Annotated in this window: 40 protein-coding genes (2 of these 40 running past the window's edge); 28 read left to right on the forward strand and 12 right to left on the reverse strand. The window is 36.8% G+C overall.

The window, feature by feature from the left end:
• The 6 genes from DCS32_RS10400 to DCS32_RS10425 form a co-directional block, all read left to right on the forward strand.
• A protein-coding gene (locus DCS32_RS10400) for a YifB family Mg chelatase-like AAA ATPase (RefSeq protein WP_108878194.1) crosses the window boundary here: on the forward strand, positions 1–4 show its 3' portion. The gene continues 1,535 nt to the left of window position 1, outside the view; the window shows 4 of its 1,539 coding nt (coding positions 1,536–1,539); its start codon lies beyond the left edge, outside the window; its stop codon occupies positions 2–4.
• Positions 5–166: 162 nt separating this feature from the next.
• Complete coding sequence (locus DCS32_RS10405; RefSeq protein WP_108878195.1) at positions 167–1,702, forward strand: PAS domain-containing sensor histidine kinase; 1,536 nt, start codon at positions 167–169, stop codon at positions 1,700–1,702.
• A 71-nt stretch (positions 1,703–1,773) separates the two neighbouring features.
• The gene (locus tag DCS32_RS10410) at positions 1,774–2,997 is read left to right on the forward strand and encodes an Nramp family divalent metal transporter (RefSeq protein ID WP_108878196.1); all 1,224 of its coding nucleotides are present in this window, start codon (positions 1,774–1,776) and stop codon (positions 2,995–2,997) included.
• Positions 2,994–3,725 (forward strand): 5-oxoprolinase subunit PxpA, encoded by a 732-nt coding sequence (pxpA, locus tag DCS32_RS10415; protein WP_108878197.1) that lies wholly within the window; start codon positions 2,994–2,996, stop codon positions 3,723–3,725. Before DCS32_RS10410 ends, pxpA begins: the two co-directional genes overlap by 4 nt.
• The gene (gene pxpB / locus DCS32_RS10420) at positions 3,725–4,417 is read left to right on the forward strand and encodes a 5-oxoprolinase subunit PxpB (protein ID WP_108878198.1); all 693 of its coding nucleotides are present in this window, start codon (positions 3,725–3,727) and stop codon (positions 4,415–4,417) included. Before pxpA ends, pxpB begins: the two co-directional genes overlap by 1 nt.
• Entirely contained in the window at positions 4,414–5,277 is an 864-nt protein-coding gene (locus tag DCS32_RS10425; RefSeq protein ID WP_108878199.1) for a biotin-dependent carboxyltransferase family protein, read from the forward strand. Before pxpB ends, DCS32_RS10425 begins: the two co-directional genes overlap by 4 nt.
• Here the strand turns inward: DCS32_RS10425 and DCS32_RS10430 are convergent.
• Together DCS32_RS10430 and DCS32_RS10435 are read right to left on the reverse strand one after the other, a co-directional pair.
• Positions 5,260–5,565 (reverse strand): hypothetical protein, encoded by a 306-nt coding sequence (locus tag DCS32_RS10430; RefSeq protein WP_108878200.1) that lies wholly within the window; start codon positions 5,563–5,565, stop codon positions 5,260–5,262. The genes DCS32_RS10425 and DCS32_RS10430 overlap by 18 nt on opposite strands.
• 104 nt (positions 5,566–5,669) lie before the next feature.
• A complete protein-coding gene (locus tag DCS32_RS10435) occupies positions 5,670–7,043 on the reverse strand; it encodes an aldehyde dehydrogenase (protein ID WP_108878201.1) in 1,374 nt (457 codons plus the stop codon).
• 337 nt (positions 7,044–7,380) lie between these two features.
• On the opposite strand from DCS32_RS10435, the gene ilvD reads away from it, so the two are divergent.
• The 5 genes from ilvD (at position 7,381) to ilvA (ending at position 14,450) form a co-directional block, all read left to right on the forward strand.
• Positions 7,381–9,060 (forward strand): dihydroxy-acid dehydratase, encoded by a 1,680-nt coding sequence (ilvD, locus tag DCS32_RS10440; RefSeq protein WP_108878202.1) that lies wholly within the window; start codon positions 7,381–7,383, stop codon positions 9,058–9,060.
• 126 nt (positions 9,061–9,186) lie between these two features.
• Positions 9,187–10,911, forward strand: a complete 1,725-nt coding sequence (ilvB, locus tag DCS32_RS10445; protein WP_108878203.1) for a biosynthetic-type acetolactate synthase large subunit — start codon at positions 9,187–9,189, stop codon at positions 10,909–10,911.
• A gap of 75 nt (positions 10,912–10,986) precedes the next feature.
• Positions 10,987–11,544 carry an acetolactate synthase small subunit gene (gene ilvN, locus DCS32_RS10450; protein ID WP_108878204.1) on the forward strand — a complete coding sequence of 186 codons (558 nt, stop codon included), beginning with the start codon at positions 10,987–10,989 and terminating at the stop codon, positions 11,542–11,544.
• Positions 11,545–11,631: 87 nt separating this feature from the next.
• A complete protein-coding gene (ilvC, locus tag DCS32_RS10455) occupies positions 11,632–13,104 on the forward strand; it encodes a ketol-acid reductoisomerase (RefSeq protein WP_108878205.1) in 1,473 nt (490 codons plus the stop codon).
• A gap of 80 nt (positions 13,105–13,184) precedes the next feature.
• On the forward strand, positions 13,185–14,450 hold the full coding sequence (ilvA, locus tag DCS32_RS10460; RefSeq protein WP_108878206.1) for a threonine ammonia-lyase: 1,266 nt from the start codon (positions 13,185–13,187) through the stop codon (positions 14,448–14,450).
• 98 nt (positions 14,451–14,548) lie between these two features.
• Here ilvA and DCS32_RS10465 read toward each other — a convergent pair whose 3' ends face one another.
• From DCS32_RS10465 to DCS32_RS10485, 5 genes are all read right to left on the reverse strand, one after another.
• Positions 14,549–15,955, reverse strand: coding sequence for a glycosyltransferase (locus DCS32_RS10465; protein WP_108878207.1), 1,407 nt, complete (start codon positions 15,953–15,955; stop codon positions 14,549–14,551).
• 201 nt (positions 15,956–16,156) lie between these two features.
• On the reverse strand, positions 16,157–17,056 hold the full coding sequence (locus DCS32_RS10470; RefSeq protein ID WP_108878208.1) for a DUF6503 family protein: 900 nt from the start codon (positions 17,054–17,056) through the stop codon (positions 16,157–16,159).
• A 175-nt stretch (positions 17,057–17,231) separates the two neighbouring features.
• A complete protein-coding gene (locus tag DCS32_RS10475; protein ID WP_108878209.1) occupies positions 17,232–23,819 on the reverse strand; it encodes a choice-of-anchor D domain-containing protein in 6,588 nt (2,195 codons plus the stop codon).
• A 401-nt stretch (positions 23,820–24,220) separates the two neighbouring features.
• A complete protein-coding gene (locus DCS32_RS10480; protein ID WP_239057518.1) occupies positions 24,221–24,391 on the reverse strand; it encodes a PID-CTERM protein-sorting domain-containing protein in 171 nt (56 codons plus the stop codon).
• Between the two features lie 39 nt (positions 24,392–24,430).
• Entirely contained in the window at positions 24,431–30,496 is a 6,066-nt protein-coding gene (locus DCS32_RS10485; protein WP_108878211.1) for a M14 family zinc carboxypeptidase, read from the reverse strand.
• 383 nt (positions 30,497–30,879) lie between these two features.
• Between DCS32_RS10485 and DCS32_RS10490 the strand changes: the two genes are divergently transcribed.
• Positions 30,880–32,286: a vanadium-dependent haloperoxidase gene (locus DCS32_RS10490; protein WP_108878212.1), complete on the forward strand. Its 1,407-nt coding sequence runs from the start codon at positions 30,880–30,882 to the stop codon at positions 32,284–32,286.
• A gap of 101 nt (positions 32,287–32,387) precedes the next feature.
• Here DCS32_RS10490 and DCS32_RS10495 read toward each other — a convergent pair whose 3' ends face one another.
• The 5 genes from DCS32_RS10495 to DCS32_RS10515 all read right to left on the reverse strand — a co-directional run bounded on the left by DCS32_RS10495 (position 32,388) and on the right by DCS32_RS10515 (position 36,639).
• A complete protein-coding gene (locus tag DCS32_RS10495) occupies positions 32,388–33,065 on the reverse strand; it encodes a hypothetical protein (protein WP_108878213.1) in 678 nt (225 codons plus the stop codon).
• 196 nt (positions 33,066–33,261) lie between these two features.
• Entirely contained in the window at positions 33,262–34,173 is a 912-nt protein-coding gene (locus DCS32_RS10500) for a pentapeptide repeat-containing protein (RefSeq protein ID WP_108878214.1), read from the reverse strand.
• 27 nt (positions 34,174–34,200) lie between these two features.
• Positions 34,201–34,944, reverse strand: a complete 744-nt coding sequence (locus tag DCS32_RS10505) for a hypothetical protein (RefSeq protein WP_108878215.1) — start codon at positions 34,942–34,944, stop codon at positions 34,201–34,203.
• 556 nt (positions 34,945–35,500) lie between these two features.
• Positions 35,501–35,968 (reverse strand): hypothetical protein, encoded by a 468-nt coding sequence (locus tag DCS32_RS10510; protein WP_108878216.1) that lies wholly within the window; start codon positions 35,966–35,968, stop codon positions 35,501–35,503.
• A gap of 122 nt (positions 35,969–36,090) precedes the next feature.
• Entirely contained in the window at positions 36,091–36,639 is a 549-nt protein-coding gene (locus DCS32_RS10515; RefSeq protein WP_108878217.1) for a hypothetical protein, read from the reverse strand.
• A 254-nt stretch (positions 36,640–36,893) separates the two neighbouring features.
• Between DCS32_RS10515 and DCS32_RS10520 the strand changes: the two genes are divergently transcribed.
• The 16 genes from DCS32_RS10520 to DCS32_RS10595 form a co-directional block, all read left to right on the forward strand.
• Entirely contained in the window at positions 36,894–37,409 is a 516-nt protein-coding gene (locus tag DCS32_RS10520; RefSeq protein ID WP_108878218.1) for a DUF3124 domain-containing protein, read from the forward strand.
• 39 nt (positions 37,410–37,448) lie between these two features.
• Positions 37,449–38,525: a sensor histidine kinase gene (locus tag DCS32_RS10525; protein WP_108878219.1), complete on the forward strand. Its 1,077-nt coding sequence runs from the start codon at positions 37,449–37,451 to the stop codon at positions 38,523–38,525.
• 6 nt (positions 38,526–38,531) lie between these two features.
• Entirely contained in the window at positions 38,532–39,872 is a 1,341-nt protein-coding gene (locus tag DCS32_RS10530) for a sigma-54-dependent transcriptional regulator (RefSeq protein ID WP_108878220.1), read from the forward strand.
• Positions 39,873–40,354: 482 nt separating this feature from the next.
• A complete protein-coding gene (locus DCS32_RS10535) occupies positions 40,355–41,653 on the forward strand; it encodes a Glu/Leu/Phe/Val family dehydrogenase (RefSeq protein ID WP_108878221.1) in 1,299 nt (432 codons plus the stop codon).
• Between the two features lie 26 nt (positions 41,654–41,679).
• Complete coding sequence (locus DCS32_RS10540; protein WP_108878222.1) at positions 41,680–42,099, forward strand: GreA/GreB family elongation factor; 420 nt, start codon at positions 41,680–41,682, stop codon at positions 42,097–42,099.
• Positions 42,100–42,109: 10 nt separating this feature from the next.
• A complete protein-coding gene (locus DCS32_RS10545; protein WP_108878223.1) occupies positions 42,110–42,535 on the forward strand; it encodes a hypothetical protein in 426 nt (141 codons plus the stop codon).
• A gap of 19 nt (positions 42,536–42,554) precedes the next feature.
• The gene (locus DCS32_RS10550) at positions 42,555–42,944 is read left to right on the forward strand and encodes a hypothetical protein (RefSeq protein ID WP_108878224.1); all 390 of its coding nucleotides are present in this window, start codon (positions 42,555–42,557) and stop codon (positions 42,942–42,944) included.
• Between the two features lie 10 nt (positions 42,945–42,954).
• Positions 42,955–43,797: a hypothetical protein gene (locus DCS32_RS10555; protein ID WP_108878225.1), complete on the forward strand. Its 843-nt coding sequence runs from the start codon at positions 42,955–42,957 to the stop codon at positions 43,795–43,797.
• Between the two features lie 496 nt (positions 43,798–44,293).
• Positions 44,294–46,534 carry a chondroitinase-B domain-containing protein gene (locus DCS32_RS10560; protein WP_108878226.1) on the forward strand — a complete coding sequence of 747 codons (2,241 nt, stop codon included), beginning with the start codon at positions 44,294–44,296 and terminating at the stop codon, positions 46,532–46,534.
• Positions 46,534–48,768, forward strand: coding sequence for a heparinase II/III family protein (locus DCS32_RS10565; protein ID WP_108878227.1), 2,235 nt, complete (start codon positions 46,534–46,536; stop codon positions 48,766–48,768). Before DCS32_RS10560 ends, DCS32_RS10565 begins: the two co-directional genes overlap by 1 nt.
• Positions 48,769–48,774: 6 nt before the next feature.
• Positions 48,775–51,072 carry an alginate lyase family protein gene (locus DCS32_RS10570; protein ID WP_108878228.1) on the forward strand — a complete coding sequence of 766 codons (2,298 nt, stop codon included), beginning with the start codon at positions 48,775–48,777 and terminating at the stop codon, positions 51,070–51,072.
• 4 nt (positions 51,073–51,076) lie between these two features.
• Positions 51,077–51,424, forward strand: a complete 348-nt coding sequence (locus tag DCS32_RS10575) for a cupin domain-containing protein (RefSeq protein WP_108878229.1) — start codon at positions 51,077–51,079, stop codon at positions 51,422–51,424.
• A gap of 265 nt (positions 51,425–51,689) precedes the next feature.
• Positions 51,690–54,758: a SusC/RagA family TonB-linked outer membrane protein gene (locus DCS32_RS10580; protein WP_108878230.1), complete on the forward strand. Its 3,069-nt coding sequence runs from the start codon at positions 51,690–51,692 to the stop codon at positions 54,756–54,758.
• Positions 54,759–54,775: 17 nt separating this feature from the next.
• Positions 54,776–56,209, forward strand: coding sequence for a RagB/SusD family nutrient uptake outer membrane protein (locus DCS32_RS10585; RefSeq protein ID WP_108878231.1), 1,434 nt, complete (start codon positions 54,776–54,778; stop codon positions 56,207–56,209).
• Positions 56,210–56,225: 16 nt separating this feature from the next.
• Complete coding sequence (locus DCS32_RS10590; protein ID WP_108878232.1) at positions 56,226–57,062, forward strand: PKD domain-containing protein; 837 nt, start codon at positions 56,226–56,228, stop codon at positions 57,060–57,062.
• A gap of 7 nt (positions 57,063–57,069) precedes the next feature.
• Positions 57,070–57,671: the 5' portion of a polysaccharide lyase family 7 protein gene (locus tag DCS32_RS10595; protein WP_108878233.1), read on the forward strand. The gene runs 313 nt beyond the window's last position; the window shows 602 of its 915 coding nt (coding positions 1–602); the start codon lies at positions 57,070–57,072; the stop codon falls past the right edge of the window.

The following is a 57,671-nucleotide window of genomic DNA, read 5'->3' on the forward strand; positions in this document are numbered from 1 at the left end:
TTAAAATTTTCATAATATACGGTCTGTAATCTAGGTATTTACACACTTAATCGGCTAATAATGCGTTATATCGATAAAATTACGTAAATAATTAATTTCTCTTAATGGTAAGTGTATCCGTTTTTATTAAATAATATCTTTGCCCATTAGAGTAGCCCCTTTTACTATGATGTCAAAAAAAAATACCTTAAACGAGAGCTCTCAAGATGCAGTAAGTCTTGATAGTTTGAGCAAATTCTTAGATCAAGTAGAGGGCTTTTTCTTTAGAATTGAGTTTGATAAGCGTTCTAAGAAGTATACGTTTCCATTTATTACACAAAATGCAGAACCGCTATACGGCCTTACTCAAGAGTTTTTGCAAGATAATGAGGATGTAATTCCAGAATTAATACATGTAGATGATAGAAAAATTGTTCTAGACGCTATTTATCTATCTATGCAGACGTTTGAGCCGTGGATTCAAAAATTTAGATTTTTATTACCATCAGGAATACATGGATGGGTGAATATACATGCTACACCAGAAAATCTTTCTGATGATGTTGTAAGCTGGCACGGCTATGCTACAGATATAACCGAGATGAAAAATACTCAGTTAGAATTACTTAGTGTTAAAGAGCGTTTTGAGTTTGCTCTTGAAGGTTCGGAAATTGGTGTCTGGGATTGGGATATTCAAAATGATGAAGTGTACTATTCAGATAAGTCATTAGAATTTCTAGAGATTCCTAGAGATAGACTGTTGCTGAGTGATAGTACATGGACAGATAAAGTACATCCAGATGATAAGCAAATGTATTTTGATGATATGAATGCATACTTTGAGGGACGTACTAAATACTATTCAGGGCAACATCGTATTTTTTCTTCAAGCGGGACATATAAGTGGATTCAAGATAAGGGGAAGGCTGTAGAGTGGGATGAGAATGGAAAGCCATCTCGTATGATAGGAACTCATGTTGATATTACCGCGATGAAGGAGTTTGAAGAAGATATTCTTAGCAAGAATAAACTTATAGAAAGTCATAATGGACGCCTTAAAAACTTTGCTCTCATCGTATCACATAACCTAAGAACACATGCAGGAAATCTCAAAAGTATTCTACAGCTCATAGATGATGCGGAGAGTCCAGAAGAGAAGAAAGAGCTAGCTCCTTACCTCAATGATATCTCAGACGGTTTAAGTGGTACTATTAATAACCTTAATGATATAGCTTCTTCAAATAGGAACTTATCAGATACTCCAAAGCTTATTCTCTTGAGAGAATATATAGATAAAACAATCAATACACTTCAAGCTCAAATAACTGAGAAAGATGTTGTTGTAATCTGTGATATTCCTAATGATATCCAGATTACTTATAATGCTGCATATCTTGAGAGTATTTTGTTTAATCTAATATCAAATGCAGTTAAGTATAGTGATAATAATAGGCAGTCTATCGTAAAAATTAATGCGGAGATGATTTCCATAAATGACTTGTTATTATCTGTAGAGGATAATGGATTAGGCCTTGATCTCAATGCAAATGGAGGTAAGCTGTTTGGGCTTTATAAAACATTTCACCGCAATGAAGATGCAAAAGGTTTAGGCTTATTTATGACCAAAAACCAAATAGAAGACATGGGTGATGAGATAAGTGTTTCTAGTGTAAAAGGGGAGGGTTCTATCTTTAGTGTACTCTTTAAAAATAAATTACCGTAGGTTATTATATCAGGTGTTCTCCGTACTTTGTGGTTATCAAATAAATAATCATAGCATATTGAGTGCAATAGATGAATAATAAATTCAAATTATCAGGTCCTGGTGTATTAGTAGCTGCCGCCTTTATAGGTCCGGGAACAGTCACGGTTTGTACAATTACTGGAGCTACCTATGGATTTACACTCCTATGGGCTATGGTATTATCCATTATAGCTACCATAGTGTTGCAAGAAATGGCAGCTCGCATAGGTCTTGTATCTGGTAAAGGACTAGCTGGCGTTATAAGAGATTCATTATCTAATAAAATTACACAAACCTTTGCCGTTATCTTAATGCTTAGCGCTATAGCGATAGGCAATGCAGCATATGAGGCAGGTAATATAAGTGGAGGCGTTCTAGGTATAGAAGCACTCGGTTTTTCGAGCTCATTAAGCTTGGGTACTTTGGATATTAATAGTTGGTCATTAGTGCTAGGAATCCTCGCTAGCATCATCCTATTTATTGGAAATTATAAAGTGCTAGAGCGTATACTGGTTACACTTGTTATTATCATGAGTATAGCTTTTGTAACAACGGCATTTGTGACAAAGCCAGATATACTAGCTGTTTTAAAAGGTAGTTTTATTCCTTCTTTTCCAGATGGTAGCTTACTCACGATAGTTGCACTCGTAGGTACTACGGTAGTTCCTTATAATTTATTTTTACATGCCTCATTAGTTAGTGAGAAGTGGCGTAATGAATCAGATTTGCCAGCGGCACGTCGTGACACTTTTGTTGCAGTGATTTTAGGAGGTTTGGTCAGTATGGCAATCATCATTTGTGCAGCAGCCATACAAGGAAGTGAGATAAAAAATGCTGCAGACCTTGCTCAAAGCCTAGAGCCTCTATTCGGAGATTATGCGAGGTATTTTATTGGGTTAGGATTAGGAGCAGCCGGCTTAACCTCTGCTATTACAGCACCTCTTGCAGCGGCGTATGTTGTGCAAGGTTGTTTAGGGTGGAAACGAGATCTTAAATCAGCTAAGTTTAGAGCAGTCTGGCTTACAATTCTTATGCTAGGCATTGTTTTTTCATCTATAGGGTACAGCCCTGTAGAGATCATTCAGTTTGCACAGGTAGCAAATGGTGTGTTATTACCCATAATTGCAGGTTATTTAATCTGGATAGTAAATAAACGAGATGTACTAGGTAATTATGTAAACTCATCACTTCAAAATGGAATTTCAATCGTTATTTGGTTGATCGTTTTTGTACTAGGTGCGCGCACTATCTTGAAAGTATTTGGACTGTTATGATGCATATAGATCTCAATAGCGATGTAGGTGAAGGTGTGGGGAACGAGGCTCAGTTAATGCCGTACTTAAGTTCTTGTAATATTGCTTGCGGTGGTCACGCAGGGGATACCGCAACGATGCTGGAAGTTCTCGCTTTCGCGAAAATATCTAATGTAAAAATTGGTGCTCATCCCAGTTACCCAGATCGTAAGAATTTTGGTCGTGAGGCAATGACTATTTCTCATGAACTTTTAAAAGAGTCAATAACTTCTCAAATTAAGCTTCTTATTAAACTAGCTGCAAAAAATGGCCAACACTTACATCACATAAAACCTCATGGGGCATTATATAATCAAGCTGCCAAAAATGAAAAAATAGCCCATCTCATCATAGATACCATACTTGAGATAGATGACCGTCTTGTACTCTACGTACCTCATAATTCTGTAATCGCATCGCTAGCTGTTTCAAAGCTAGCTATAAGCATAGAAGGTTTTGCAGATAGAAATTATAATGATGATTACTCATTAGTATCTCGCAGTTTACCAGATGCAGTTTTGACATCTCATAATGCAATCTTACCTCACGTATTACGCATGGTAAAGGAGCGCCAACTCAAAACAGTACACAATCTTATACTTCCTTTTGATGTAGACACACTTTGCGTTCACGGCGATACAGAAAATGCATTACAGATTGTAAAAGAAATTCATAATGCTTTTGCTCAAGGGAATATTTTAATAAAGTGATGCGGCAGTATGATTTTCATATTAGTAGGTTAGGAGACTATTCATTGTTAATTCAAATAGATAGTAAACCTTCTAAGTATCTTTTGAATTGGTTGCTCATTAAAAAAGCTGATTTGTCAAAGCTGCTCAATGCTGAGGTAGTGCACACTTATAACGAGTTGCTAGTTAAAGATTGCATTTCTGTAAATACCAACCTTGAATCTTTAATTAATCAAGTCTCAGCAGCGCTCAATGTACCAGTGTCTAGCGATGATTATAATAGCGTCGTACATAAGATCCCTGTCTGTTATAGTAGTAAGTATGCTGCAGACCTAGAGGAATATGCATCCCAAATAAAATGCACAATACCTGAGATTATAGAGATTCATACGAGTATAGAGTACCCTATCTACTTTTTAGGATTTCTTCCGGGTTTTCCATATTTAGAAAATCTTGATGCTAGATTACATCTAGATAGAAAATCTGTTCCATCGCGATTAATACCAAAGGGAAGTGTTGCCATCGGAGGAACTCAAACTGGTATTTATCCTCAAGATAGTCCTGGTGGCTGGCATGTCATTGGCAGAACTCCTATTTCGTTATTTGACGCAACAAAGGCAACACCTAGTATGTTCAAGGCGGGTGATATGATTCAATTTTATGCCATTAGCGAGTCTGATTTTGAAGAGATTACAACGTCTAATAATTTATGAATTCTTCTATTTCCATACTGCACCCAGGATTTTATACAACTGTCCAAGATAATGGTAGAAAAAGCTACGCACACCTAGGAGTTCCACAAAGTGGTGCTATGGATAAACATGCTTTTATGATTGCAAATGCTATTCTCAATAATACACCTGGTGCAGCAATGCTGGAGTGTACTTTACTGGGGCCTACTATAGAATTCAATCATAATGTCAACTTTGTAATTACTGGTAGCAATGCAGGAGCTACGCTAGATGGGGCTCAGGTAATGGAAGGCGTTCCTGTTTTGGCGAAAGCCAAACAAGTATTAAAAATGTCTAATATAAGCGGAGGCTCTAGAAGCTATCTCGCATTTGCAGGAGGAATAGATTCTCAAACAATTCTGGGTAGTAAAGGCTGGTATTTACCACTCACACCAGAAGGAAAGCTCACCGTAGGGATGGAGCTATCTTTAGGTATCTCGAAATATGGCAAATCAAAAGGTGCACATCTCAAGATGCAATCACAATCTGGGGTAATACATTCATCTGTAGCTACGATTAATACTTATGAAGGTCCTGAGTTTTCAAAGCTCACTTATAACCAGCAACAACAATTAAGTGATCATGTATTTACGGTTTCAAACTTATGGAACAGGATGGCAATACAACTTGTTGAGACATTGCCAAATGCTCTAAAAAGTATATATACAAGTCCCGTTATACCAGGAACAGTACAGCTTACACCCTCTGGTAAATTAATTATTTTAATGAATGACTGTCAGACTACAGGAGGATATCCTAGAGTACTACAAGTAGTCGCTAGTGATTTTAATAAACTGGCACAAATGCAACAGGGTAGTCAGTTTTTATTGAACGTTACTTGATTTTCTATGCTCCATGACAATATCACTTAGTAATTGCACAACGTCTCCTGTTCCTAACATTTCGTCAAGCTTTAAAGCATCTTTTTTAATAGCATCGTGCTTCATCATTGTTGTCCACAGGTTGTTTACATAATCTGCGTAGTCTTGATCTTCATTCCAGTGAGTAAGTTCAAGGCGACGACTACGGGCGTAGATTTTTTGTAAATTCAGTTTGCAAAAAATTAGGGTTGATTGCATAATAATTGGTCTGGCTTCTTTTAAACGTTCGGTTTTTGTTGGTCTTCCCATAAGAATATTATTGTGGGGGGAAAATTGAACATACGTAAAAGTACTAGGGAAGTGATTATTCTAGTAGGGGTAAATGCCCTTATTTTATTGATGTATGTAAAATACTACAACCACTTCATGAACTTCTTCAAGACACTTATTTTACCTTTATAAGGAGCATAACGCATTGGGACATCCATCCATGTAGCGCGGCTTACAATTGCCTTTGCATGACTAAAGGTGTAAAACGACATTTTGCCGTGGTAGCTTCCTATTCCTGAGTGACCTACTCCGCCAAATGGTAATTTGTCATTTACAAAATGAACAAGCGTATCATTCATCGCACCTCCTCCAAAAGAAAAGCTATTATTAAACCATTTTTTAAAAGAGCGCTTTTCAGAAAACACATAAGCGCTCAGTGGTTTTTCCATGGAATTTATAATTTTGGAAATGTCCTCTTTGGTTTCATAAGTGAGTACCGGGAGAATCGGGCCAAAAATTTCATCCTGCATTGCTTTGTCTTTTATAGTAACACTGTCAAGCACCGTAGGAGCAATGTAAAGTGTATCCTTGTCTGTATTTCCACCTTTAAATATTGTGGCGTTTTCAAGCATGCTTGAAAGTCTATCAAAGTTTTTATCACTTATGATTCTTGCAAAATCTGGAGAGACTGCAGGATCTGCGCCATATGCTTTTGTGATCTCCACGTCGAGTGCGGTGAGCAACTTATCTTTTACAGAAGTATGCACGAGTATATAATCTGGAGCAATACATGTCTGACCCGCGTTAACAAATTTTCCCCATACAATTCGCTTTGCTGCTAGTTGTATTTTGGCAGATTGATCTACGATACACGGACTTTTTCCACCTAGCTCAAGAGTTACTGGCGTGAGATGCTCTGCAGCTGCTTTGTAAACTATTTTCCCCACGGGAACACTTCCTGTAAAGAAGATATAATCCCATCGTTGTGCAAGTAATTCTTGCGCAACCTCCTTAGCTCCTTGAATAACTGCTACGTGTCCATTATCAAAAACTTCGGCAATGATCTTAGCTAATAGTTCTGACGTTTTAGGAGTGAGTTCGCTAGGTTTTAACACAACCGTATTACCAGCTGCTATTGCGCCCACTAGCGGTCCTACGGCAAGCTGGAAAGGATAATTCCACGGTGAGATCACGAGTGTAGTGCCATAAGGTTCATACATAATTTTATCACTGGATGGAAAATTTAAAAGCGATGAAGAAACTTTTTTTGGCATTTGCCATTTCCATATTTCTTTAATGGCCTTATTAAGTTCCATCATGACAATACTGATTTCTGTAGCCACACTTTCAAAAGCTGGTTTTTTAAAATCGGCAGTGAGGGCATTGATAATCTCTTGCTCGTGGTTTTTTATGCTTTCGCGAAAGCGTACCAAACAATCTTTCCTAAAAGCAATACTCTTAGTTTGTCCGGTTGCAAAATAATTTCTTTGAGTCTCTAGTAGTTGAGGAATAGTCACGGCAGTGTGTTTTTACCAAAAATAGGGACTTATTAAGGGAGCCTTGGTGATTTTCTGAAAGATTTAATATAAAGTATTGCCTAAGGATGTTGTTATTAATTCAAAAGGTGAAGAATTGAGCTCTTTTTAGTTTGTTAAGTATGAATTATATAACGCTGTTTCTTTATTAAATAAGGCGGTATATTCTTATAGAAGTATGTTTTTAATTTAATCAAGTAATTGTTATTCAGTCATTTGAGTGTAAATGTGTTAAGTTGGTTATCGGCAGCTTTATTATTATAAACTGCCTAGTTGATATTAGAATAATAATTTTAACCATTCCAAACACACCATACATTTGAAAGAACTCAATAAATACAGTAAAGCGGTCACTCAAGACCCTACGCAGCCAGCAGCACAGGCCATGCTTCACGCAATAGGCCTCACAGATGATGATTTTAAAAAACCACTTGTTGGTATTGCTAGTACAGGTTACGAAGGTAATCCATGTAATATGCATTTAAATAAGCTCGCTGTCGATATTAAAAAGGGTGTACAGACATCTGATTTAGTAGGACTGATTTACAATACAATAGGTGTAAGTGATGGTATATCGATGGGAACTCCTGGTATGCGATACTCTCTACCTTCTCGTGACATCATAGCCGATTCTATGGAAACGGTAGTGCAAGCTATGTCTTATGATGCGCTTATTACGGTGGTGGGATGTGATAAAAATATGCCTGGCGCTTTAATGGCGCAACTACGCTTAGATAGACCTTCCATACTTGTTTATGGAGGAACTATAGCGCCTGGCTGTCATGAAGATAAGAAGCTAGATGTGGTATCTGCTTTTGAAGCATGGGGAGAGAAAGTTGCAGGAACCATAAGCGAGAAAGAATTTAAGACAGTAGTAAAAAAAGCATGTCCAGGAGCAGGAGCATGTGGTGGTATGTATACTGCAAATACAATGGCTTCTGCTATAGAAGCTTTAGGAATGAGCTTACCATATACAAGTTCAAACCCAGCAGTTTCTCCAAATAAAACAGCAGAGTGCGCTAGAGTAGGAGCTGCCCTGAGAAACTTGATTGAAAAAGATATTAAGCCTTCAGATATTGTGACGCGTAAGTCATTAGAAAACGCAGTAAAACTAGTAACCGTTTTAGGCGGATCTACAAATGCGGTATTGCATTTTCTTGCAATCGCAAAAGCAGCACAAATCGATTTTAAACTTGAAGATTTTCAGAAGATAAGTGATACAACGCCATTTCTAGCAGATTTAAAACCTTCTGGAAAATACTTAATGGAAGATCTTCACAACGTAGGTGGTGTTCCTGGAGTGTTAAAATATATGCTAGATCAAGGAATGCTTCATGGAGACTGCATGACGGTAACAGGTAAAACCATTGCGGAAAACCTTGCTGAGGTTGACCATCTAAAAGCACATCAAGATGTAATTCATACCGTAGAGAATCCTATAAAAGCTACAGGGCACATCCGTATACTTTATGGAAATATAGCAAGCGAAGGTTCGGTTGCAAAGATTACTGGGAAGGAAGGATTACATTTTCGCGGAAGCGCACGTGTATTTAATGGTGAGTATGAGGCAAACGCAGGTATAGGTGCAGGTAAGGTGAAGAAAGGAGATGTTGTAGTAATACGATATGAAGGGCCGCAAGGTGGTCCAGGAATGCCAGAAATGCTCAAGCCTACAGCAGCAATTATGGGTGCAGGATTTGGTAAAGACGTAGCACTTATTACAGATGGACGATTTTCTGGAGGAACACACGGTTTTGTAGTGGGGCATATTACTCCCGAAGCACAAACCGGTGGTGGTATTGCGCTCATACAAGATGGAGATATCATTGTGATTGATGCAGAAAATAACACCATAAATATGGAGATAAGCGAGGAAGAACTGGCAAGCCGTAAGACAAACTGGATTGCTCCACCACTTAAGGTACAAAGAGGATCGCTCTACAAATATGCAAGAATGGTTTCCTCTGCAAGCGAGGGCTGTGTTACCGATGAATTCTAAAAAAAATAAAGAATCACTTTTGAGTTTTTCCTTTTGTACAGCGCAAAAGGTACTGAAAGAGTTTACATCGTTAAGAAGATAATAAACAAGGGCACGTTTTAAAAAATGCCACATAAATACCTGTATATGGAGACAAAAACCATACATAATCCATCAAAGACAACTACCACTATGAGCGGTAGCGAGGCATTAATTCACTGTTTACTGGCAGAGGGAGCAGATTTAATTTATGGATATCCCGGAGGGGCGATTATGCCATTTTATGATCAGTTACATATACATCAAGATAAGATACATCACGTACTCACACGTCATGAGCAAGGAGCTACTCATGCTGCACAAGGATTTGCTAGAGCAACCGGGAAAGTAGGCGTTGCTATTGCGACTTCAGGACCAGGAGCCACAAACCTAATTACAGGTATTGCAGATGCTCAGATAGATAGTACGCCTATGGTTTGTATTACTGGGCAAGTAGGCTCACACCTATTAGGAAGTGATGCCTTTCAAGAAACCGATATTATAGGGATTTCTACACCCGTTACAAAGTGGAATCATCAAATTACAAGTGCTAAGGAAATCCCAGAAGTACTAGCAAAAGCTTTTTATATAGCGCGTTCTGGGCGTCCAGGGCCTGTATTAATTGATATCACAAAGGATGCACAGTTCGAAGAATTTGAATTTTCTTATGAAAAATGCGAACATATACGTAGTTATGTGCCAGTTCCAGAAGTAAAGGAAGAACAATTACAAGCAGCTGCAGAGGCTATTAATAATGCAAAACAACCCATGATTGTATGGGGGCAAGGTGTTATTCTTGGTGAGGCAGAAGAGGCTTTTAAGGCCTTTATTGAAAAATCTGGAATCCCAGCTGCGTGGACAATCCTTGGGGTATCTGCAATTCGTACAGATCATCCGCTTAATGTGGGTATGGTGGGAATGCATGGCAATTATGGGCCTAATGTACTTACTAATCAATGTGATGTATTGATTGCCATTGGGATGCGTTTTGATGATCGTGTTACAGGCAATCTTGAAAGCTATGCAAAGCAGGCTAAGGTGATTCATTTTGAAATAGATCCAGCCGAGATTAATAAAAATGTAACAGCAGATATACCAGTATTAGGTAATTCTAAAGACACGCTTGAACGCATATTACCGCTTATAGAAAAGAAAGAACATACCGCGTGGCATCAAAAATTTAAAGACCATTATGATATAGAATTTGATAAAGTCATAAAGAACGACATTCACCCCACAAAGGAAGGATTGACCATGGGGGAGGTCATAGAGCTTATCAATACTAAAACAAATGGCGACGCCATTATAGTAACAGATGTTGGTCAGCATCAGATGGTAGGTATACGCTATGCAAATTTTAAAAAATCTAAGAGTAATATTACTTCTGGAGGTTTAGGGACGATGGGCTTTGCTCTTCCTGCAGCAATAGGAGCTAAGATGGGAGCGCCAGATCGCGAAGTAGTAGCGATTATAGGTGATGGTGGTTACCAGATGACCATACAAGAGCTTGGCACTATTTTTCAAACTGGAGCTGCAGTAAAGATTGTTGTGCTCAATAATGAATTTTTAGGAATGGTGCGCCAGTGGCAACAATTGTTTTTTGACAAGCGCTATGCTAGTACAGAGATGAAGAATCCTAACTTCTGTAAGATAGCAGAGGCTTACGATATTGAAGCTCAGAAAGTCACCGACAGAAGCACACTAGAAGATGCTATTACTCGTATGATTGCTTCAAAAAATAGTTTCTTTCTAGAAGTAATGGTAGAAAAAGAGGACAATGTATTCCCTATGATTCCTACAGGAGCATCAGTATCAGATATACGCTTAGCATAGTAATATCATCGATTATATAGAACAGCCTAAACGGTTTTGCTACAATAAAATAATTAGTACTTAAACTCAACATCTATGAGTGAGCAAATAACAACATATACGGTAACAATTTATAGTGAGAATAACATTGGGTTACTTAATCGGATCTCTGCTATATTTCAACGTCGTAAGATTAATATTGAGAGTCTTTCTGCTTCAGAGAGTGAGATAGATGATGTCTTTAAGTTTACACTAGTAGTAAATATTACAGAACATCAAATGGAGAAAATCAAAGGTCAGATAGAACGTCAGGTTGAGGTTATCAAAGCTTTTTATCATACCGATGAGGAGACCATTTTTACAGAAAGCGCACTTTTTAAAATCAAATCTGAGTTGCTTTTTGAAGAGCCTCAAATTCAGAATATTATAAAAGATAGCCACGCGCGCATAGTCACTGTAAATAGAGATTTCTTTGTGCTAGAAAAGTCAGGTCGTAGGTCTGAGATTGATTTGGTGCATCGTGAGTTGAAACCTTTTGGTATCATGCAGTTTACTCGTTCGGGTAGAATTGCAGTAACTAAGACAGAGATGCCTATCTCTTCATTATTGCAACAAATAAGAAATGAGCAGGAGGCCGCTTTCGCGAAAGCGTAACCCCTCAAGTACATAGTCTAAAAAAAAAATAACTAATCACTATAAAGGCGTATTTCTAACCACCGTCTTTACCGAAAATTAATTAGAATGAACTACTTCAACACATTGCCACTTAGAGATCAACTGGCACAACTAGGGAAATGCCGCTTTATGGACGCAAGCGAATTTCAAGATGGAATCGCTGCTATAAAAGGCAAGAAGATTGTGATTGTAGGTTGCGGCGCGCAAGGTCTTAATCAGGGTCTTAATATGCGTGATAGCGGTTGTGATATTTCTTATGCATTACGTGAGGGAGCGATTACAGATAAACGTCCATCTTTTGTAAATGCGAGTTCTAATGGGTTTACAGTAGGAACGTATCAAGAGTTAATCCCAAGCGCAGATTTAGTGCTCAACTTAACACCAGATAAACAGCATACATCTGTTGTAAAAGCAGTGATGCCTTTAATGAAAAAAGGAGCTACACTAGCTTATTCTCACGGATTTAATATTGTGGAGGAAGGGATGCAGATTCGTGAGGATCTCACGGTAATCATGGTGGCACCTAAGTGTCCTGGCTCTGAGGTGAGAGAAGAATATAAAAGAGGTTTTGGAGTACCTACCTTAATTGCAGTACACCCTAATAATGATCCAGAAGAGAAGGGGCTAGCGCAAGCAAAAGCCTATGCAGCAGCGACAGGAGGACACAGAGCAGGTGTTCTAGAGTCTTCTTTTGTAGCAGAAGTGAAGTCTGATCTTATGGGTGAGCAAACCATTCTTTGTGGAGTGCTACAAACAGGGTCTATTCTATGTTTTGATAAAATGGTAGCAAAGGGAATTGACCCTGCATATGCTGGAAAACTAATTCAGTATGGATGGGAAACCATCACAGAAGCCTTGAAACACGGCGGAATCACAACCATGATGGATCGCCTTAATAATCCGTCTAAAATTAAAGCCTTTCAACTAGCAGAGGAATTAAAAGAAATTATGCGTCCACTATTTGAAAAGCATATGGATGATATTATCTCTGGTCACTTCTCAAAAACCATGATGGAAGACTGGGCTGCAGATGATAAGAATCTTCATAAATGGAGAGCTGCCACTGGAGAAACCGCTTTTGAAAAACAAGAAATCACCACCGCAGAGATTACGGAGCAAGAATATTTTGATCACGGAGTGCTTATGGTAGCGATGGTTAAGGCAGGAGTGGAGCTCGCTTTTGAAACCATGACCGCTGCCGGAATTATAGAGGAAAGTGCGTATTATGAATCGCTTCATGAAACGCCACTTATTGCAAATACCATCGCTAGAAAGAAACTTTTTGAGATGAATCGTATCATTTCTGACACAGCAGAGTATGGTTGCTATCTTTTTGATCATGCTTGTAAACCGTTATTAACCGACTTTATGAAGAAGGTGGATACTAATATTATAGGTTCCGCTTTCGCGAAAGAAAATGATGTTGATAATCAAGAATTAATTGCGGTAAATGACGCGATACGCAATCATCCTGTTGAGGAAATAGGAGCGACACTACGAAGAGCTATGGTCGCAATGAAGAAAGTGAAAACAGCTTAAACAGAAGAGATGCATTATTAATCTGCAAAAGGTTAGGGTGTAATAAATTTCAAAATAACAAGTATGGATACTATGTGTAAATGGCAGTAGCAACAACAATATTTATTCCCACGTTAAAGTCAATTACTGATGCAGCAAATAGAGTAAAGAAGGTTGCCATAAAAACACCATTCATGCGCAGCTTTACATACTCAACGAAGTTTGATGCAGAAGTTTTTTTAAAGCGTGAAGACCTACAGCAAGTGCGCAGTTATAAAATAAGAGGGGCTTATAATAAGATAAGCACGCTTACAGATAAACAAAAAGAAGTAGGCATTGTATGTGCTAGTGCTGGTAATCATGCGCAGGGCGTAGCTTTGTCATGCTCACGTTTAAGTATTCATGGCACCATCTTTATGCCTTCTACTACACCTAATCAAAAGGTGGAGCAAGTAGAAATGTTTGGTGGAGAGTGGATTAATGTTGTGCTAGAAGGTGATACTTTTGATGATGCTTTTGCTCGAGCCAGCCAAGTTTGTACCACAGAAGGGAAGACGTTTGTACATCCCTTTGATGACGAAAAAATAATAGAAGGTCAGGCGACTGTAGGCTTAGAGATGTTAACGCAGTCTGAGCAGCCGCTAGATTATGTTTTTGTTCCTGTAGGTGGGGGAGGATTGATAGCTGGATTGTCTAGCGTTTTTCATCACCTATCACCTAAAACGAAGATTATAGGAGTAGAACCTGCAGGAGCTCCTGCGATGCTCACTTCGCTCTCTCAAAAGGAAAATACTACGCTAGATGAGATTGATAAATTTGTTGATGGTGCAGCAGTACAACGGGTAGGCGATCGCAATTTTGCTATTGTACAACAGTTTGTAGATAGGGTAGTTACCGTTTCTGAAGGTAAGATATGCCAAACTATTCTCGATTTATATAATAGAGATGCTATTGTAGCAGAACCAGCGGGCGCAATGACGCTTGCTGTATTAGATCAATTTGCTGAAGAAATAAAAGGTAAAAATATCGCTTGCATCGTAAGTGGAAGCAATAATGACATCACCCGTACCGCCGAAATCAAGGAGCGCGCGCTATTGCATCAAGGCTTAAAGCATTATTTTATTGTGAAGTTTCCGCAGCGAGCGGGAGCTTTAAAAGAGTTTGTGGCTGAGGTGCTTGGCCCCACAGACGATATCACTTATTTTGAATATTCTAAAAAGACGAGTAGGGAACAGGGGCCAGCAATCGTAGGTCTAGAAATAAAATCTTCAAAAGATTTACAGCCGCTTCTCGATAGAATGCATGCGCGTAAATTCTATGGTGAGTACCTTAATGATAAACCAGAATTGTTTCAACTGCTTGTTTAAGGGTAATCATATTTTCGCGAAAGCGTAGCAAGCCGTTTGAAAACAAAAAGCTCAAATTCAGTTGATGAATTTGAGCTTTTCTTATTTATTATAGTCAATTATGCTGCTTGTGGTAAGCTACGTGTTAACCAGCCACTTTTACCTGCAGTTGCGATGGCATATGGAGTAATCCAGAATAATCCAAATGTGTAAAATAAACTGTATGAGTATGCATAAAAAGACTCTGCGATATTATATTTTTTGCCGTAAAATAGTGCAGGGAATGTAGATAAAACAAGGATGCTTACCAATGTAGATGTTATGAAAAGAACTGGATGAGTTGCTATAAAAAATAACATAAAAGCAAGGAAAGGGTACGTCATTATAATTTGAAGTGACTGACTTAAAAAGAGTAATCTTGTACCGGTTTTTGAGCCTTCTCTAAAGTCTGTAAATACATATTTTGCCATTGCGATGTTCTCACGTACGTTACTTCTTCCCCATCTAATGAACATTTTATAAAGTCCTTTATAGTTTTCTGGTACGTTAGTGTAAGCATATGCATTTTTCTGGAAAAGTACATGTTTACCTTGGCTAAGAATCATATTTGTCATCGCGCGATCTTCACCTATATCTGATGGTTTCCCCATGAACGTTTGATCAATCCATTCTTCTAGACAAGCAAAAACAGCATCTCTTCTATAAGCAGCTAGTGCGCCAGGAGTACATAATACAGAGTTAAGATTACTCTCTGCAGATCGTACAAACTCAAAACTAAGTACAAAACTCACGTCAAGCATTTTTGGTAATAATGCCTTCTCATTGTTCAATACTCTTATGTTACCTGCTACAGCACCACAATCTTCATTATCAATAAATGGACTAACTAAATTTCTAAGCGTGTCTGGAGTTACAATAGAATCACTGTCTACAGTGATGAAAACTTCGCCAGTTCCTTCATGAAAGCCACGATATAAGGCGTGACGTTTCCCCATGTTTTTAGGTTGCTGGCATATAGAAACACGATTACCTAGTTCTTTTTTGGCGACTTGCATCCAGTGCCATGTATCATCTTGGCTACCATCATCTATAGATAATAGTTGGATTTTTTCTACTGGATAATCACTAGCAGCAAGACTTTGGAGTGTTGCATATACTTGTTTGCCTTCGTTATAAGCAGGTACAATCACAGTTACTGTAGGCAACTCTTCGTCTGTAACAGATGCTACGGGTTTGTAACGGAAATAGTTGTAAAGTGTATATAAGAAGAAAGCACTTTTATAGGCAAGAAATATGGAGGCCACCGTCATAAATGCATAGCCAAAGACAGTACTTTTACGTTCAAAATCTAGTTGAGAAAAATCATAACGCAACATATATGCTATATAAGCAGATATGACTAGGAGTAAGAATGTTGTAATGAGTACAGTGGTTCCCCAAGGATTTACAGCTATTTTTTTTGCAATTGAATCTTTCTTGGTAGCAGTTGATGCTAATTCTTCTGGAAGGTTGTTTTTAATGTCCATATGTTTTGAATCAAGGTTCTATATCAAGTTGAGGTAGTTTTACGGACAAAAAGATGACTTGGATTTCAATAGGTATTGCTTTTAACAAGAAGTTAGGTTTCTTAACAGCTATTAAGGAGTTTTATGTTAAATAAAAAAAGCCAACACGCGATAGCGAGTTGGCTTTAACTTTTTATTTCGCTTTCGCGAAAACGTGTTTATTTATTCAATAATAGTTGCACCTTCAGGAATGTCGAAGTAGCTTTTTTCTATCTCTGGATTAAAACGGATGTTGTCTATTGTGATAGTAGTTATATGTTCTCCAGCTTCTTCATCTTCTGTTAACCAGTGTGTGTGGAAACCTGATGGTAGTTCAATGCCATTTACGATAGTTGTTCCTTGAACTTCCATAAGTTTTTCTGGAGCAGCGCCGCCGTTAGGGAAATATTTAGGATATGACACGATGTAACGTACAACAGCTACCTTATGATCTTCTTTACCTACATAAATAATGTAGTAATCATCTGGAGCGTCGCCAGTACCTTCACTAAAGGTAATTTTAACGACGTCGTAGTTATTATCCTTAAACGTTTTATCTTCTAGTTTTTCAAGGTTAACTCCTTCGCCATCTAAAATAAAAGGTGAGCCAGCGAGGTAATAAGGTGTCAGTGCCCAAAAACGCATGTCAAAAGGAAATGCTGTTGAGTCTGATACTTGCTTCCAAGCCTTTTCTCCATCCCATCCAAAACGTTGCGTGGTATCTTCTGGACTCCAGTGTACTGCTTTGTTATTCCACGTGTCTAGTGTCTCATCTGTATAGCGACGAGTACTTCCATCTAATGGGACATAATCAAAACGAAAAGAAAGTGGTCCGTTTTCAAAAAAGCGTTGCAATCCGCCATGAGCTTCCATAGATTGCCATACAATCTTTCCGGCTTCAGTACTATTTAGTCTTTTTTCAGTTTTGGCCACACGTTCGGTGATCCATGAAGTTTCAACTTTTGCAAGGTTTTTATTTACAGTAGCTACTTCTGGTGTAGGCGTAGCAGTTGTGTTTTCTTGTTTACAAGAAGTGATTGTAAGCAGTGCACTTGCTGCTATGGTAAGAAATGAATATTTCATAATGTGGTTAGGTTATTAAGTAAATGTTGTCTTGCAAAGCTTATTAAACTTACATGCAAGTATGTTAGTATTTTCTTAAAATTTAAAGTGTTGTAGTACGCTTTCGCGAAAGCGTATAAAAAACAAAAACCTCCAGAAAGAGGAGGTTTTGTCAACGTTGCGATTTGGGGCGATGTTAGTGAATAATTAATTTTTGAGTGTATGTAGTTTGTAATTTCTGGACTTTGATAATGTAAGCACCCGTACTTACGTCTTGTACTGGTAACTCTATTCTTGACGTTTCACTATCTGGTGTCCACTCTTTAATAAGCTGTCCTAGCATAGTGAATAGCTGTACTGACTTAACGTCATAATCTACTCTTTTATTAATTATAATATTATGAGACTGGCTGTTGAAGTAGATACTCAGGTTATCTGATTCCTCAGCTTCATCAATAGTCTCTGTATCTACCACTTCGATATCTTGCTCATCTTCTTCTTGTTCATCTGTGTCTTCTGTAGTATCCTCAGTCTCTTCTTCGGCTTCTGCAGTTTTTTCAAAGACGATATAGAACCTATCTAAGTAAGTCCCAGCTTCTAGCGTTAAAGTGAATTTCTCATCAGTCGTGATGTCTGTGTAGGTATCTTGTAAGGCATCAAATACATATACAGTTGTGTTTTCTGTATTTACATTTTCAAGTGCATCTACACCAATAGAGATTTCGCCATCCATAGGTAAACCAATACGTAAAGGGAACTTTCTATCATTCTCAATAGCCGGAACTCCTAGAATTATGGCTTTCTCATCATCTAGCATCCACATCATATCTTCTTGTGGGTGGTTATCTATAATCGCATCATAAGCTCTGTCATAACCAAAAGTCGTATTCTCATCGATAGTCATTAAAAGCTGTCTGTGATACGCACTAGGAGAGTCGAACCCTATTCTAAATTTTTCTCTTAGGTCCTCATGTTGTACAATATCATCCTCTGCGTTAAGCGCACTTTCTGATTGTGTTGTTTCACCATTAAAGAAAAATGAACCAGAAGATGCTTCTTTTGCAAACACACGTTGTGTATTATTAAAACTAGTAGTTCCGGTAGTTGCTGCTCTTACAAAGAATCCTTGACCTACGGCTATAAATTGAGTAGGAGTTTTAGTACCTACACCGCTTGTGTTTTGAGCAGGGTGACTTACTGCAGGAGTACCTCCACTGAGCGTATAGAGTGCATATCCAGCTTCATAGTCTGCTAAGAAGTGATTACCACCACCCCAGTGTTCCCAGAATGATAATGTACCCGTTAAGTGTGGATTATCATTAATAAATTTATTTGCATCAAGAGCAGAAGGGAAAGGATTACCCATCATGAAGTCATTACCTGCATTTATTAATTTATCAATTGATGCTGCATCTGTACCATTGTTAGGCTTACCAATAAAAACATAGTTTTGAGGATCTGTGATTCCGCCGCTACCTGGTCCTTTCATAGTGAATCCGTCACCTGTTTCTAACGATCCATAAGGACCTATTTGCTCATAAGCACTATAAGTATCAGCAGGGTCATTTCTATAGGTAAACAGCCAGTAAGCACTTACCGTTTTAGGTGAAGTATTTGCTCCATTATACCCTGTACTGAAGTTAAGTGATTGTGGATTATTTTCATCAGTTCCATCATTCATGATAGAGGCAACAGTGTGCACTTCGTTTATATCTGTTATATTTATAGGTCCTACAGGTGATGACCAGATATTATATGAATACGTGTCTGAAGTCCCTTGCTGATCTCTTTCTAGTCTTCCAGCGCTAGTAGCTGCCAGATCACTATTTTCTGTCTGTATCAATTGAGATTCACCTACGAGATCCATGACACCGTCTAATCTTAAATAGTGAGATACTTCCATCTTACTATCATTTCCTACGGTTAACTCGGCTGTGACTGTATTTACATCAAGTGCTAGAACCGTGTTATTTGAGGCTGTAGAAACGTTGTGTGCTATTTGAACAATATTCCAATCAATGGTTTGCGTTCCATCAACTAATGATGGTGCACCTGGTAGTGCCTGGGTAGCCCCATTAGTCCAAGTGTTAGTATTTGCCCAAACGCCATCTGCAGTTGAAACATAAGGTAGGGGAGCCGTTTGGAAATCTACAGTTTGTAGATTTTTTATAGCCGCTACATAATTATTGTCAGACTCGTCTTTCACGTTTGTAAAAGTGTATTTATTCATAGGTAAATACATTTCAAGATCTGCCCAAGGGATTGTGGCTACTTCATTTTTAGAAATATTTTGAGGTATGATTTTACCATTTACAGAGTCATCGGTAAATTTCTCAATTTCTTGATTCATGATGAATTGCAACTGCCCTTGCGATAGTGCTTGGTTCCATACTCTTACCTCATCTATAGTTCCATCAAAAAATCTTGTAGGGTTTTGATAGTTTGCAGCAGCAACCATAAAGTGTTGGCTTGAACTTACAGGGTTATTGCGTATTGCAGAAGTATCCTCTATACCATCAATATAAAATGTAGCTCTATTTCCATCATATATCACAGCAACATGGTGCCATTCATCTTGAGGTAGCGCAATAGAAGCATTTAGAGCTTCATTAGTTCCAGCGGCATTTTTCCATACGATGCGAGGTCTTGAGGCATTATTAAGTAAAAGCGCATATCCTTCTGAATAAGGACCGATATTTCTTTTCGAAATGATATCGCTGTTATTTGCATTTGCGCCACGTTTCACCCAAGTTGATATTGTAAAAGGCCCAGTAAGATCTGCAACATCATCTGCATCCATGTAATCTCTAGTACCATCAAAGGTGATTGATCGCTCGTATATATATTCTGGTGCATAACCGAATGTGATGTATTTTTCACCTGTAAAGTCATATGTAGTTTCTAGCTTTGTACCGTTAGATGTCATTATACGGTAGTCTGACGTTGGGTCAAACGTAGGAGAGTCTGAAATAAACATAAAGAAATTTCCTGGAGGGGTAATTGTTGCTGACAATAGGGATTCTTCTAAAGATACTTTTACAGTACTTAAATTACCAGTTTCTACAACTTTCCAAGTACGATTTATAGAGATAAAATTCACATTTGTGGATAATCCTGGAATGTTTAAACTCATATCAACGGCGATAGGTGAGGCTGCAGAAAGAGAAGCATTGTTGTTACCCCAGATTAAAAAGTTTTTGTCATCTATAGTCGCTGAAGCAGAATTAATGTGATCGCTATTTGTATCGTAAATAGTTTCGATTCCCATTGTAATCGCTCCATCAATATGGCTCGAGATTGATTGCTTTTGATTTAAACCACTTGCATCATCTCTTCCTATACCTGCAATATCATGTGTAAAACCACTATTATTTACTGTGTTCCAAATAATATTTCCAGCGCTATCTACGTAATTTTCATTACCAGGATTTGCATCATCGTTAGTAGGGTCACTTGTAACAGAGTGAAGTGTAATACCATTTTTAATGGCTAAGTATGATTGGATTCGCTTTTGGTCGAATAGCGAATTTGGTAATCTATAACTAATAAATTCTGTGATTTGCCCTTCAAAAAATGATTGGAAAGCATGACCTACTAGCGTGATTCTTCCTACTCCTAAATTGAACTGGCTATTTGTTACTTCTGAGTATGGCATGTCGTTACCACTTACAGAATATGTTCCAGTATAATTGTCAATACGAACACCGTTTTTGTAAATTTCACTGGTAAGTCCGTCACTACTTGCTTTCACATTTAGTATGATAAGTTCGCTATTCATTTCATCTGCAGTACTTACATAAGCTCTTCCATAATTACTACCATCTGCGGCAGATGTATTTTGAGGAGTTGCTCCTATCATATGACTTACGAGGTTATCTTGATTGTTGAATCTTTCAGAACCTGGATTAACCCATAAACCAGTTCCATCATTTGCAAATGCACCTCTTTCTATACGTCCAGATAGTACGCCCTCTATTACACCAGATTCATTAAGTTGGGGTGTTCGTAACACCACCCAATAATCTGATGTGTCAAATCCACCTTTACCTTTTAAAACTTGATTAGCGGTTGTTTCAAACTCAACTAGAGGGTTGTAATTAGCATTTATTGCTGCACTGTTATGATATGTTGGTGGTGCGAGTTCTGCAGTATAAGCGTCATTATCACGAGCTCTGTCTTGCCATACGTTAAGTAAGTCACCACTTGACACTGCGTCGATGTCGTTTGCTTTAAGCCATAAACTCATATTAGGAGTAACAGCTCCTGGTGCAATTACTGGATCTGGATCTGGATTATTTTGAGTACCAATTAAAAATACATTGTCAAAATTTGCCCCATCATCTGTAGTTCCAGCGTCTGATGCAAAGTAGATACGAAACTCAATGGATTGTCCAATTGTGTTACTAGGTAGATCTACAAATTGTTGCGTGAAATCTGATCTACCATCAACCGGATCTGATGCATTGTCACCTGACCAGCCATTTTGATTTATTCCTATAGCACGAACCTCGGCATCATTATACCAGTTTGATGTATCTGTATTATCACCTAATGTACTCCAGGCGCCTGCTCCGTTGAGACGATATTGTACCTGCATACCATCATCTTGATCATCATTAGTATTAATTCTCATATCTAATAAAAAGCGAACATTTGAATATCCATTTAGTGATATAGGAGGACTTGTTACGTAGGTTCTTGTATTGTTTGCGTAGTTATCATAATTATCTGTATACCAATAGTCACCTTCGGCACCTAATTCTACACTGTTTGATCCGTATCTCCAGATTGATCCTGAAGTTGAACTAGCCGTCCAATTGCCATCATCCGTATCAAAATTTTCATAGTAGATGGTGTAATCAAGATTATTATTTACTATACCAGCTCCTTGAATATTGAATAAATATAGCCCTTCATCTGTGTCATTGTTTTGAATCCTAACAGTTGCAAGGTGTGTGATTAGAGCATCTGGAGTATATTTAATTTGAAATGTGACAAAATTTCCACCAGCTATCGTATTGTTTGGAATAAGAGATACCTGAAACCTAGAAGCACCAGCTCCCACAATATCTATGTATGGGCTGCCTCCAGTGAGTAGTAAATCGTTAATTCCTTCATTTTCAATTACAAATGTTTTTGTTACAGAATAACCAAGCTCAACACTTCCAAAATTGGTGTTATCTGTTAAGGATGGAGTAATATCATTATTACTTATTTCTATTCCATCACCTGACAGAACAATCTCAGGTTCTACATCCAATGTAGTGCCAGATATCACAAAATTAAAAGGGTTCTCGTCTGGATCATTAGAAGCAATTAATATTTCTGCATTATGTATTCCTGTAAGTAACGGGTTATAGGTGATTTCAAAAGTAGTATTACCTCCTGGAATTATTGTTGTTGCAGGTGACTGTGTTATAGTGAAGTAATTAAATCCAGGAGTGCCAGCAGCGACTATTGTTGGTGTTCCCGCTAAAATTAAATCCGCAACTCCTGTATTTGAAATTCTAAATATCTTAGAGATAGGTGCTCCTACAGTTGTTGTTCCGAAATTTGTGTTGTCTGCCAGCGTTGGAATAGTATCACCATCTGATATAATTACTGAATTACCCGATAGACTAATGTCTGGTGTAGGACCGTTAATCCCAGTGATTGATATTGCATCTATCGCCGTGTCCGATCTGTTGTTACTTCCAGTACCGTCTGTGGCAGAGAAGCGAAAGTAAACTACGGAGCCCAAGTAGGCATTAAGGCTAATTGTTTCTGTTAACCAAGGAGATGTTTCATCCGACTGCTGTTCTCCATTTCTAGAAAATAAATTTGACCAAGAACCTCCTCCATTTGTACTTATATCTAAATTAAGTGATCCATTATTACCATGCATATGATAGTCAAATTCAAAAAGGGCAGAGGTGTAATTAGTAAGGTCAATACAATCTGAAATTAATCGGGCTACTGAACCCGTACTTGAATTACTAGCTTCTATATAAGCATATTGATTGCCGTCTGATGCGGTAGATGGACCGGTATTATTCGTTGGAGTATTCCCAGAACCTATAGACCAGTCAAAATTATCTGCGGCAGTTTGTGACCATCTACCAAAACCAGTTTCAAAGCTTTCCGTATATAACGTTGCATCAATGCAATTAGTTGCAGGTAACCCCCTGATGATTACATTGTCAATAGCAGCCCCATTATTATCAGTCAAAACATCACCAATATTATCACTTCCAAAAACTACTCGAATTTGAATATTTGCTGCGTTATTAAAATTAGTGTCAAATGCGCTAAGATTTAGCGTAGGAGCATTAGTGAAGGCATCACCACCTGTAGGTGTGTTATCGCCAGACCATCCATCGGTATTATCTGCTATGCCATCTACATCTGTATCATTATAAAAGCCACTAGCTGCAGTTCCTAGGACAGACCAAGTGCCTCCATTTATGCGATACTGTAATTGAATTCCATCTCTAAAACGTTCAGTTTTATAAAAGTGATTTAAGTCGAGAGTTAAATTTACATAACCAGTTAAGTCAATTACAGGACTTTCTAACGCAAAAAGAGCATTGTTTGCATATGAAGGATATTGATCATTGATAGCAAAACCTCCTATATTAAACGAGCCATTAGTATTGATGCTCTGGGTCCACGCATTGTCACCAGTTGTATTTGAGAAGTCTGCGTTAAATAAAACGGTTTGCGCGCTAATGGATGATACAGATTGTGTAATAACCAAAATTACGGAGGCGAGAAGTAGTACTCGACCAATTGAGGGGTTTTTCATTTTGTCAGATTTGTCGCTATAAAACCGTTGGGGTGGGTTTTATAGTGAGTTGGGACGGCTAAATTATGAAAAAAACTAGATTTTCAATAGTAAAAGTGCTAAAAATGTGTAATTGGGCTGCTATTTGTGTATTTCATCGATGTTTTTTGAAGAAAAAGTGAGTGTGGTACTTGTATTTTTTCACAACACTGTGTATTTCGTCGATGATTTTTGTCTTTTTGTTGAATGCTAATTATTGAATTGTCAATTATTTGACTAGTAGTATTTGTGGAGTGAAGTCATTTATTTAGGTGTTTTTACTTCTCATTGTGCTTTAAATTTTCGCGAAAGCGTAACCACTAAAAACAAAAAGAGCATCCAAAATTAGGATGCTCTTTAAGCCTTGAATTAACACTAAATAATTATTTTTCTGACTGCGCTCGTTTTTTTAAACCTAGATATGCCCCTGCAGCGAGGCCTATTACTATAAATCCATCTATAGGTGCAGCGGGAGCTTCGTCGTTTACATCATTTGCAAAGCTGATCTGGGCTTGGACTCCTGCGCTCATAAATAAGAGAAGGAGTGTTGTCAATATGTATTTTTTATATGTAGTCATATGAATTTTATTAGTTTATTGGATAACAATTTTATGAGATACCTTGATATTTTCACCATTAATAGATAGTATATACATGCCACTACTTAGTTGGTTAAGATCATGAATTACCGCCTTATTACCGTTGAATAAAGCTGGCTTACTCATTACTGTTTGTCCTAGTAAATTTGTGATTACCACATCTACATCACTTCCTGAAAATGCTGTAGATGTAATGGTTAATCTTCCATTTGTGATAGGATTAGGATACATAGTAAAATCAATCACTTCTTCATTTGTAGTTGATAATACTTCGCGCTGGTAGACAATTTCAAAACGATTTGTATCTACACTTGTCTCAATGTTGTTATCAACAGTAAAAGCGATAGTGTTTAATCCTTCTTCTAGTAAAGTAGTCTCACCTGTGTGGTTGTCCTTAAGATATGTTTCTACCTCATTTAATCCATAGACGTCAAGATCTAATGTGTAATTACTAGTGCGATACAGTGCATTGTAAAGTTGTATCTGATCATCTTCTGTAGGCATAGCTACTTTATCAATGCTTAGGAGTCCGCCATCTTTTAAAACACCCATGTTCTCATCAATATTAAAGAACTTTGAAACATCTTCTGATGTTACGTCGTTACTGTAGCTATCACCATAAAGGATGACAAAGTTATCTTGTAAGCCTATTTCTTCACCATAGTGTTCACTTCTATACAATCTACCTATAAGGTGTGGTGATGTGGCAATAGCGTTTGATGAATTACTATAGAGCGGTACTTCATTACCAGGAACTTTATCTGTCTCGTTAAAGACAATCTCAGTACTACTATCTGTAACAGTAGCATCTGTTGCTGTAAAAATAGCTTGACCAGGTTGTATGAAATGGTAGTCTTTAGAATTTGCTCCATTACTAGAACCACTTCCGTCTAGAAGAACAGTTACATATTGTCCTCTCGAACCTAGAGTAGCATCCCATACCCAAATCTCTCCAGTTCTCACATTTGTAGAAGCTGAAAGTACGGTGTTTATGTTTAAAGAAGCCTGATATGGATTTCCTATAAAGTTAAAAGCTCCCGCATTGTGGTTAAGTGTACTGCCAGTAACACTTACCGGAGACGTAGCGACAGTTCCTGTCGCTCTTAATGTGGTAGCAGTAGGAGTGGCCGCATTACTTGTGACATTGACACTACGATCACCTCTTACTAGAAGTCTAAAAGGTTCACCAGCACTCAAGGTAGTTACATCTGTGTTTGTAACATTTTCCCATGACTGTGAGGCGTTATCTAATTTAAAGATAGAACCATTTCCAGAAGCAGTAGCATCAAAACCATTTTCACCCGTTAAGGAACCTGAGATATGAGTACCATAACCTGGGTTAGGATTCACATTGTCGGTAGGGAAAGAGGTGCCTGTGTTATTGACCCCTTCTTGCCAGTTTGTATTGATACTTGTAGTTGTGGTTACAGGACTAGAAAGTAATCTAAAAGCCCTTCTTGCAGGAATGTATCGTTCAGTCGTTACATTACCAGAGATAGTCCCACCCGTAATTATATCAATCATTGCGGTTCTTGTAGCATTACTCAATAATGTAAGTGTATTTCCTGTATTAAGCGTACCATCAGTTAGCGTTAACAATTTATTTACAGAAACTGCCGTGCTTAAGGTAACACCTTGAGTGGTGTCACTATTATCAATTACTAAGTTTGCAATTTCAATTGCATTACCAGAAATTTCCTGAGGAGAACTTCCTGACATTAATAGCATCCCACTTGCTCCAGAGATGTCACCAGAATTAGTGAGGTCACCGTTTATATCCAGCGTAGTAGCTGCTAGATTTAATGTTGCGCCAGCAAGTATTGTTACATTATTTACTACTGTATTTGCCGATAGGGTAGGAGCTCCAGAACGTACTTCGATATTGTCATTACTTGTAGCAATACCACTTGGATCTTGTGGTGTCCACGCTCCTGTGTCGTAGATGTAGGTTGTGTTTGAAGCGGTAAAGCGTAAATTATCTATAGCTATATCTCCTTGAAAACTTCCTACTCCTGTAGTACCTACAAACCTAAGTTTGATATTTTTTCCTGAAAATGATGATAAGTCAATAGTCTCTTCTCTCCAGCCTGTTCCATCAACACCTTCTAATTGAGTAACTGCCGCACTAAAGGTTTCTCCTCCATCTTCACTTACAAAAATGTCCAATATTGGTCTTTGAGAGAAAGTACCTGCTGTTCTCATATGATAGTTAAAAACTAAACTTGCGATAGTATAATCTGTGAGGTCTAAACACTGTGATTGTAATATGGCAGTATTACCTTGATTAATACCTCCAACTGTTGTAGCGGGTGCAGATGCCTCTACATACAGATAATCATCACCATCTATTAGTAAATTACCTGCTCCTGTTCCTGGTCCAGTATCTCCTGTTGGAGTTACATCATTATTTCTCAACCAATCACCATCATCACCATCTATTTGTTCAAAAATCCCAAAGTCTGCTGTAAAATTTTCGGTGTAAGGGACTGTTGTAATTGCATCGCACAATGGTTTTGTAGTAAATTCTACAACGCTACTATATGGTGAATTTGCTGCGCCAGAACATACTGCGCTAACTTGGATTTCATAAGTAGTTTCAGGTTCTAGATTTGCTAGTTCAAATGTGTTTGTAGAAACAGCTTGCGTCGTATAGGCTGTAGTTCCGCTTTCGCGAAAGCGTAAACTATAATCTCCACTTGCTGCGGCATTCCAACTTACGCTTGCAGTAGTGATTTCTATATTTGAAATAGCCAAATCATCTGGAGCGGTTGTATATGGTTCAATAGTTACGGTTGCCGTACAAGTATCTGTATTATTTCCAGTATCTGTCACAGTAAGTGTAACTGTATTTACCCCAACATTTGAACAATCAAACGTATCAATATCTAAAGTCAAACTAGCAATAGTACCATCATCTGTGGATCCATTATCTATTTGAGATGCGAGTATAGTAACAGTGCCATCTGCCCCTAAAGATGCTGTGATGTTTTGACACATAGCTGTAGGAGGTACCGAGTCCGGATCCTCTATCGTTGCTAGCAGTTCTATATTATCAATAGCCATATCACTACTAAAGCCGTTACCAGTAGTTCCTACAAATCTTATTTTAATAGTTTTATTTAAGTAAGCTGTCAAATCTGCACTCTCTGAACTCCATTGGTTTTGTGCACTTCCAGTACTTCCGTTTTGAGTAAATAAAGGATTCCATGTGAAGTTTTCATCATCGAGCACTTCCACAATTAAATTTCCCATCGTATCACCAAACATGTGATAATCAAAATTAAAAGTAGCGCTAGAAGCATTAAATAAGTCAAAGCAAGGACTTGTAAGTATTGCGGTTGCGCTATTACCTAGGTTTTCTCCAGCAGCATCAGGATCTTCAGTAGCTTCAGTGTATAGATAAAAAGTTCCATTATTCGCTCCGTTTGGACCCGTAGTTCCAGAAGGAGTACCACCAGAATTTCTAGACCACTCACCATCATCACCTTGATCTTGCGACCATACGCCTAGTCCAGATTCAAAACTTTCGTTGTAAGGGAAACTTGAGATAGCGGTATTCCTACATAGCTCAGGAGCATATGCGTCTAAAGATAAAATTTTGAAATCATCAAAAATGAAACCTACGAAATCTGTGTTATATCCATCACGTATATTACTCACATCACTATCAAATCTAAAGCGGAGTTGCACTCCCGTCTGACCTAATAATGTCGTGTTATTTTCAAAATCAATAAATATTTCTTCTCGTATCCACTTGTTTACACCATTAACAATCTGATCACCATCATACACGTAAGTTCCATTTGATTCTTGATGATTACTAGGATTTCCTGGTCCTCCTTTAGTATTGTTGAAATGATTATTTACAGATGTAGGTGCAGCAGGCTTATTGTACTTACCACATAATGCTATCCAGTTAGTTCCGTCTGTAGATGCTTCTAGTTGTACTAAATCAAAGTTGCGTTCTATATCCCAAAAAGCATTAAATTGTATTATGTAGCCTTCTGAGTTATCAAAATTTTGTGCCGTGTTTAGGGTGGTTGTACGAACTTGGTTATTACCATAAGATCCGCTAGGTACTATAGAAATAGCATTAGTACTACCATTATATCCATTAGTATAATTTACCCAGTTACCAGTCCAGTTCGAGATACCGTCTGCGTCAATAAGAATATTTGGGCTGTAATATTTACGAAACACGGCTTTGTATATGTCATAATTACTATTACTTAGTGTAACTTCATATTCAATCAGTTCGTTAGGTTGAATACCATTATTTAGCGTAATAGGTAAGCTTACTTCTCTTTGTTCTAGCTTACTCATGTTGCTCAATGCATTAAGCGGTAAAGGAGTTATGCTACTAATATTTGAGCTAATTGGCGTAACTGTGAGCGTAAGATTATCAAGTGTCTGTCCTATATATTCAACGGCAAAGTCTAATGTAGAATTAGAGCTATTTATGTCTGTATTAGTAAGGTCGTGTAACTGAGCATAACTACCAGCCGATAAACTTGTAATTAAATTCATGCGCAAAGCTCTTTTTGCTACAGGTACAATATGTGTAGGGTCTGGAGAAAACTCATCCCCGTTTTCTGGTGTAAATGCAATAATGTTCTTTCCAGAGCCTGAATTGGTATATATAATTCCATCTGGAGTTCCATTGCCATTTTGATCTGGATTAGTAGAGACCGGAGGACCACCAAGCATCCAGTCATTAAAATCTCCATTTGCTTCGTATAGGGTATTAGGAGCAGAGCCATGAATGTAGCGATTATAATGTGTCACATTTTGCATAAGTTCTTGGAACTCATCCTCACGACCTGATGGTGCTGCAGATGTACTACCATTATATGACGAAGTTACAATTGAATTTAGTCCAGAGTGGTGATTAATAGCTACTTTTAAATCCTTAGACTGTACAAAATCTGCTATAATTTGTGTCTCTGGTTCAGAGCCTGGAGTTGGTCCTCTATATGTGTTAGATGTTGTCGTAGGGGACGATCCCGCATTATCTATACCCCAATAGTATGGAGAATTTCTGTTAAGGTCAACCCCTTGAGTGTATAGTCCATTACCAGTACCTGGTCTAAGATTCTTTCTTTGGTTTCCTCCACCGTTAGGAGCTTGAATACCATTATAGATATAACCGTCAGGATTTATAACAGGTATAAAATAAAGCTCCTGATTATTAATCATATTCGTGATAAGCGGGTCGACATTATAGTTTTCTAAAATATACCACATGTAGTAGATGATGTTCATCACACTACTTACTTCTCTTGCGTGAGCTGCTCCCGTAATTAATGATTGAGGTTCACCAGCTTCATCTGTGTCAGGATTATCAGATATTTTTACATACCACATAGTTTGTGGAGCTATATCTGGGTTTGTTCCGGTATATCCATGTGTCTTTTGGTTAGTTGGAGAAGCATCTTTAACCACTGAAATAATATCAGGATACATTTGCTGCATTAAAGCCAATTGATCTAAAATCTCTTGGTAGTTGTAAGCCCCTCCCATAGAACCTAGCGTAAAGTTTTGTGGGGTCCAGTCAACTTCGCTACAGTCATCATATTGAATGGCGCTAGGAACACTTTCTGAGCTTTGACTAAAGGATCTCGTATTCTGATCTAAATCTGTAATTGGGCTAGGGGACTTTCCTAAACTTATACTCTTAAGTCTTTGTAATTCTGTTTTAGCTTGAGGTAGGTTGCGATCATTTCGTTCGCTTATGTACTCTGTTAAATTATCAATTGTAATATGATAAGGAATATTCAATTCATTTAGAATATGAATTTCATTGTCATTTAAATCTAACTGTATTCCTGTAGTAACACCTTTACTACCACAAGTAAAGTCAAAACCTTTCGTATACAATAGTTTTAACGTCTCTGGATTTTTTGTTTTTATGATAACACGCTTCACGATACCATCAGAATTGAAAGAAGTGTGGTTGTGATTTGCAGCTTGTGATAGGTTTACTTGCCCACGCGAGGTAGTAATAACACCAAATACAAATACAAAAATGAGGATAACAACCTTTAAGTAGGTTTGCTTCATAACAATAGTAGGTTTAAGTCAATTAAGGAATTTGGGATGCCTTAATTCGTTAGGGGTTTATTTTTAGAAGCTGCTAAACTAGAAAAAAACCAAGGATAAATGTTAATAAAAATGTTAAATTGTGTATTTTGTAGATGATAAGTGTATTTCGTCGACGTTTTGGTTAGATTTAAATTTTAGTACTTGTATATTTACTTGCTGGGATAATTTGTTGACATTTAGATTTTTAAGGCTTTTTTTATTGTGCTTAGAATATTTAATATTGATAAATGAAATCCGACTATCATTTGAAGAAACAAAAATTTATTTCTAGCCTATTAATAGTATTTTGCAGCTAAGTTGTTCGTTATTAGCTATGCACTGCACCACTTAAGTAATTCATTATGAGAATCCCACAAATTAATTCTTTACTACTAGGACTCCTTGTTGTCTTCTTACTTCAATCTTGTCAAGATGATGTAGATGATGTGAGTCTCAATCAAAATGTAGTAGTATCTGATATTATTGATACTTCAATAATAGTTACAGACCCAACCACACAGCTCATTACCGACTGGAATACGCTTTGGTTAGAAATAGATCAATATGCCTATGGTATGAGACCTGTTGCCACAGCAAGATCTTTGGCTTATATACACTTAGCAGCATATGAGGTAGCAGTTGCAGATGTAGATGGAAACCAGTCTAACGTAAATAATCTTGATGGATTAGCTATCAATCTAAGCGAGCGTCCAAATAATCTAGACATCAATGTAGCTTTAAATGCTTGTTATGCAACAGTTTTTGATCACTTCATGTATAATGTGGAATCTGATATAGATGTGAAAATTGGCCAACATAAAAATGCTCAAGAAACTAGACTTCAAGAAGGTTTAAGTGTAGAAGTAATTACAAATTCTATAGACTGGGGAACCTACATTGCAGAGCAAGTAATTGCATATAGCCAAACCGATACCGCAGCAGAATCTCAGATATCAGACCCTCAGCCGTATGCTTATGAACCTCCGGCAGGTGAAGGCTACTGGACGTACAGTGCAGATGAAGAGAGAGCTTGGTTTCCATATTGGGCTAGTGCAAGAACATTTGTAATATCATCAGAAGAGACATCAAGTGTGCCGCCTACAATCAATTATAGTACAAGCGTAGAAAGTGACTTTTATAATGAAATGATGGAAGTGTATACCATCAACAACGCAGCTAGAGAAGAAGATAATGATGATTTGTGGGTAGCAGAGTTCTGGTCTGACGATGTAGAAGGTCTTATGATGAGTCCTCCTGGTCGTCAAATTTCTATTGCAAATCAATTAATAGATCAACTAGATGTGAGTCACGAGCAATCACTTATGATGCTTTTAAAGTTAGGTTTTTCTTTAAACGATGCTGCTGTTTCCACTTGGGCAGATAAGTATGAGTATATGGTCATGCGACCTAGTGTTTATATCCAAGCGCATATAGATCCAACTTATCAAACCAATTTATATAGGTTTATTAATTGGCCTAACCCGTCATTCCCAGGGTATCCATCAGGGCATTCTGCATTTTCTTCGGCGGCAGCTGGGGTCTTTATCAATGAGTTTGGAAACACTATTGACTTTACAGACAAAACCCACGAAGGTAGGACCGAGTTTAGAGGAGCGCCTAGACAGTATAATTCGCTTTCAGAAATGGCTCAAGAAAGTGCTTTTTCTAGACTTCCACTAGGAGTACATGTAAGAATGGATTGTACAGAAGGATTACGATTAGGTTATGAAATATCTGATGCTGTAAATGCTTATGACCTTAGTGAGTAGTTGTTACGCTTTCGCGAAAGCGTGAATTTAAACCTCTTAATTGAGTGAAAGTAATGAGAGCAGTAGGATTTTTATAAAACCTAGTTGTACTAATGTGAAATTTATATGTTAGAACTAGAATTAAAATAATCTTCAAACTTTAAAAAAGTAGTAAACATATCGGTGTAAGGTCTTTTATTTTCATTATTCTTTTCAATTAGAAAAGTTTTATATTCTTCATATAAATTTTTATACTCAGAAGACTTAGTCTTCTTAAAAATTATCAATTTTCTTAGCGCCATCGAGTTATTAGTAAGAACCAAAAGATTAGAATGATTTTGAATTTCATTTTCTTTTAACCAATAACTTACATTTTCCATTGATTTAAATTTTTCAAAAAAGTCTATCACATCATTATTGTAAAAAAACTGTACAACCTCTGAAAATAGTTTCACTTGCTTTTCGCTCTTAATATAAAATCCGTTGGATAGAACAACTCCATTTGCAATTGAATCAAAATCTTTAGATATTTCACCTTTAAAAAGTTTATGAATGGTATAATGGGATTCACCAGTTCTATCTGTTATAACTTTTTCTATATTATCGAAACCTTTTAAAGCTAAGATTCCTTCGATTTTAATAACGTGAAATTCAGCCCAAAAGAACTTAATTGAAAAAGTTTCATCATTAATACTTTTTTCAAAAGAAATATTTTTACCTAAACGCCTATATTTATAACCCAATTCTATTAACCAATTGAAGTGATACTGGACGTATTTTGAAAATTCAACTCTATTCATATTTTTATTTAAGTGATATTACATCAAGTATAGAGATCCCATGTACATAACTATAAGACTTAACAAAATAATTAATTCGTCGGATACAAAGATTCGTTAAGAAGGGTGACTATCTGGTTTTTGGTTATCATATTATTAATTTCTTCAGGCAAAATATTTACTCGAGATGAAATACGACAGTTTCATATCTAATTATTTAAACCTTCGTAAAATCACCATTAAATATCTCTGCGAGGTATTTGTCCGCTAGGTACACTATATTTTTTATACTAATGGTTATAGCCAATTCACGATTCAAAAAATCCGAAGGGGCAATATTTTCTTTTTCGCTTATGTTTTTACTAAATATGAGGTATCCGTAGTTATAAATCATACCGGTTTCTAGATTGATTATTGATCTATTAATAGATTCTGTATAGCGGTCTTGATGAAACTGGAATTCCAAATATTTGTTTTTTAGCTTACAAATACCATAGTCATTATCTTGAAATTCTTTAGTAAGATTGTATTTAGGATTGATTAATTCAAAGTAATTAAACGCAGCCATAAAAATCTCCTTTCTTTCTTTGATCCAATAGGAATCTGAAGGATCTAGAGCATTATTAAATTTCTTTAAATCACTAAATATAATATTCGTAGCATCTAAGTTGGATATCTGATTAGTTAATTCATTTTGAAGCATTGCAAAATTAACTTCACACTCTTTTATTGAGAAATCACTAGTTTTTGAATGTTCAATTGAAGAGAACTTAAAAGTTAAATTTTTAAAAGAAGAACGACTCAAATCACAATTCTCAAAGTGCGTATTGATAAATATCCCATCAATAAATGAACTATCTACGATATTACATTCTATAAAAACACAATTTTGAAATGTAGTGTTCTTTGCTTGTAACTTACTCAAATCACACTTAGTGAAAACACAACCTTCAAAAGCAGCATTATCTAATCTATGTTCTGAAAGATAAGTTTGTTGAAAATGGAACTTTACGACTATTTTTTGGCTAAAAAATGTCTCTGAAATCAAATCATAATTAGGACTCCCGTCAACATATGAAATGCTAGGTCTAAGTTTTTTTAGTAATTGATTGTTGTCTATTTGTGTCATTGGAGTTGCTCTTACTAAAATATAATCCTAACTATTGGCAATAGTATTGTTGTTTAAACGTTCATAAACTTTTTCAAAAATATTAGGTATGTTCTTAAAGTGTTCATAACCTTTTTGATTTGATATTTCCTCATACTGTTTAAAGCCAAGGCGCTGAAAATTGCAGATTTGCTCAAATAAAGGATTGTTATTTAACTTTGCCAATATTATTCTGCGATAAATAAATCCATTTTTACTTATTAAATAACTGTCTAATTTTTTTAATTCTATTTGCGAATTAACATTTTTATCAAGTTCAGCAATTGAAATTGGATATGATAGCTGTGGGATAAGTAATTCTTGAATTATATGTGTAATAACTTTTTCAAAGTTGGCAATTCCTTCTTTAGTAATTTTAAAATACAACCATCCTGTATCTCTCACATTATTAGGAAACATTTCTTTTAGTTCCTCTTTTTTGTAATCTACATTATAAGTAAAAGGAACTACCTCTTTTAGTTGATTGGTAAACTCTGATTCAGGTCGGGTTAAATAATATAAGTCTTGCCAAACATTTTCTATTTCAAGAATAGTACAATTCCCTCCAATTGAATATTCAAATTGATTGTCATAAATACCTTGAGTTCTTAACTGAGCAGAAGTAATAGAAAAAATATGTTTGTCAGTTATCTTTTTAAACCCTCCAATTCCATTGATTCTAAAAAAACCGAATGAGTTACATATTTTTTTAAAGACATCTTCCGTTGCAATTTCTAATTCTTTCCTATTCATAGTTATTATAATTTCATCTCTAAAGTTGTTTTGTCAACTGTAAATTTCTTCACTTCATTAATAATAAAATCTGAACCTTCAGAAACAACTTCGACACCATTTATATCTCTTATTGCTAAACTATTTTTTTCAATAACTGTAGCGGGTAAATTATTTGTGTTGACGATCTTGAATCAGCTGTAGCATCACTACTTATTTTTTACCATAATTCTTATTAAAAAAAAATAGTTGTGACTCTTAAGTAAGGAAAGTCTAATGTTTTCAATAATTCTATAATAAACGTACAACAATGATCCACTAAAGATACTTTAACTCGTTATGGAAATAACGTAAGCTCTCTTGTGAATGGAGTAGCTATTAATTTCCTAAGTAGTTATTAAGCTTTCGCGAAAGCGTGAAAATATAGTTTTAGACCTCTTTATTGAGAGGAAGTAACGAGAACAGTAAGATTTCCCCTTTTTAGTTAAGAAAAGCTACAAGCATAGGCAAAGGTCACAGCGCATAGTACGAATGCGAGAAGGATGAATATATAGTTTTTGGTTTTCATAAAGCTTGGTTATAATGATGGTATATTTTCTTTTTCGAAAATGTGTAGAGTACCTCCCAAATCTAATGCTCCTAGATATAATTCATTCCCTTTAATTTTTTGAATAATAGGGGTTTCTCCTAAAGCAGTTTCATCAAAATTATATATCCAGTCTACTTTAAAAGTTGTTCTATTTAATCCTCCTAATTTGCCATTTCTACTTGAAAAAAAGATGTGATTTTTTGATAACACAAAATGATTTAGATCGTTTCTAATATTAAGCTCCTTAAAATAACTGGTTAAATCTAAAAATGTAATTTTTCCAGTAATAGCATCAATCTCCCAATAAAATTCCCATGCAAAACCTATTAAAATATTATTTTTTGTGTCGAGGATTGTAGGCTCTGGTAATGGAATTGATGATGGGAGCCAATCTGACTTGAAAACATAAGGAATTCCACTTGCGCTTGGTAGTTTTTTAAAATTTTTAATAATCATTTATCTACTTATTCTATAGGTAAAAACAGCGGATGAAATATTAATTTTTCATTGATTGCTCATCCATAAAACCATGCGTGTCTATTAAACAGAGTTCTTTGTGTGATCTCATTTTTTTACAATCAAAATTCGTTGTCGTCGCTCTTTACTCTCCAAAAATCTTCAGTCAAATTTCTGTAAAACTTACTAGCAGGAATTCCATTGATTAAATCTTGATGAACCATTTTAATATCATTGACAAAATCAATTATATTAGAAGCTTTCGGAGTAAATCTTTGTTTTGCAAATCTATCTTCTAATACTATTGAGTCTTTATTATGTTGACCTATACCAAGTAATATAAATTGATCAGTTGCACACTCTGCAATGGGTATATAATTTAATTTATGAATTTCATCGTCCTTATCAAAAACCATCTTTAAAACGCTTTGTCCCTCATTTAATGAAAGAAAATTGTAAATGAGAAGCCTACCCTCATCAGGAGTATAAAGTTGTTCCAACATCTCAGTCTTTATATTCATCCTTGGGTCTAGATATTCAAATTTTCTCAATGTTGACCTAGAAATCAGAAAGTTTTCATAAAAACTCTTGTATATAGGAGGTAGATCAATATTTCCAGTGAAATTATCGACTGTATTTCTGATTTGAAATAGTTGTAAGCCTTCAAACATTTTTTAATTATACAAAAATAGTTTAATTACAAGGTTAAAATATTTTATGATAGTAGCACTTGCCTTATGAGACCAACGATCTTTTGAAAAATTAGAAATCGTTCTTAAGCCTGCCTCAATAAATGAATAAAACCCTTCTCTTTAAAAGTAAGCAATCAGTTTAGAGTGACACACCAATTTAAACCCAGAAATTTGATATCTTGTAGTACGCATTTATTATAGTACCTACACCATAAATATATCTTGAGCCTATTATGAAATATTTACTTCCTATTATTCTAGTTTATCTACTAGTTCTTTCTTGTGAGGAGCCAAAGCCACTTAGTTCTGTAGATCCAGTAAATTGGGAGAAGAGAACAGTCAAGAGTACGCTGAGTGATTCGCTCGAGACAGGAAGTACTTTTCTTTCTATTTATTCTCAAATATACCTACGTACAGAAAATGATCAAGCAGACTTAACGGCGACTATTAGTTTGCATAATCCTAATCGAGAAGCGCAGGTGTATGTTGACAAGGCAGTGTATTATAACACTTATGGCGAGCCAATACGTGTGTATTTTGATAAGACCATTTTTATCAAGCCTATGGAGACCGTTCAGATTGTTATAGATGGCGTGGATAAAGAAGGAGGAACGGGTGCAAACTTTATCTTCGACTGGAAAATAGAGCCTCATACAAATGAGCCTATCATCGAAGCGATTATGATAAGTACCTACGGCCAGCAAGGAATTTCTTTTGTTACTACAGGTAAAAAGCTATTGCGTTCTTAGAGATAGTAGCTACTTGTAAATAAATGAAATCCATTGAGTATGGCAACTACAGAAGACGAACTTAAAGAAAGGATTAAAGAGCTTACTTGCCTTTATGAAGTGTCTTCTATTATCGTACATGCAGATGTAGATCAAATGCAAGAAACGCTCAATGCTATTGCATTTAGCTTAAAGAAAGGCTTTCAATATCCTAGCAATACAGAGATTTCTATTGAGACCTCATTATGGTCCACCATTACAGAGTGTGCCAATGAAGCCATATGTCTAGAAGCACCCATCCAAGTATTTAATAAGCCTAATGGGATGATTACTGCCTACTTGATAGGTAAGAGCTCTTTTTTAAGGGAAGAAAAACAATTACTAGATAGTGTCGCTCAGAAAATAGGAAATCTACTGGAGCGTATAGAAATACAGCAAAATGAAACCTCGCTCAAGAGGCAGATGGAGCGTGCAGATCGTCTGGGTATTCTAGGTGAGATAACTGCAGGGATTGCACATGAACTTAACACGCCATTAGCAAATATTTTAGGATTTGCAGAGCTTTTAAAAGAAGATATAGCGAGTAATGAAAGCGCAACAGAAGATCTAGATAAGATTATAAAGAATGCTATTTTCTCCCGTGAGGTCGTAAAAAAGTTAATGTTTTTTGCCTGTGAGATGCCGCAAGAAATGCAAGCGCTTAATATGGTGCCTAGTATTAAAAGTGCCGTAGCATTACTAGAAGCTTCGTTCAAAAAAGCGAAGGTTAATTATCTGATAGACATTGATGATCACGAACTATGGCTTAAGGCAGATACGATTCAAATCACACAGATTATTTTTAATCTAATCATAAATGCTATTTATTTTTCGCCAGAAAACGGACTTGTTACCATCACGGCATCACAATCTGATCGATCTATTATATTAAGAATAAAAGACGAAGGCGTTGGGTTATCTAGTGAGGTGCTAGATAAAGTGTTTCAGCCTTTTTTCACCACAAAACCTACGGGTGATGGTTCTGGGTTAGGACTTAGTGTGGTACATGGTATTGTTGCGAGCCACAAAGGAACTATTACAGCTAGAAATAATAAAGACAAAGGCGCTACATTTACCGTAACGCTACCAAGATCTTAAGACGCTATGCAACTCAATAAAGAGAACATATTAATAGTAGATGATGACATCAATATCTTAGAGCTGTTGCAGCGTCACTTGCAATCATGGAACTATCATACCTATAAGGCAGTGTCTGTAAAGGAGGCAGTTCAAATACTACGCGATACACATATAGATTTACTTATTACAGATCTTAAAATGCCAGAAATAGATGGCACAGAACTCATTAATTTTGTGTCTGAGCATTATCCACAATTACCTAAACTTATAGTAACTGGCTATCCTTCTGTGCAAGATTCCCTCGCTGCAATAAAGTCTGGAGTTGTAGACTATCTGACCAAGCCTTTTACTAAAATCGAATTAAAAGCGGCTATTAATAAGTCATTCGTAAATGATGACGGAAGTGTAGCTACTAACCGGAAAGAACAAACTACTACAAGTAAGACACAGCACAAACCCTATGGTGAGATTATAGGAAACTCTGATAAGATTAATAGTGTTATCCAGATTATAGAGCGTGTAAAGGATAATAAAGCAACCATATTTATAAAAGGTGAGAGTGGTACAGGTAAAGAGCTTGTAGCAAGAGCTATTCATTATCAAGGTAAATTTTCGCGAGCACCGTTTATTGCCGTAAACTGTGGCGGTATACCAGAAAACCTATTAGAGTCAGAGTTGTTTGGGTACTCAAAAGGAGCCTTTACAGGCGCCGATAAAAATCGGGATGGCTTTTTTCAAGCGGCAAATGGTGGGACTATTTTCCTCGATGAGATAGGTAACGCATCTACAGCCGTACAATCACGATTACTGCGCGTACTTCAAGAAAAGGAAGTGGTAAAAGTAGGCGCTCAAAAACCTGAGAAAATTGACGTGCGCGTTATCGCAGCAACCAATAGTGATCTCAAGGAGATGATAAAAAAAGGAACTTTTAGAGAAGACCTTTTTTACCGTCTTACCGTGGTTGAGGTTGATGTCGCTCCGTTGCGAGAACGCAAGGAGGATATTCCGTTGCTTATTGAAAAGTTTCTCTTCAAATATGGCGTAGAGTTCAAAGATCGTTTTATAAAAATCACACCAGAAGCAACAGCCATTTTACAACGTTATGACTGGCCTGGAAACATACGCGAACTCGAAAATATCATACAAAGAGCTGTCATTATGTGTGATAAAGTCGTGGAGGTAGCGCACTTGCCAGAAGCACTTAAATATGCTATTGATTTTCCTGAAGATGGCTTGCTTTCTCTCAAGGAAATGGAGAAAATTCATATAAGGAAAGTGCTCAGTGCTATGGAAAATAATAAAACCAAAGCAGCCCAAATTCTAGGTATAGATCGCAAGACTTTGCGAAGTAAGTTGGAAGATTAACAGGCTCTTTCAAAAATGTATTCATACCCATGCTACCGTATCAGCATGTTATCCATTTTTTTCATAAAATAATAGTAAGTACCGATTCATTTTTCCTCAGCTGGGTAATTATTACTCGGATGCAGTTTCTTGTTACGCTTTCGCGAAAGCGTGAAAACCCTTGTAAACATTGCATTCTTCTATTTGTGCATCTTTCTGGCACACGTGCTGGCATATAGATTGCCATTATCACAGCAAAGTAAAAGGAACTTATATCATCTGTAGAGATGGCTATTGCTCCTAACCTTTGTGAAACAACAATAATTAAGAAACAATTTAAAGAGTAGTACGATGAATTTCAATTCAATGTTAAGCGCTATAGCTCCAAAAAAAGCGGGTAGCAAAAAACCAAAAAGTAAATATATCACAGAGAGATACAAGGAAAGAAGTATTTCAAATCGTCTTTTTAAATAATATATAAATAGCCACTAGTGGCTTTGATTATGGAAGTAGCAACTATAGATAAGAAGAGTACAAAAGTACCTGTAAGAGGTATGATGGATAATGTGATGGAGCAGTTTAATTGTGCTGCAGATCATATTGAACTTCACCCTAGCATTAGAAAAATCTTGAGTATCACAAACAATGAGATTGTGGTTCATTTTCCTGTAAAAATGGATAATGGAGATGTTGAGATTTTTACAGGATATAGAGTGCAGCACAATAATGCCTTAGGACCTTATAAAGGTGGTTTACGCTATCACCCTACGGTAGATATTGATGCAGCAAGAGCTCTTGCTATGTGGATGACCTGGAAAACATCACTTGCAGGTCTTCCTTATGGTGGTGGTAAAGGTGGAATCCAGCTAGATCCTTCAAAATATTCGCAAACAGAATTAGAGCGTATTACGCGCAGATTTACGTTTGCTCTTGCAGATAATATAGGTCCAGAGCATGATATCCCTGCACCAGATGTAAATACAAATAGCCAGACCATGGCATGGATGGCAGATACGTATATGAGTACGCGCCCTCCTGCAGAGCGCACCGCAAACCAGCATGTAGTTACGGGAAAGCCAGATGGTAGTGGAGGTCTAGAAGGCCGTGATCGTGCAACGGGTTACGGTGTATATCTCACAATAAAGTACTGGGCAGAGCGCAACGAGGAGTCATTAGACAACAAGAAGTTTATTGTACAAGGTTTTGGTAACGTAGGTTACTGGGCTGCACATTTTCTAGAGCAAGAAGGCGCAAAGCTAGTAGCGGTTCAAGATGCTTTTGGCACGATTGAAAATAAAGAAGGGATTAACGTAGAGGATCTCTTTAATTATAGCAAGGTAAATAATGGAAGCATTGTGGACTTTCCTGAGTCTACTATGTTATCACAAGATGATTTTTATGCAACAGATTGTGATATCTGTATTCCTGCAGCTTTAGGAAATCAAATTACTAAAGAAAATGCGCCTACTATAAAAGCAAGACTCATTGCCGAAGGTGCAAACGGACCTACTAACGGTGACGGTGAGCGTATACTTTTAGATAGAGGTGTAACTATTATCCCTGATATTCTATGTAATTCTGGAGGAGTTATAGGAAGTTATTTTGAGTGGTTACAAAACCGTAATGGAGAGTTATGGCAACTGGATGAGGTGATGGTTAAGCTAGAGAAAAAAATGAGAGAATCATTTAATAAAGTTCACGCCTATGCTCAAAGTGAGTCTATGGATATGAGAACGGCAGCTTATTGTATTGCCATCAAGAGAATAGAAAAGGCTTACATACAACGAGGGATTTTTCCTTGATATTAAGTGTACCTAATCACTATAATATGGAATGTAATGGTCTAATATTAGAAAAGAGAGAGTACGTGTTTTTAAAACGCGTACTCAATATCTCGGGATATGTAGATGATTTTGAAACGCAAAAGTCATTACAGCGGTTAAGTAATGAGCTTAAAAGTGCTCATATAGTAGATGACTGTGATATGCCTTTAAACGTAATACGCTTTAATAGCAAGGTAACAGTGTCCTCAGATCGAGGTTGGGAGAAAACGTTACAAGTAGTAGCACCTGCAGATAAGGATGTGGCATTAAGTAAGGTATCTGTGCTCACACCTATGGGGTCGGCAATATTTGGGAATAAGGAAGGTGCTATTATAAACTGGATGTTTCCTACTGGAATGCAAGAGCTCACCATAACAAAGGTCATACAAGATTCACTAGAACACAATATGGAAGTTGTTCTTTAAAAAATATACTATGAAGGAATTAAATATAGAAATATATGCTCATGACAGTGAAGTAGATGTTGCCCATAAAATTAACACGATGGAGCTTCATAACTGGATAAACCATCTTACTTACATACGTAAAGAGCTTAGTAATCTTATACATTTTTATAATGCACAGCCAGCTCAAAAAAGATTAGAACAAGAATCTACCTCTCAGCGGTTTGAAATGAAGCAAGTAGATAATGATGTGATCTTAGTAGAACTCCAAAAATTTAAGGTTTCTAGAGATACTATTCCAGAGTGTGAGGATGTGCATTGTGATATGACGTTTATACAAGAACATGAAAAATGTAGGAGGATGTATTTATATCACATAGATAAGTACCGCAAACTTAAAGACACTTTTTTTAAAGAGCTTCAAGGAAAAATTTCTCAAGTAGCTCAACCAGCATAATGCCTAAAAATAATACTACTTGGACGACATATTATCACATAAACTCGACGCTTATAGAAGGTTGTTTATAGAAAAAGATCTCATTGAATTGAGCCAATGGATTGATGCTATAGAAGGTATTAATCTTGAAATTAATCACCTGCAATTAATAGAAAAGCGACTTGTTAAAAATAGCACCCTTTCTGCAATGTTGCAGGGTTTTAGAAGAAAAAACACCCTCGTTATGGCATCATTGTGCAAATATGAGCAGGAATTAAAACGAGAATATGAATACAGTGCAAGAGCATATGACACAGTAAGAGCAAAGGAACACGAGGGAAGAAGAGTTTTGTATAGCAATCTTATGATTGAATTTAAACAACTAAAAAAGGTTATTTACATAGCGCTCTCTAAATATAAACGTAGCTAACAATAGACGTATGAAAAAGATATTAATACCTATTCATTTAAATCATCATAACTGTGATGCTATAGATTATGCTGTCAAGTTCTTTAAACGAGAAGTGTGTGAATTCTATTTTCTCAATACCTACAATTACAACGTCCAAGGTCTCAATGCAATCTTACTACTACAAGCCGATGAGGATTGGTTTGAACGTCCTAAACAAGAATCGCAAGAACACCTAAGTCGTTTGATAAAAAAGTATTCTTATAATAATAAAAATAAGAATCACGGCTTTAATGCAATCTCAGAGTGCACCGGACTTATCTCTGGCATGAAAAAAAACATCACTGCGCTAGCAATTGATATTGTGGTAGTTTCTTGTAAGGACAAATTAAATAGCGATGTTAATATGTACTGTAAAAACACCAGTCTTATCATCGATGAAATAAGAGAATGTCCTATTCTTATAATGCCGACGGCTACCAAACAAAAAAGAAATCCAGTTTTTGCATTAGTATCAGATTTTAAATCTGAAATATCTGAAGAAGAAATAGAGAGCTGGTATGAAATCGTAAAACTTTCAAATGGTACTCTCAAGATTGTTGTGAGCAACAGTATGAACGAGATGACTAATCAACAGATAAGTAACCAGACGAAGGTGTGTTATTATTTGAGAACACTTACTAATAGTTCAGTAGTAGTTGAATATCTAAACACAACATCAGACATCAAAGAATTTGCAAATACGCATAGGAACCATATCATTAGCTTGATTGATAAAAAGCCAGATTTTCTCCGCAAATATGGATTAGGTCATTCAACCATAACAAATTTAGGGCCCTTATCTTCAAGTCCTTTGATTGCATTACACCAATAATTACTGAGATGAGCAATCGTAAATTTTATATCATTATAATTATTCTTGGAGCGCTAGTAATACTACTTCTAAGTAGTATTGTATCTGCACCTATATTTGAGTAAAACTTCTTTATAAGTAGCTATTTTTATCTGCTCTTATTTTCTAACATTCAGCTAGGAATACCTTCGAGTGTGGAAATAAGTGATTACTTCCTTGTTTAATTATAATTCAACAAATAATTGTGTAAATAATTGTGAGTATCGTAATTATCTATATATTTGAGATTGTAAATTGGTAAACCAGTTTGGATAACCAATTTACGTTAAGCTCAAATTTAAAATTATTTTCCGCTCAAACAGTGATGTTGCAGATGAGTAATTTTAGATAATTCTAACATAAGTGTATTGCTTTTTTGCTTTCGCGAAAGCGTACTCTTAGTACACACAACCTGTTTATGACTCGATATCTTCTTCTTTTTTGTAGCCTTATCATCTTTGTTTCATGCAAAGAACCTATGCCTATAATACCACAGACAGTTAGTTCTCCAAATGAATTAAAAGAGGCAATTAAGGAAGCAACACCAGGAGATGTAATTAATCTTAAAGATGGAGTGTGGAAAGATCTAGCTATTAAATTTTACGGAGAAGGAACCGAAGAAAATCCTATTACTCTTAAGGCAGAAAATGCAGGGAAAGTAATCTTAGAGGGAAACTCTTCACTTAAGCTAGGAGGGGAGCACCTTGTAGTAGAAGGTCTTTATTTTAAAAATGGTTATACCACAGAGAATGCTATTATACGTTTTAAGATAGATGATGAGAAGATTGCATATCACTCACGTGTATCAGATTGTGTGATAGAAGATTTTACAAACCCAGATCGTGATAGTAAAAATCACTGGATAGAATTATGGGGGCAGCACAATACATTTGATCATAATTATATTACAGGCAAAACAAATCAAGGCCCTACGCTTCGTGTATTCTTAAAAGGAAATGAAAATGTAAATACGTATCACCAGATTAAAGATAATCACTTTGGACCACGTCCTAGAAAAGGTGGGCCTCGTGCAGAGACTATGCAGCTAGGAGACAGCTATACGTCTATGACACCGGGTTATGTAAATGTAGAACACAATTATTTTGAAAAGTGTAATGGAGAAGTAGAGATTATCTCAAGTAAGTCTAATTACAATACGTTTAAAAATAATGTCTTTTTTGAGTCAGAAGGTTCGCTAGTGCTTCGTCACGGTAATTATGCGACCATAGATGGTAATGTATTTATAGGTAATGATGCCTCAGAATTTATAGGAGGGATACGAGTAATTAATACGGGTCATTTTATTGTAAATAACTACTTCTATAATTTAAAAGGAAATGAATTTCGCGCTCCTCTGGCAGTAATGAATGGTATTCCTAAGTCACCACTCAATCGTTATAATCAGGTTACAGATGTGGTAGTCGCTCACAATTCATTTATAAACACAAAGACGCCTTGGCATTTTGGAGTAGGAGCAAACCTAAGTCAGGCAGAAGTCCTTCCGGCTTCAGAAATACGCTCTGCCCGCGCAGAACGTATGATTGTGGCAAATAACTTAGTGTACGGAGATATTGAAACTACAGAAATTATCAAAAATTATGATAGCATCACTGGCGTTACTTTTAAAAATAACATCCTTAATGTAGAAAATAAAAGTGCTTATCAAACGGATGGTTTGTTAACCAAAGAAGTAACATTATCATCACCTACAGAAATCTTTCAGTCGCCAGAGTCACTAGAGACTGAGATGTACAACGGCTTTGGTTTTGATAAGATTAATGAAGATATTTTTGGTAATAAAAGGGCGTCTAGCAATAGTGTAGGTGCCATCTCAGGAGCCACTACAGATGCATCGGCGTTGCTCGACGTAACTAATTACGGGACGTCATGGTTCAACCCACATCCAGAAAAGCAAGCAGGAAAAACGGTAAAAGTTTCAACTACAGCAGAGCTTACAGAGGCTGTTGTGACAAGTAATGATGGAGATACTATCGAGCTTAGTGCTGGTAATTATGAGATTAATGAAAAGTACGCTTTCGCGAAAGCGGTAACTCTTCAATCCTCATCTTCAGAAAAACCGGTACTTACATTTAGTAACACTGCCAAAGGTTTTGAGCTACAACCAAGAGCAAAACTCAAGCTTAAAAACATTTCACTTAAAGGAACGTCAACTACTGATGCTTTTGCAACCCTTGACAAAAACATGGGGCAGTCTTATGAACTGTGGCTTGATAATGTAGAAATAGACGGATTTAAAAGTGTGCTAGAAACGAGTAAAGCATCTTTTGCAGATACCATCATGATTAAAAATAGTGTGATTAAAAACACACAACGTGGTATCCAACTCAATAAAGAAGTTAATGATAAAGGAGATTATAATGCAGCTTTTGTATTTATAGAAGATTCTCAGTTTGAAAATGTAGCTAGTGATGTGCTGGATTATTACCGCGGAGGTTATGATGAGTCTACCATAGGTGGAAGCCTTGTAATTACTGGAAATACATTTACAAAATGTGGTGCTAGTGATAGTGCTAATATCTTACTGCAGACTCGAGGTATCGTAAATGTTACCCTAGCAAATAACACGTTTACAAATAATCGTGTGAAGTATGTCGCGGTTCTTTGGGGAGAAAAAGGTCAAGAACCAGTAAATAATACAGTGTCTAACTCAGGTGAAATAAAAGTAGTTCAAAACCTGAAACTTAAACTGGTTTACTAATGCATAAGCCACAACAGTTCCCTTTATTGAAGTGGTGTTTTTGTTTATTTTCACTTGCGCTTTGTTCTCAGCAATTACCATCAGATAAGGTGATTGCTGTAGAAGACCTTGGTACTTATCTAAAAAAAGAGATTAAAGATGAACTTGGTGATGACACAGTAGAGAAGCTTGCTGCTCATTTTAGATCTGTTTTTCAAGAACGTTACTTTTACGACTGGACAGAGAATGATACTCGTTTTGAGGAGTATAAATCCTTGTATTCTGCGATGGAGGTTTCTCATACTGCTCGTGCTCAAGATCACCTTGATAAATTTGACGCCAGTACGCACTGGAAGTTACCTTTTAATTATAAAAATGATACTCCTATCAATGCATACGGTCTTAGGCACCTAGCGAGACAGCATAAAATGGTGGATATTGCCTTTCTATATCGCTACAAGGATAAAGATGCGCAATATATAGATTACTTCACTGGCCAATTACAGTCACTTAATGATGCTTTAATCGCAGGTGAATATGAAACCATTCCCGATGGAAATGGAGTCTACGAAGCTTTTAGATCTGGTTACAGAGTTCTCAATTGGCTGCAAATTCATAATGGATTTCTTGGAGAAAAAGCATATTCAGATAAAGAGCAGCTTACTACGGTAGCAACATTGTTGCAACACGCTTCACATCTTTATGAGAATAATGCCGAGTTTAAATCTGGTAATCACCAAACGAGAGGGTTGAGTGCGCTGGCTATGCTTGCCATTATTTTCAGTGATTTTCAAGATGCAAATTTATGGTATGAAAGGGCTATGAGTATTCTCGAGCAGCACTTGCAGCGCGAGATCAATGAAGATGGTTTCCAGTTTGAACGTACCATTCACTATCATCAAAGCGATATTGATAACTACTTTTATATCTATCAACTTGCTCAAAAAAGTAATAAGAAAGTAAGCGCGATCTGGGAAGAACGTTTGAAATCTCTTTTTACTACACTTACTAAAATCGCATTTCCAGACGGATCTGCGCCAGTATTATCTGATGATACAGATGCACCTTGGGCAGAGAAAAACGACATTTCTGGAACACTTACTTTGGGGTATCTTTTATTTGATGATCCTGAGATGGGATACTTTGCAAAGAGCACGGTAAAACCTAAGTATTTATGGAATTTAAGTAAGGAACAACTAGGTGCCTTAAAAGATATTAAAGCTACGACACCTCAAGTAGGCTCTTATGCTTTTGAAGATACAGGTTACTACATCATGAGGGAAGGGTGGAATGACCAAGATAATATGCTTGTTATAGCTGCCGGACTTGATGCAGATAAGCCTGACCATCAGCATGGAGATATGCTGGGTATTCAAGCAATGGCAAATGGAAAGGTGGTATTACCTAACTATCAAGTACGTTACTCGCTAGAGGACCTGGAGCTCTTCAAAAATAGTATGGTAAAGAATGTTGCGCTTGTTGATGAGGAGTTACAAGGCAAGCAATACACGTCAAATAAAGGAGGAAGCGGCTTTGGGAAATTTAAAGAACTTCCTACGCCAAAAGTTTTAGGATGGAATGCAAATGCTACAGCAGATGTGTTTATAGGTTCGCACGACGGATTTGAAAATATAGGTGTCAGTTATACTAGACAAGTGATTAACGTTGAGAATGAATTCTGGATTGTAAAAGATAATTTTGAATCAAAAGCTCTTCATACTTACAAGCAAGTATGGCAAGGTCATTATAGTAGTGAGCATAGCCCAGCGCTTCTTAGAGCAACTTTTGATAATGGAAGTGGTCTAGATATTTTACAACTAGAAGCCATAGATACGGTAGTTACAGACGATAAACGTGGTAAAGAGTGGTCTGTGGTGCAAAAAGCGGCTACAGATAACTTCAGTTTTGTTACGGTGCTTTATCCATTTGCCACCTACGATAAGAGAATAGATGAACAGAGCATGGCTAGCAAATTTGCTGGGTGGTCAATTAGCACTACTAGTGAAACTCAAAATAATAGTACCACCTTATCTAAGGATGATACTAAAATATCATTTGCTACTTCGCAATTAACAATAGGCGAAGTAATTATTGATTTTTCACAAGAGGGCGATGTGATGACGCAAGTAGAAAACGACCGTTTATTTATTACGTTATTAAGTGATAAGCCGACTACTGTTACGATTACCCAAGGAAAACAAAACATATCTCAGCCGCTAGCTCCCGCGGCTCGGCTTGAATATAAAATTAAGTAAGACTTTATGAAATTAATTAGCAGAAATACGGCTCTTGTAGTTGGTATCACACTTTCGACCTTATTCATTTCTTGTGATGACGAGGTAACTAATCAAGACACATCTGTTGCTACAGCGAGTGGCGCAAACCCAAATGTGGTACTTACCGCAACTGAGGTTAATGATATTAGAGCTAAGTTAGGAAGTGTTCCTTTGTTTGATAGTTCGCTAGCTGCGGCAAAACAAGAAGTAGATGCAGCTATGGAAAAAGGGATACAAGTGCCTATCCCAAAGGATATGGCTGGAGGTTATACCCACACACAGCATAAATTAAATTATACCATACTTCATAAGGCAGGAGTGATTTTCCAGCTCACTGGAGAAGAGAAATATGCGCAATATACGAGAGATGTATTAATGAAATATGCAGAGATGTATCCTTCCTTACCGCGTCACCCACAAGAGCGATCTTATTCACGTGGGAAGATATTCTGGCAATGTCTTAATGATGCAAACTGGCTAGTGCATATGAGCCAAGCGTATGATGCAATAAGAGGATGGATACCAGAAGAAGATCGTGAAATCCTCGATACAAAGTTATTTCGTCCATTTGCAGATTTTCTGTCTGTAGAAACTCCTCAATTTTTTAACCGTATTCACAATCATAGTACTTGGGGTACTGTCGCTGTAGGTATGATAGGTTTAGTGATGGATGATGATGAGCTTGTAGACCGCGCGTTGTACGGCATTAAAAACGATAGTATTTCTGCGACCGCGATGGATAATGATGGCGGCCTCATAAAGGCGGAAGGTCAAAAAACAGGTTTTCTTGCAAATCTTGATGAACCTTTTTCACCAGATGGCTATTATACAGAAGGACCGTACTATCAGCGATATGCGATGTATCCTTTTTTAGCTTTCGCGAAAGCGTTAGAAACCAAAAAACCAGCGCTTAAAATATTTGAATATAACGGTGGAGTCTTAATAAAAGCAGTAGATGCATTACTCAACCTCACCGATGAAGATGGTGAATTTTTCCCTCTTAATGATGGTCAAAAAGGAATGTCTTACAACACTTCTTCCTTAGTATCTGCAGTGGATATTGCTTATTACTATGGAAATCAAGACGCACGTTTACTTTCGGTAGCGCAGCAGCAGGGACAAGTAGAACTTGATATTACCGGTCTTGCAGTAGCTCAGGCAATTGAGGCTGGTAAAGCAATCCCATTCACAAAGGAGTCTGTTTTACTACATGACGGTCCAAAGGGCAATCAAGGTGGTGTTGCCATTTTAAGAGCAAACTATGAGTCTGGCACGACAGCACTCGTAATGAAGAACGCGAGTCACGGGCTTAGTCATGGGCATTTTGATAAACTCTCTTATTCTCTTTACGAGGATGGGGAGGAGATATTACAGGATTATGGTCTGGCACGTTATGTAAACGTCGAGCAAAAGAATGGAGGCGGTTACTTAAAAGAAAATACGACCTGGGCAAAACAATCTATTGCTCACAATACCGTAGTAATTGATGAGACATCACATTTTAAAGGTAGTTTCAAGGAAAGCTCAAAACATCATCCTGAGATTATCATTTTTGATACAAATGATAAAAACCTACAAGTAGTAAGCGCTACAGAAAATAACGCATATCCTGGAACGAAGATCACACGTACTATGATGATGGTAACACCAGAAGGTGGTAACAAGCCATATATAATAGACATTAATCAAATAAAGAGCAATCGAGCACATCAGATAGACTTACCAATCTATTATCATGGGCAGGTTATCTCAACTAGTTTTGATTTACAGCAGGAAGGAACACTACGCCCATTAGGGACAGCAAACGGTTATCAACATATATGGAAAGAAGCAACAGCTAGTCCTAAGGCTAGTAGTAGCCAGTTTACGTGGCTCAATAATAATAGATTCTATAGTGTTACTTCACTTTCAGGGACTAAGGATACTTTCATATTAGGTCGTGTGGGTGCAAACGATCCACTGTTTAATCTACGTAGGGATCCTATGTTGATACATCGTAAAGCGGGTGTGAAAAATGAAGTGTACGTTCAGGTAATAGAATCCCATGGCACCTATAATGCGGTTACAGAAAAAGCTCAGGATGCATATGCCTCAATAGCTTCACTGACGCAGGTAGATGCTCCAGAAGGATACTTAACTATTAAAATCACTATGCAATCTGGAGAAGAGCAACTTGTGGTGGTGGTAGATAACGCTTTCGCGAAAGCGGAACATTCAATAACCCTATCAAATCAAACATACACCTGGAAAGGTAACTACACTTTAAAACAAATTAAAAACTAAGAATATGAAATCATTTGGAGCAAGTAAAGAATTTATTGAAGGCAACGACATTGAGTGGGAAGTTGTAGGAGAAGGAGTAAAGCGAAAAATAATGGGCTATGATGACAAGATCATGCTTGTAAAAGTTCACTTTGAAAAAGGCGGAATAGGACCTATGCATGAGCATTATCACTCACAAGTAACATATGTAGAAAGTGGATCTTTTGATGTGACTATAAACGGTAAGACTAAAACATTAACTGGAGGTGATTCTTTTTACATACCACCACATGAGTTACATGGAGCAATTTGTACTGAAGCAGGGGTGTTAATTGACGTATTCTCGCCAATAAGAGAAGATTTTATGGAATAGTTAATATTTTAACACATTAATTTTTGTATTAACAGAATATTATACCCATATTTGGTAAACCAATTTGGTTGACCAGTTTGGTAAACCAAAAAAAAGGACAGCTTCGACACCGTCCTCTTTACTATTACTTCTGGTACGAAGTATAAATAAGCTCAGCAAGCTTATCTGTTGTAAATGTATGAAATAGCATACAGAGTTTAGAGCAGTTAATATGTTTCTGAGGATTATTTAATAAAACAAATTAATTTAATCTAAATCATTAATTATGAATGTAAAAACTAAGTTTTCCTTAGTCCTTTTTCTTTTATGCGGTGTTTTACTGTATGGGCAGGAAAGTTACTTATTAAAGGGAACTGTTGTGTCTGAGGAAGGGAATTCTCCTATCCCAGGTGTGAATGTATCAGTGCTTAATTCTCAAACGGGAGTTTCTACTGATTTTGATGGTAACTACGAGATTTCTGTTACCGCAAACGATATAGTGCAGTTTACATATGTAGGTTTTACGCCACAAGTAGTAACGATAACTGGACAGACTAGAGCAGATATAGTCTTGAAAATTGATGCAGGAACACTAGATGAGGTTGTTGTAATAGGATATGGGTCTCAATCTAGAACAAAAATTACAGGTGCTGTAGGAAAAGTAAAAAATGAAGATCTTGATCAAATAGCTGTAGGAACTGCAAATGAAGCCTTAGTAGGGCAAGTAGCAGGTCTTAATATACAAGCTACAGAAGGAGAAGCAGGATCAAATTCAACTATCAATATTAGAGGTATTGGTTCTATAGCAGGAGCTAGTGGACCTCTTCTTGTAGTAGATGGTGTTGTGCTAGATGCCGAATTTTTAAACACAGTAGATGTAAATGATATTGAATCTGTAGAGGTTCTTAAAGATGCGGCTTCAGCGGCAATTTATGGTTCGCGAGCTTCTGGTGGTGTAATTATCATTTCTACAAAACAAGGTAAGGAAGGTAAAACTCGTTTTAGCTACAATACTTTTACTGGTTTTAAAGAAGCTAGACAGAGTGATGATTATGACATAAGTGTAGCAAAGTCACATGCAGAAGAGCTAGCACAAACTGGCGAACTTTCTTTACGTTCTCAGTATAGAGAGCTTTTAGGTATAGATCAGTCTTGGCAAGATCGCATTTTTGACGGTGGTATTATTGAGAGCCATTCTTTAAGTGCTAGGGGAGGTAGTGAGAAAACAAAATTTAATACATCACTTTCTTATTTACATGATGAAGGGGTACTTCTTACAGATGATTTCAAAAAATATAATTTTAGATTAAAAGTTGACACAGAAGTAAATGATAAATTTTCTTTTGGAGCAAATATTGCTCCGTCTTATACAAACCGAAGACGTTTTGATGGTTCTACACATGATATTTTAAGACAACAACCTTGGTTGCCTACATATCACGATGAAAATTCAATTCAGTATGTGGACAGAGAAAATTTTCCTAATGTACAAATAGGGGATTATGCTAAGGAGCGTCACTTTGATAACTATGATCTTTTTGGAGACGGAAGCGAGTTAGTAGATATAAGTACTACAAGCAATCAAAATCCGGCAGCAAAAGTATTAGAAAGACATAGAACAGATGAGCAGTTTAGAATGTACGGTAACTTCTATGGGAAATATAAACTAGCTAAAGGTCTTAGCTTCAAAGCTACTTTAGGTGGGGATTACCAAAACAGAAAGCAAAGACGCTGGCAAGGTGTTGAAGCTAGTCGTAACGGATCTTCTGCAGCGCAGTTAGATCTTGATACGTTTGATCAAATTCACATCTTAACGGAGGGATTATTATCTTATGATACTTCTTTTGGATCGCATAATATAAGTGCTATTCTTGGAGCATCGGCAGAGAAGTGGGATCGCGAGTATAGCGCTATTGGTGTAAATGGATTTGAAAACGATTTAATACAAACCCTAGGTGGAGGTACATCTGTAATAGAAAATATTTCATATAATACAGAGGAGCGTTTAGTTTCTTTCTTTGGACGTGTTAATTATTCTTTTGAAGATAAATATTTAGCTTCTGCAAGTTTAAGAACAGATGGACATTCATCTTTTGGTGTAAACAATAAATATGGTTATTTTCCAGCAGTGTCTGTTGGTTGGAACCTTGCTAGAGAAGATTTCTTAAGCGAGAGTGATGTAATAAGCGATTTAAAGCTAAGAGCAAGTTATGGTTTTACAGGAAATAAAGACATTAGTCTAGGTAGCGGTGTGATTTCAGATAATATTGAGTTGTACCCTTCTTTACAATTATACGGACCTAATTCTGCAATTTTTGGAAACGAAGTTTCTAGTGGTTTAGCTCCAATAAATGTTGCAAATCCAGATTTGCAGTGGGAACGTTCAAGTGAAGCAAATGTCGCGGTAGACTTTGGCTTTTTCAACGGTAGGATATCTGGATCAATAGATGCATATAATAAAGTCTCTGATCAATTATTGTTGAGCGTGCCTATCTCTACTACAACAGGTTTTAGAGAAGGACTTGCAAATCGTGGAGAGGTTGTTAATAGAGGTATCGAAGTAGAGTTACGAACTCGTAATATCACTAATGAGAAATTCACATGGAGAACTACAATACTAGCATCTACAAATGAAAATGAATTAACTGACTTTGCAGGAGCAAGCGGACTTATCACAAATGTAGATGATAAAAGAGCAGCAGAGTGGATTACACTAGAAGGACAGCCTATATCTTCTTTTTACGGTTTTGTAGTAGATAGAGAAGTACCTGTAGAATTTGTAACAGATCCTTACGCAGTTGTAGGAGGAGAAGCTCAGGATGTATACGTTAGAGATTTAAATGGAGATGGATTAATTGATAATGATGATAAAACAATTATAGGAGATCCTTTTCCAGATCTTGTATGGAGTATAGCAAATGATTTCCAAATAGGAGATGTTGATTTTAGCTTCACCTTTCAAGGAAGCTGGGGAGCAGAAGTGCGTAACATAGCAGATCAATATATATTTAATCACTTTAGTAGTCGTGAGGGTACAAACCTTGACGTAGCTACAGATCAGAATTTCTTACAACAAAAGATTTTTACAGATGCTATCATCTCAGATGCGTCATACGTAGCGCTACGTACGTTAAATCTAGGTTACACATTAGACACAGACCTTATAAGTCAAGTAGGTCTTAGTAAAGCTAGGGTGTATGTTTCAGGGCAAAACCTCTTATACTTCACAGCAGATGGTTATACTGGATGGAATCCAGAATCATATCAAAATGAAGGTGCATTAAATGTAGGATACCAGCGTGGAGGAAATCCTATAGCTCGTACTATTTCATTAGGATTAAACTTAGAATTTTAAAATTAAAAGACAGAACTATGAAAACATATAAATTTTTAATGATGTTATTAGTTGTTGTGAGCTTTGCTTCTTGCGGTGACGATTTTTTAGAGCCTGTACCAACAGCTGTGTTGGTAGGTGATACTTTTCCAACAAATGAGAGTGATCTTGAATCTGTTCTTACTACGGTTTACGATGCGCTACAAGGAGTTAATAGTCTTGAGATTACAGACAATAATCTTAATCATGGACAGCAAATAGAGTTTTACGTAACAGAAATGTTAAGTGATAACACAAGGTCAAAAAGTGGAGAAGGAGAAGCAGGTCAGTTTGATAGCTTTACTGTACAACCTACAAACGGTTTTGTGTTTGATTACTACCGTAGTATGTATAGTGTCATTACAAGAGCAAATCTAGTTCTTGAAAATATTGACCTAGCCATTACAGATGGTGATCGTATCGAAGGAGAAGCTCGTTTTATGAGAGCACTAGCATATTTTAATCTTGTGCGTTCTTTTGGAGATGTACCATTAATTGATGGACCTATCTTGATAGAAGATGTAGAGACTCAATTTACACGTGTGCCTTCTAGCGAGGTCTATAGCTTTATTGTAGCAGATTTACAATCTGCGGTGTCTAAGTTGGGAAGTACGACTACTGCAAACAGAGCTTCAAAAGCTGCTGCCCAAGGAATCTTAGCCAAGGTTTATTTAACGCAAAGAAGTAACTATGGAGAAGCTCAGAGTTTACTAGAGGAAATTATAGCAAGTCAAGAATATGCTCTTGAATCTGATTTTAGAGATGTGTTTTATAATGAAGCAAATGGTGAAAACATTTTTACTGTTGGTTATGTAGCGAGTTCTTCTTTAGATAGTCAAAACTTTTCGGCAGAGATGCTTAACGGTGTAGGACGTACTAGTGGAGTAAATTATGTGACAGATGAGGCTATTGCAGCTTTAGATGAATTTGGAGGTGAGAGAGCACAATATTCAAAGCGCGTTGATCCTGGTCAAACTACACAAACGCAAGTTGTAAAATATTTACCTAATGGTGATGCAAACTTAGGAATTGAGCCTACAAGCTCAGATCCTACAAGTGCAGGTAATGATTGGATTATACTAAGATACTCTGATGTATTACTTATGCACGTCGAGGCTATTTTAGCTGGAGGCGCGGTAACACAATCATCAAACGCTTTAGAATCTTTTCAAGAAGTAAGAGATAGAGCAGGCTTAACTGATATTGTAGAAGAAGTTACATCAGAGCAATTACTAATAGAACGTCGTGTTGAATTAGCTTTTGAAAATCATAGAATCCATGATTTAAAAAGATTTGGAGCAGCACAACAAGTACTAACTGATTTTTCTAATGCCAACGGACATAGCTTTAGCGCTACAGACCTCTTATTACCACTTCCTCAATTTGAGGTTAACTTGAGTAATGGTCAATTGACGCAAAATCCAGGCTACTAATAATAAAAATAATACTATGAGATATTTTATAACACCAAGAAAATTTGTTTTTCTTTTAATAGGTATGGTTATTTCAGTTTCTTGTGAGAATGAATTAGATCTTCCAGAGGCCGGAAGTCGTGCAGATACAATGCCTCCAGAAGCTAACTTTTCTGCTACAAGAGATGTAAATAACTTTGATATTTATACGTTTTCAAACCTTTCTACAAGCGCAACAACCTATGCTTGGGATTACGGAGATGGTAATACGTCATCGACAATTGATGGTCAAAATCAATATGCTGCAGAAGGAGTATATACGATTACATTAACAGCATCAGATGCTTTAGGTGTGACTAGTACATTTTCGTCAGATATCGAGGTAATTGAGCCAGAGGAGCCAGATGCGATTATTCCAGTAATACTAGAAGCTAGTTTTGAAGATAACTCTTTACCAGATGGTACTGGAGACGGACGTGACTCTTGGAGAAATTCTGACTTAGGAGGCGTTATCCAGATCAATACAAGCTCTTCTGTTCCTGATGGAGGTCAAGCAGCAAAATTTCCAAGCGATGGAAGCAGAATTGCCTACCAAGAAATAGAAGTAACTCCTAATACAGATTATACTATTACCTACTCTTATAGATTAGAAGGAGCAGGAGGAGAAGCAACTGTTGCTATTTTACCAGGTGGAGGTTATACAGATCTTACAGTAGCACAAGGAGCTGCAATTATAGAGTTTACAGGATCTGCAGAAGACTACACTCTTACTACGCTTAATTTTAATTCTGGGGTAAGCAGCACAGTAAGCATTCTTATATATAACGCAAATGTAGAAGCAAGAGTAGATAATTTTACTGCAGCAGTACAATAGAACAATTATGTTGAAGACTTTCATATTATTAAGCACACTATTACTTTCTGTAAGTTTGTCCTTTGGGCAAACTTCAGAAAATAGTGGTACATCATCTCTTGAACAAGATGAAGTTAGTGCTAGTAAAATATCAAAAAGAAAGAAAAAGCGTAAAAAATATAAGTTACCAAAGGTAGATCTATCTCACTGGAAAGTAACAATTCCAGTAGGTGAGCCTAAGATTATTGAAGTGGATCCTCCAGAGATTTTGGATTATGCCACAAATGAAGTTTTAAAACCCTACATGTACAATGACTCTACAAAAGGAGCTCTTGTTTTTCATGCAGTACCTGCACAGACCACTACAAATACAAAATATTCTAGGTCAGAGCTCAGAGAGCAGATGGTGCCAGGTAATAATTCTGTAAACTGGACTTTTGTACAAGGCGGTAAACTTAAAGTGAAAATGGCCATGGATAAAATTTCTCGTGATGAGAATGGTAAGTATCACAAAACAATTATCACGCAGATACACGGTAGACTTACTAACAAGCAGCGTGATAAGATTGGACAGAAAGATAATAATGCGCCTCCTATTTTAAAGATTTATTGGCAGAATGGTAAAATAAG

Origin of the sequence: Dokdonia sp. Dokd-P16, assembly GCF_003095655.1 — a bacterium.
Taxonomy (GTDB): Bacteria; Bacteroidota; Bacteroidia; order Flavobacteriales; family Flavobacteriaceae; genus Dokdonia.

Excerpts from the sequence above, each read along its gene's own strand:
- DCS32_RS10405 (WP_108878195.1), top strand. The coding sequence starts at position 167 with ATGATGTCAAAAAAAAATACCTTAAACGAGAGCTCTCAAGATGCAGTA.
- DCS32_RS10410 (WP_108878196.1), top strand. The coding sequence starts at position 1,774 with ATGAATAATAAATTCAAATTATCAGGTCCTGGTGTATTAGTAGCTGCC.
- pxpA (WP_108878197.1), top strand. The coding sequence starts at position 2,994 with ATGATGCATATAGATCTCAATAGCGATGTAGGTGAAGGTGTGGGGAAC.
- pxpB (WP_108878198.1), top strand. The coding sequence starts at position 3,725 with ATGCGGCAGTATGATTTTCATATTAGTAGGTTAGGAGACTATTCATTG.
- DCS32_RS10425 (WP_108878199.1), top strand. The coding sequence starts at position 4,414 with ATGAATTCTTCTATTTCCATACTGCACCCAGGATTTTATACAACTGTC.
- DCS32_RS10430 (WP_108878200.1), bottom strand. The coding sequence starts at position 5,565 with ATGGGAAGACCAACAAAAACCGAACGTTTAAAAGAAGCCAGACCAATT.
- ilvB (WP_108878203.1), top strand. The coding sequence starts at position 9,187 with ATGGAGACAAAAACCATACATAATCCATCAAAGACAACTACCACTATG.
- ilvN (WP_108878204.1), top strand. The coding sequence starts at position 10,987 with ATGAGTGAGCAAATAACAACATATACGGTAACAATTTATAGTGAGAAT.
- ilvC (WP_108878205.1), top strand. The coding sequence starts at position 11,632 with ATGAACTACTTCAACACATTGCCACTTAGAGATCAACTGGCACAACTA.
- ilvA (WP_108878206.1), top strand. The coding sequence starts at position 13,185 with ATGGCAGTAGCAACAACAATATTTATTCCCACGTTAAAGTCAATTACT.
- DCS32_RS10465 (WP_108878207.1), bottom strand. The coding sequence starts at position 15,955 with ATGGACATTAAAAACAACCTTCCAGAAGAATTAGCATCAACTGCTACC.
- DCS32_RS10470 (WP_108878208.1), bottom strand. The coding sequence starts at position 17,056 with ATGAAATATTCATTTCTTACCATAGCAGCAAGTGCACTGCTTACAATC.
- DCS32_RS10475 (WP_108878209.1), bottom strand. The coding sequence starts at position 23,819 with ATGAAAAACCCCTCAATTGGTCGAGTACTACTTCTCGCCTCCGTAATT.
- DCS32_RS10485 (WP_108878211.1), bottom strand. The coding sequence starts at position 30,496 with ATGAAGCAAACCTACTTAAAGGTTGTTATCCTCATTTTTGTATTTGTA.
- DCS32_RS10490 (WP_108878212.1), top strand. The coding sequence starts at position 30,880 with ATGAGAATCCCACAAATTAATTCTTTACTACTAGGACTCCTTGTTGTC.
- DCS32_RS10495 (WP_108878213.1), bottom strand. The coding sequence starts at position 33,065 with ATGAATAGAGTTGAATTTTCAAAATACGTCCAGTATCACTTCAATTGG.
- DCS32_RS10500 (WP_108878214.1), bottom strand. The coding sequence starts at position 34,173 with ATGACACAAATAGACAACAATCAATTACTAAAAAAACTTAGACCTAGC.
- DCS32_RS10505 (WP_108878215.1), bottom strand. The coding sequence starts at position 34,944 with ATGAATAGGAAAGAATTAGAAATTGCAACGGAAGATGTCTTTAAAAAA.
- DCS32_RS10510 (WP_108878216.1), bottom strand. The coding sequence starts at position 35,968 with ATGATTATTAAAAATTTTAAAAAACTACCAAGCGCAAGTGGAATTCCT.
- DCS32_RS10515 (WP_108878217.1), bottom strand. The coding sequence starts at position 36,639 with ATGTTTGAAGGCTTACAACTATTTCAAATCAGAAATACAGTCGATAAT.
- DCS32_RS10520 (WP_108878218.1), top strand. The coding sequence starts at position 36,894 with ATGAAATATTTACTTCCTATTATTCTAGTTTATCTACTAGTTCTTTCT.
- DCS32_RS10525 (WP_108878219.1), top strand. The coding sequence starts at position 37,449 with ATGGCAACTACAGAAGACGAACTTAAAGAAAGGATTAAAGAGCTTACT.
- DCS32_RS10530 (WP_108878220.1), top strand. The coding sequence starts at position 38,532 with ATGCAACTCAATAAAGAGAACATATTAATAGTAGATGATGACATCAAT.
- DCS32_RS10535 (WP_108878221.1), top strand. The coding sequence starts at position 40,355 with ATGGAAGTAGCAACTATAGATAAGAAGAGTACAAAAGTACCTGTAAGA.
- DCS32_RS10540 (WP_108878222.1), top strand. The coding sequence starts at position 41,680 with ATGGAATGTAATGGTCTAATATTAGAAAAGAGAGAGTACGTGTTTTTA.
- DCS32_RS10545 (WP_108878223.1), top strand. The coding sequence starts at position 42,110 with ATGAAGGAATTAAATATAGAAATATATGCTCATGACAGTGAAGTAGAT.
- DCS32_RS10555 (WP_108878225.1), top strand. The coding sequence starts at position 42,955 with ATGAAAAAGATATTAATACCTATTCATTTAAATCATCATAACTGTGAT.
- DCS32_RS10560 (WP_108878226.1), top strand. The coding sequence starts at position 44,294 with ATGCCTATAATACCACAGACAGTTAGTTCTCCAAATGAATTAAAAGAG.
- DCS32_RS10565 (WP_108878227.1), top strand. The coding sequence starts at position 46,534 with ATGCATAAGCCACAACAGTTCCCTTTATTGAAGTGGTGTTTTTGTTTA.
- DCS32_RS10570 (WP_108878228.1), top strand. The coding sequence starts at position 48,775 with ATGAAATTAATTAGCAGAAATACGGCTCTTGTAGTTGGTATCACACTT.
- DCS32_RS10575 (WP_108878229.1), top strand. The coding sequence starts at position 51,077 with ATGAAATCATTTGGAGCAAGTAAAGAATTTATTGAAGGCAACGACATT.
- DCS32_RS10580 (WP_108878230.1), top strand. The coding sequence starts at position 51,690 with ATGAATGTAAAAACTAAGTTTTCCTTAGTCCTTTTTCTTTTATGCGGT.
- DCS32_RS10585 (WP_108878231.1), top strand. The coding sequence starts at position 54,776 with ATGAAAACATATAAATTTTTAATGATGTTATTAGTTGTTGTGAGCTTT.
- DCS32_RS10590 (WP_108878232.1), top strand. The coding sequence starts at position 56,226 with ATGAGATATTTTATAACACCAAGAAAATTTGTTTTTCTTTTAATAGGT.